The organism is Serratia sp. 2723, assembly GCF_050434425.1.
Taxonomy (GTDB): Bacteria; Pseudomonadota; Gammaproteobacteria; order Enterobacterales; family Enterobacteriaceae; genus Chania.
The window spans coordinates 1-57,671 of the sequence record NZ_JBNDIN010000019.1 but is presented as its reverse complement, the minus strand read 5'-3'; the positions used below and the strand labels follow the sequence as shown (position 1 = coordinate 57,671).

50 protein-coding genes and 3 tRNA genes (1 of these 53 running past the window's edge) are annotated in these 57,671 nt (G+C 53.1%); 30 read left to right on the top strand and 23 right to left on the bottom strand.

Features of this window, described 5'->3' with window-relative positions; translation table 11 throughout:
• A protein-coding gene (rcsC, locus tag ABIE29_RS21770) for a two-component system sensor histidine kinase RcsC (RefSeq protein ID WP_429621217.1) crosses the window boundary here: on the top strand, positions 1-2,005 show its 3' portion. The gene continues 869 nt to the left of window position 1, outside the view; only the last 2,005 of its 2,874 coding nucleotides appear in the window; the start codon falls outside the window, past its left edge; it ends in the stop codon at positions 2,003-2,005.
• A 79-nt stretch (positions 2,006-2,084) separates the two neighbouring features.
• Here the strand turns inward: rcsC and rcsB are convergent, their stop codons facing one another.
• From rcsB to ABIE29_RS21755, 3 genes are read right to left on the bottom strand one after another with little or no spacing between them, the layout of a single operon-like run.
• Entirely contained in the window at positions 2,085-2,735 is a 651-nt protein-coding gene (gene rcsB, locus ABIE29_RS21765) for a response regulator transcription factor RcsB (RefSeq protein WP_021178490.1), read from the bottom strand.
• The gene (rcsD, locus tag ABIE29_RS21760) at positions 2,728-5,430 is read right to left on the bottom strand and encodes a phosphotransferase RcsD (protein ID WP_429621246.1); all 2,703 of its coding nucleotides are present in this window, start codon (positions 5,428-5,430) and stop codon (positions 2,728-2,730) included. Before rcsD ends, rcsB begins: the two co-directional genes overlap by 8 nt.
• Before the next feature lie 21 nt (positions 5,431-5,451).
• Positions 5,452-6,603, bottom strand: coding sequence for an MFS transporter (locus tag ABIE29_RS21755; protein WP_429621215.1), 1,152 nt, complete (start codon positions 6,601-6,603; stop codon positions 5,452-5,454).
• An 840-nt stretch (positions 6,604-7,443) separates the two neighbouring features.
• On the opposite strand from ABIE29_RS21755, the gene ompC reads away from it, so the two are divergent.
• The 5 genes from ompC to gspS all read left to right on the top strand — a co-directional run bounded on the left by ompC (position 7,444) and on the right by gspS (position 10,570).
• Positions 7,444-8,559, top strand: coding sequence for a porin OmpC (gene ompC / locus ABIE29_RS21750; RefSeq protein ID WP_429621213.1), 1,116 nt, complete (start codon positions 7,444-7,446; stop codon positions 8,557-8,559).
• A 150-nt stretch (positions 8,560-8,709) separates the two neighbouring features.
• Positions 8,710-9,126 carry a VOC family protein gene (locus ABIE29_RS21745; protein ID WP_429621211.1) on the top strand — a complete coding sequence of 139 codons (417 nt, stop codon included), beginning with the start codon at positions 8,710-8,712 and terminating at the stop codon, positions 9,124-9,126.
• A 118-nt stretch (positions 9,127-9,244) separates the two neighbouring features.
• Positions 9,245-9,574, top strand: a complete 330-nt coding sequence (gene osmE / locus ABIE29_RS21740; protein WP_429621209.1) for an osmotically-inducible lipoprotein OsmE — start codon at positions 9,245-9,247, stop codon at positions 9,572-9,574.
• Positions 9,575-9,732: 158 nt separating this feature from the next.
• Positions 9,733-9,820, top strand: a tRNA-Ser gene (locus tag ABIE29_RS21735).
• Positions 9,821-10,177: 357 nt separating this feature from the next.
• Positions 10,178-10,570 (top strand): type II secretion system pilot lipoprotein GspS, encoded by a 393-nt coding sequence (gene gspS, locus ABIE29_RS21730; RefSeq protein ID WP_429621207.1) that lies wholly within the window; start codon positions 10,178-10,180, stop codon positions 10,568-10,570.
• 48 nt (positions 10,571-10,618) lie between these two features.
• Here the strand turns inward: gspS and gspB are convergent, their stop codons facing one another.
• Together gspB and pulA are read right to left on the bottom strand one after the other, a co-directional pair.
• On the bottom strand, positions 10,619-11,356 hold the full coding sequence (gene gspB / locus ABIE29_RS21725) for a type II secretion system assembly factor GspB (protein ID WP_429621205.1): 738 nt from the start codon (positions 11,354-11,356) through the stop codon (positions 10,619-10,621).
• A 26-nt stretch (positions 11,357-11,382) separates the two neighbouring features.
• Entirely contained in the window at positions 11,383-14,646 is a 3,264-nt protein-coding gene (gene pulA, locus ABIE29_RS21720) for a pullulanase-type alpha-1,6-glucosidase (protein WP_429621203.1), read from the bottom strand.
• 464 nt (positions 14,647-15,110) lie between these two features.
• On the opposite strand from pulA, the gene gspC reads away from it, so the two are divergent.
• Genes gspC through ABIE29_RS21655 form a run of 13 tightly spaced genes read left to right on the top strand, consistent with a single transcriptional unit; the run spans position 15,111 to position 26,939 of the window.
• Positions 15,111-15,965 (top strand): type II secretion system protein GspC, encoded by an 855-nt coding sequence (gene gspC, locus ABIE29_RS21715; protein ID WP_429621201.1) that lies wholly within the window; start codon positions 15,111-15,113, stop codon positions 15,963-15,965.
• A gap of 18 nt (positions 15,966-15,983) precedes the next feature.
• Entirely contained in the window at positions 15,984-17,948 is a 1,965-nt protein-coding gene (gene gspD, locus ABIE29_RS21710; protein ID WP_429621244.1) for a type II secretion system secretin GspD, read from the top strand.
• The gene (gene gspE, locus ABIE29_RS21705) at positions 17,945-19,450 is read left to right on the top strand and encodes a type II secretion system ATPase GspE (protein ID WP_429621199.1); all 1,506 of its coding nucleotides are present in this window, start codon (positions 17,945-17,947) and stop codon (positions 19,448-19,450) included. Before gspD ends, gspE begins: the two co-directional genes overlap by 4 nt.
• Before the next feature lies 1 nt (position 19,451).
• On the top strand, positions 19,452-20,675 hold the full coding sequence (gene gspF, locus ABIE29_RS21700; RefSeq protein WP_429621197.1) for a type II secretion system inner membrane protein GspF: 1,224 nt from the start codon (positions 19,452-19,454) through the stop codon (positions 20,673-20,675).
• Between the two features lie 28 nt (positions 20,676-20,703).
• Complete coding sequence (gene gspG / locus ABIE29_RS21695; RefSeq protein ID WP_024530061.1) at positions 20,704-21,132, top strand: type II secretion system major pseudopilin GspG; 429 nt, start codon at positions 20,704-20,706, stop codon at positions 21,130-21,132.
• Positions 21,132-21,683, top strand: coding sequence for a type II secretion system minor pseudopilin GspH (gene gspH, locus ABIE29_RS21690; protein ID WP_429621195.1), 552 nt, complete (start codon positions 21,132-21,134; stop codon positions 21,681-21,683). Before gspG ends, gspH begins: the two co-directional genes overlap by 1 nt.
• A complete protein-coding gene (gene gspI, locus ABIE29_RS21685; RefSeq protein WP_429621193.1) occupies positions 21,680-22,045 on the top strand; it encodes a type II secretion system minor pseudopilin GspI in 366 nt (121 codons plus the stop codon). The genes gspH and gspI overlap by 4 nt, the downstream gene beginning before the upstream one ends.
• A complete protein-coding gene (gene gspJ, locus ABIE29_RS21680; RefSeq protein WP_429621191.1) occupies positions 22,042-22,641 on the top strand; it encodes a type II secretion system minor pseudopilin GspJ in 600 nt (199 codons plus the stop codon). Before gspI ends, gspJ begins: the two co-directional genes overlap by 4 nt.
• Positions 22,638-23,624, top strand: a complete 987-nt coding sequence (gene gspK, locus ABIE29_RS21675; protein ID WP_429621189.1) for a type II secretion system minor pseudopilin GspK — start codon at positions 22,638-22,640, stop codon at positions 23,622-23,624. The genes gspJ and gspK overlap by 4 nt, the downstream gene beginning before the upstream one ends.
• The gene (gene gspL, locus ABIE29_RS21670; RefSeq protein ID WP_429621187.1) at positions 23,624-24,823 is read left to right on the top strand and encodes a type II secretion system protein GspL; all 1,200 of its coding nucleotides are present in this window, start codon (positions 23,624-23,626) and stop codon (positions 24,821-24,823) included. The genes gspK and gspL overlap by 1 nt, the downstream gene beginning before the upstream one ends.
• Positions 24,816-25,304, top strand: a complete 489-nt coding sequence (gene gspM / locus ABIE29_RS21665) for a type II secretion system protein GspM (RefSeq protein WP_429621185.1) — start codon at positions 24,816-24,818, stop codon at positions 25,302-25,304. The genes gspL and gspM overlap by 8 nt, the downstream gene beginning before the upstream one ends.
• Entirely contained in the window at positions 25,294-26,037 is a 744-nt protein-coding gene (locus ABIE29_RS21660; protein WP_429621183.1) for a type II secretion system protein N, read from the top strand. The genes gspM and ABIE29_RS21660 overlap by 11 nt, the downstream gene beginning before the upstream one ends.
• 59 nt (positions 26,038-26,096) lie before the next feature.
• Complete coding sequence (locus ABIE29_RS21655; RefSeq protein ID WP_429621181.1) at positions 26,097-26,939, top strand: prepilin peptidase; 843 nt, start codon at positions 26,097-26,099, stop codon at positions 26,937-26,939.
• A gap of 168 nt (positions 26,940-27,107) precedes the next feature.
• Here ABIE29_RS21655 and ABIE29_RS21650 read toward each other — a convergent pair whose 3' ends face one another.
• Together ABIE29_RS21650 and ABIE29_RS21645 are read right to left on the bottom strand one after the other, a co-directional pair.
• On the bottom strand, positions 27,108-28,385 hold the full coding sequence (locus tag ABIE29_RS21650; RefSeq protein WP_429621179.1) for an MFS transporter: 1,278 nt from the start codon (positions 28,383-28,385) through the stop codon (positions 27,108-27,110).
• A complete protein-coding gene (locus tag ABIE29_RS21645) occupies positions 28,382-29,797 on the bottom strand; it encodes a M20 family metallopeptidase (RefSeq protein ID WP_429621177.1) in 1,416 nt (471 codons plus the stop codon). Before ABIE29_RS21645 ends, ABIE29_RS21650 begins: the two co-directional genes overlap by 4 nt.
• A 165-nt stretch (positions 29,798-29,962) precedes the next feature.
• Here ABIE29_RS21645 and ABIE29_RS21640 point away from each other — a divergent pair, with 165 nt between their 5' ends.
• Together ABIE29_RS21640 and ABIE29_RS21635 are read left to right on the top strand one after the other, a co-directional pair.
• Positions 29,963-30,886: a LysR family transcriptional regulator gene (locus ABIE29_RS21640; protein ID WP_429621175.1), complete on the top strand. Its 924-nt coding sequence runs from the start codon at positions 29,963-29,965 to the stop codon at positions 30,884-30,886.
• Between the two features lie 109 nt (positions 30,887-30,995).
• Positions 30,996-31,071, top strand: a tRNA-Thr gene (locus ABIE29_RS21635).
• Between the two features lie 87 nt (positions 31,072-31,158).
• On the opposite strand, the gene ABIE29_RS21630 is transcribed toward ABIE29_RS21635, so the two are convergent.
• Positions 31,159-31,401: a DinI family protein gene (locus tag ABIE29_RS21630; RefSeq protein WP_021178442.1), complete on the bottom strand. Its 243-nt coding sequence runs from the start codon at positions 31,399-31,401 to the stop codon at positions 31,159-31,161.
• A gap of 215 nt (positions 31,402-31,616) precedes the next feature.
• Here ABIE29_RS21630 and ABIE29_RS21625 point away from each other — a divergent pair, with 215 nt between their 5' ends.
• Complete coding sequence (locus ABIE29_RS21625) at positions 31,617-32,219, top strand: hypothetical protein (protein WP_429621242.1); 603 nt, start codon at positions 31,617-31,619, stop codon at positions 32,217-32,219.
• 311 nt (positions 32,220-32,530) lie between these two features.
• Positions 32,531-33,001: a hypothetical protein gene (locus ABIE29_RS21620; protein WP_429621173.1), complete on the top strand. Its 471-nt coding sequence runs from the start codon at positions 32,531-32,533 to the stop codon at positions 32,999-33,001.
• 206 nt (positions 33,002-33,207) lie between these two features.
• Here ABIE29_RS21620 and ABIE29_RS21615 read toward each other — a convergent pair.
• From ABIE29_RS21615 to ABIE29_RS21605, 3 genes are all read right to left on the bottom strand, one after another.
• A tRNA-Pro gene (locus ABIE29_RS21615) sits at positions 33,208-33,284 on the bottom strand.
• Positions 33,285-33,359: 75 nt separating this feature from the next.
• A complete protein-coding gene (gene yejM / locus ABIE29_RS21610; protein WP_429621171.1) occupies positions 33,360-35,144 on the bottom strand; it encodes an LPS biosynthesis-modulating metalloenzyme YejM in 1,785 nt (594 codons plus the stop codon).
• A 9-nt stretch (positions 35,145-35,153) separates the two neighbouring features.
• Positions 35,154-35,381, bottom strand: coding sequence for a YejL family protein (locus ABIE29_RS21605; RefSeq protein WP_065683204.1), 228 nt, complete (start codon positions 35,379-35,381; stop codon positions 35,154-35,156).
• A 161-nt stretch (positions 35,382-35,542) separates the two neighbouring features.
• On the opposite strand from ABIE29_RS21605, the gene yejK reads away from it, so the two are divergent.
• Entirely contained in the window at positions 35,543-36,547 is a 1,005-nt protein-coding gene (gene yejK / locus ABIE29_RS21600; RefSeq protein WP_248944334.1) for a nucleoid-associated protein YejK, read from the top strand.
• A gap of 84 nt (positions 36,548-36,631) precedes the next feature.
• Here yejK and rplY read toward each other — a convergent pair whose 3' ends face one another.
• Positions 36,632-36,916: a 50S ribosomal protein L25 gene (gene rplY / locus ABIE29_RS21595; RefSeq protein ID WP_025120596.1), complete on the bottom strand. Its 285-nt coding sequence runs from the start codon at positions 36,914-36,916 to the stop codon at positions 36,632-36,634.
• A gap of 150 nt (positions 36,917-37,066) precedes the next feature.
• Complete coding sequence (locus tag ABIE29_RS21590) at positions 37,067-38,824, bottom strand: DEAD/DEAH box helicase (RefSeq protein ID WP_429621168.1); 1,758 nt, start codon at positions 38,822-38,824, stop codon at positions 37,067-37,069.
• A gap of 552 nt (positions 38,825-39,376) precedes the next feature.
• Here ABIE29_RS21590 and rsuA point away from each other — a divergent pair.
• The 3 genes from rsuA to ABIE29_RS21575 all read left to right on the top strand — a co-directional run bounded on the left by rsuA (position 39,377) and on the right by ABIE29_RS21575 (position 42,504).
• The gene (gene rsuA / locus ABIE29_RS21585) at positions 39,377-40,090 is read left to right on the top strand and encodes a 16S rRNA pseudouridine(516) synthase RsuA (protein ID WP_429621166.1); all 714 of its coding nucleotides are present in this window, start codon (positions 39,377-39,379) and stop codon (positions 40,088-40,090) included.
• Positions 40,091-40,120: 30 nt separating this feature from the next.
• Positions 40,121-41,317, top strand: coding sequence for a Bcr/CflA family multidrug efflux MFS transporter (locus tag ABIE29_RS21580; RefSeq protein WP_021805875.1), 1,197 nt, complete (start codon positions 40,121-40,123; stop codon positions 41,315-41,317).
• 842 nt (positions 41,318-42,159) lie between these two features.
• A complete protein-coding gene (locus ABIE29_RS21575) occupies positions 42,160-42,504 on the top strand; it encodes a YejG family protein (protein ID WP_021805874.1) in 345 nt (114 codons plus the stop codon).
• Positions 42,505-42,513: 9 nt separating this feature from the next.
• On the opposite strand, the gene yejF is transcribed toward ABIE29_RS21575, so the two are convergent.
• From yejF to ABIE29_RS21535, 8 genes are all read right to left on the bottom strand, one after another.
• Positions 42,514-44,109: a microcin C ABC transporter ATP-binding protein YejF gene (yejF, locus tag ABIE29_RS21570; RefSeq protein WP_429621164.1), complete on the bottom strand. Its 1,596-nt coding sequence runs from the start codon at positions 44,107-44,109 to the stop codon at positions 42,514-42,516.
• Between the two features lies 1 nt (position 44,110).
• On the bottom strand, positions 44,111-45,136 hold the full coding sequence (locus ABIE29_RS21565) for an ABC transporter permease (protein WP_024486916.1): 1,026 nt from the start codon (positions 45,134-45,136) through the stop codon (positions 44,111-44,113).
• Positions 45,133-46,227 carry a microcin C ABC transporter permease YejB gene (locus ABIE29_RS21560; protein WP_021805871.1) on the bottom strand — a complete coding sequence of 365 codons (1,095 nt, stop codon included), beginning with the start codon at positions 46,225-46,227 and terminating at the stop codon, positions 45,133-45,135. Before ABIE29_RS21560 ends, ABIE29_RS21565 begins: the two co-directional genes overlap by 4 nt.
• Before the next feature lie 10 nt (positions 46,228-46,237).
• Complete coding sequence (locus tag ABIE29_RS21555) at positions 46,238-48,046, bottom strand: extracellular solute-binding protein (protein WP_429621161.1); 1,809 nt, start codon at positions 48,044-48,046, stop codon at positions 46,238-46,240.
• Between the two features lie 134 nt (positions 48,047-48,180).
• Positions 48,181-49,770: a cyclic di-GMP phosphodiesterase gene (locus ABIE29_RS21550; RefSeq protein ID WP_429621159.1), complete on the bottom strand. Its 1,590-nt coding sequence runs from the start codon at positions 49,768-49,770 to the stop codon at positions 48,181-48,183.
• Between the two features lie 319 nt (positions 49,771-50,089).
• The gene (mepS, locus tag ABIE29_RS21545; protein ID WP_429621157.1) at positions 50,090-50,671 is read right to left on the bottom strand and encodes a bifunctional murein DD-endopeptidase/murein LD-carboxypeptidase; all 582 of its coding nucleotides are present in this window, start codon (positions 50,669-50,671) and stop codon (positions 50,090-50,092) included.
• A gap of 408 nt (positions 50,672-51,079) precedes the next feature.
• Entirely contained in the window at positions 51,080-51,790 is a 711-nt protein-coding gene (locus ABIE29_RS21540) for a phosphatase PAP2 family protein (RefSeq protein WP_429621154.1), read from the bottom strand.
• Positions 51,791-51,835: 45 nt separating this feature from the next.
• Positions 51,836-52,810 (bottom strand): CobW family GTP-binding protein, encoded by a 975-nt coding sequence (locus ABIE29_RS21535; RefSeq protein ID WP_429621152.1) that lies wholly within the window; start codon positions 52,808-52,810, stop codon positions 51,836-51,838.
• Positions 52,811-53,114: 304 nt separating this feature from the next.
• On the opposite strand from ABIE29_RS21535, the gene ABIE29_RS21530 reads away from it, so the two are divergent.
• Together ABIE29_RS21530 and ABIE29_RS21525 are read left to right on the top strand one after the other, a co-directional pair.
• Positions 53,115-53,423: a type 1 fimbrial protein gene (locus ABIE29_RS21530; protein WP_429621150.1), complete on the top strand. Its 309-nt coding sequence runs from the start codon at positions 53,115-53,117 to the stop codon at positions 53,421-53,423.
• A gap of 213 nt (positions 53,424-53,636) precedes the next feature.
• Entirely contained in the window at positions 53,637-53,762 is a 126-nt protein-coding gene (locus tag ABIE29_RS21525; protein ID WP_429621148.1) for a hypothetical protein, read from the top strand.
• A 79-nt stretch (positions 53,763-53,841) separates the two neighbouring features.
• On the opposite strand, the gene ABIE29_RS21520 is transcribed toward ABIE29_RS21525, so the two are convergent.
• Complete coding sequence (locus ABIE29_RS21520) at positions 53,842-55,323, bottom strand: mannitol dehydrogenase family protein (protein WP_429621145.1); 1,482 nt, start codon at positions 55,321-55,323, stop codon at positions 53,842-53,844.
• 341 nt (positions 55,324-55,664) lie between these two features.
• Between ABIE29_RS21520 and uxuA the strand changes: the two genes are divergently transcribed.
• Complete coding sequence (uxuA, locus tag ABIE29_RS21515; protein WP_429621143.1) at positions 55,665-56,855, top strand: mannonate dehydratase; 1,191 nt, start codon at positions 55,665-55,667, stop codon at positions 56,853-56,855.
• A gap of 38 nt (positions 56,856-56,893) precedes the next feature.
• Here the strand turns inward: uxuA and yeiP are convergent, their stop codons facing one another.
• Complete coding sequence (gene yeiP / locus ABIE29_RS21510; RefSeq protein WP_021805861.1) at positions 56,894-57,466, bottom strand: elongation factor P-like protein YeiP; 573 nt, start codon at positions 57,464-57,466, stop codon at positions 56,894-56,896.
• Positions 57,467-57,671: the final 205 nt, after the last annotated feature.

The following is a 57,671-nucleotide window of genomic DNA, read 5'->3' as shown; positions in this document are numbered from 1 at the left end:
CATGAAGAAGGCGCTGCCGCCTTCGTCGCTCAGCATCGTGTATTCATTGCCGGTGAAAAGCGTAGTGGAGCGCTTCAAGGTACTGATCCTCAACGCGGTACTGCTAAACCTACTGTCGGCCGTGGTGCTGTTCAGCCTGGCGTGGCTATTCGAAAGGAAAATGTTCCTGCCCGCGGAGGAGAATGCCTTCCGGTTGGAGGAGCATGAACAGTTCAACCGCAAAATCGTGGCTTCGGCGCCGGTGGGCATCTGCATTCTGCGCATCAGTGACGGCACCAACATCTTGAGTAATGAACTGGCGCACAACTATATCAACCTGTTGACCAACGAGGATCGCGATCGCATTACGCGCATTATCTGTGAACAGCAGGTCAACTTTGTTGATGTGATGACCAGTAACAACAACAACCTGCAAATCAGCTTTGTGCATTCCCGTTACCGCAATGAGGACGTGGCGATCTGCGTGCTGGTTGACGTTAGCGCCCGCGTCAAAATGGAAGAGTCGCTGCAGGAAATGGCCGCGGCGGCAGAGCAGGCCAGCCAGTCCAAATCGATGTTCCTGGCCACCGTCAGCCATGAGCTGCGCACGCCACTGTACGGGATTATCGGCAACCTGGATCTGTTGCAGACCAAGGCGTTGCCGCAAGGGGTCGATCGCCTGGTCAATGCGATGAACAACTCCTCGGGGCTGTTGCTGAAGATCATCAGCGACATCCTGGACTTCTCCAAGATTGAGTCGGAGCAGTTGAAGATAGAACCCCGTGAGTTTTCTTGTCTGGAGGTCATTACCCACATTGCGGGTAACTACTTGCCGCTGGTGGTGAAAAAGCGACTCGGTTTGTACTGTTTTATTGAACAAGGTGTGCCTGAGCGTATCAATGGCGATCCCGTGCGTTTGCAGCAGGTGTTATCTAACCTGTTGAATAATGCCATCAAATTTACCGATACCGGCTGTATCATCCTGCAGGTCTGCACCCGTGACAGCTACCTGGAATTCAGCGTTCGCGATACCGGCGTTGGCATCGCAGAAAAAGAGGTCCTGCGCCTGTTTGATCCCTTCTTCCAGGTTGGCAGCGGGGTGCAGCGTCATTTCCAGGGCACTGGGCTTGGGCTGGCGATTTGTGAGAAATTGATCAACCTGATGGATGGTGATATCGCGGTGGAGTCCGAGCCTGGCCTCGGTAGCCTGTTTACCATTCGTATCCCGCTGTTTGGGGCGTTGTTCCCGACGCCGCAGGCCAGTGATACCTGGCAGGGTAAAAACCTGTGGCTGCAAATTCGTAATCAGCGGTTGGAAAGCTATCTGCAGGCGATCCTTGGTGGCTACGGTGCCACGGTATTGCGTTATGAGGGGCAGCAAACCGGGGCAGGGGACGTTCTGTTCAGCGATCATCCTTTGCAGGTGGACAGCCCGCTGTTGGCACAGATCGAACTCTCTATTGCGCACATTGGGCCGTCATTGGAAACACACCCGGGTTACTGGCTGCATAGTACCTCCACGCCACGGGATGCCATCCAACTGTTGAACCAGCTATTTGGTGTGGTTACCGAAAGCGATAAGGCGTTGGTGCAACTGCCGTTACCGGTTAAGGCCAATAGTGCCGATAACGGGGATATTCGCCTGCTGGTGGTGGACGATCACCCGATTAACCGGCGTTTGCTGTCCGATCAGCTGGCATTGTTGGGCTATCAGGTGATTACCGCCAATGATGGTGTCGATGCGCTCAGCGTACTGGAACGCAATGTGGTGGATATCGTATTGACTGACGTCAATATGCCGAATATGGATGGCTATGAATTGACACGCTGCCTGCGTCGGTCCGACTTTACTGCCCCGGTGATTGGCGTGACGGCTAATGCATTGGCAGAAGAGAAACAGCGCTGTCTTGAGGCCGGGATGGATAACTGCCTGTCGAAACCGGTCACGCTGGAGACGTTGGAGCAGTCGTTGGGCTATTATAGTCAACGGGTACGGCGGCGTAGGGGGGAGTCGGAAACTGCATAAACACTAAAGGGCGCCTAAGAGCGCCCTTTAGATTGATAACAATATTGGCAGAGGCGGCGCATGCTGCGCCCGTTTAACTTTAGTCTTTATCCAACTGCGTCATACTAACGGAGGAGAGATAGTTGAGTAGAGCGATATCGTTATCAACACCCAGTTTCATCATGGCTGATTTCTTCTGGCTACTGATCGTCTTGATGCTGCGGTTCAGTTTTTTGGCGATTTCGGTCACCAGAAAACCTTCGGCAAACAGACGCAACACTTCACTTTCTTTCGGGGAAAGGCGTTTGTCACCGTAACCGCTGGCACTGATTTTCTCCAACAGCTTCGAGACGCTCTCTGGTGTGAATTTCTTGCCTTTCTGCAATGCGGCCAGCGCTTTTGGCAAATCGGTAGGCGCACCCTGTTTCAGTACGATGCCTTCGATGTCCAGATCCAACACGGCGCTGAGAATGGCCGGGTTGTTGTTCATGGTCAGAACGATGATCGACAATTGCGGATAGTGGCGTTTGATATATTTTATCAGCGTAATGCCGTCACCATATTTATCACCCGGCATCGAAAGATCGGTGATCAATACGTTAGCGTCCAGCTTGGACAGATTGTTGATCAGTGCTGTCGAGTCCTCGAACTCCCCAACGACATTCACCCACTCAATTTGCTCAAGTGACTTCCGGATGCCAAACAGTACGATAGGATGGTCATCGGCAATAATTACGTTCAGGTTATTCATGTTGTTGGCTACCTTGCTGCAACAGTCTACTGACGAAAAAATCAATCTGACTGATGTTATTCTCGATCTTGAGCGCATCACCGTCCGCGATGTGCTGTTCTAACGATTCACACAGAAGCTTTCCGGGAAGCAGATTTAACATAGCAAACACGCCTTTCAGGCGGTGTGCGGTTTGAGACAGCGCTGCAAAATCACTGCAGCCCGCCTCAGTATACAGTTTTTTGATATCGTCGGGTACTGTATCAATAAACAAACCATAGTAATCACTTGATTTCAATTGTTTTTCATACACTTGGACGTTATCCGCCAGTGATTCTACAGGATTGACTTCCTGCTCATGCGCCGCCATCTGCTGTTCTATCAAGATCAGAATCGCGTCGATCATGGCATTGTGCAGGTTATAATTGACGCGAATATAGCCTTTATCAAGCTGTTGCCAACCTGCTTCGTCGCTGGCTAGCAGTAACGTATAGTCGTCTGCCTGCTGCGGGTTATCGGTCAGCAACACATCATATTCCCGGCTGTTTTGGTGCTCCTCGGCCATGATGCAGTTGGCCCCGTAACCCGCCAGTAGCTGAGTTACGATACGGCGGATCTCGTCGGAGGTGATATCCAGCAGCGCCGTTACCCCATCGAGTAATTTCTCCGTCGTCGGTTCCTCTGTTTTCTCCTGCTCCATAGTGACACGAATGGTATAGCGGGTACCGATATCGATTTTGCTGCGGATATCCAACTGGCCATTGAGTTTTTTGCACAGTTGATTACACAGGAAAAACGTCAGCCCAGAACCGTGGTCGAAGCGATCGACCAGCGTCTGACTGAGGAACGGGTAGGTCAGGTTGCTGATTTCCTCATTGGAAATGCCGGTGCCGGTGTCATTGATATGAAATACCAGGTGTTCAGGACGATCGACTTCCTGTTCCACCATCAGGGTGATCTTGCCGTAGGCGGTAGTGATGATGGCATAGCGCAGCAGCAATGAAAGGATTTTGCGCAGTGCGCCAGCATCGCCAATGTACTGTTGGTTGACGTCCAGATTAACGTGATTGAACAGCGCCAGCCCTTTCTGGTTGAGGGCTGGCAGCTCGTCCAGCAGCAGTTCATCCAGCAGTGCAGAAGGGTTGAAAGGTTGACGTACCGGTTGCCAATCCTGTGTCTCCAGCCTGGTGAGCAGGGTGATATTGTCGATCAGATCCAATACCGATGCAGAAGCCAGGTTGAGTTGTTTGAGCAATGTCTGTTGCTGCTCGGCATCTGACGGCTGGCACAGGCTCCCGGCCAGTTCGTGCATTTGACGTACCGGCTGATTAAGCTCGATCCCCAGATTGTGCAGCATCAACTTACGGGCCTGAACGTTTTTATCGTATTCGCGGCGAGCCTGTTGCAGCCGTTTGTTTACCATCACCTCTTTATCCTGATCGTTGAGCAGGAACAGATAGGTTTCAGCCGTTCGTTGGCAGCGGAAGATGCGGATCTCATAGACTTCGTTGTTGACCGTGGCCTGGATCACGCCATGATGCTGCTCCGCCATATGGGCAATTTTGGACAGGCTGAGGTGTGGCATCAGGTGCTCGGCGATCTTGTTGCTGGTAATCACGCTGTTATCGGCAAAGTCATAGACCAACAGCCCGCAAGGCAGGCTGGCGACAATTTCCTGGTTGAGCGAACGTTGGAGTTCCAGCTCGGCGGCGATATTTTCGCTGGGGCGGATGTACTGCTGGCGGAGGAAATAAATACCTACCATCGATAGCGTCAGCAGCAGCAGATTGACCGCCAGTAGCCAGATGTTATTACGCAGCAGGTCAATCGCCAGGTTGAACGCTGAAACGCGGTAAATCAACTGCAACGGTGAGTTGGGCAATGAAACACTGAATTCAACCCAACTGCCTTTCAAGGCAGCCTGGGCGTTGATTGCCGTTTCGTTTGGCACCACGCTGTCGTCGAGCTGTTCGTCATCGGGCAGCAACAGGAAGTTGGCACGGGCCATGTTAAGCGGAATGATATCGTTAATCGGCAGGTCGAAGGCGATCACCGTGGCCAAATGCCCCGGCTGGTTAAAGGTCGTACGAATAGAAAACGAGTAGGCGTTCTGGAAGCGTTGCTTGCGCAGACCGGAAAAACTCTCGCGTTCGTCCAGCATATTGGCCTGCTGTAGCATTTCGGTGCGGCGGTCTGCCACCGACGTGGTCAGATAGTTTTCTTTCAACCGCGAAGTCAGTTCTTTCAGCGATTGGGTTGTCACCAGGCTCAGGCTGTTATCTTGCCCGTTGAGAAAATACATCGCATAGTTTTCTGTCTCGGTTCCCCAGCGGTTATCCAGGAAGTCAGAGATATTGGCAACCGTAGCCAGCGTGGCGTTGTCGTGGTTGCCAAAAATGACCGCATCGGTTTTGCTGCGCCGCTTCTCGACGTAATACACATCCGGACGCAGGCGGGTTTCCTGCAGATGGGTCTCGGCAGGAAGCGACGCGGTGTTACCAAATTTGTCGTAGATTTGGTCGGTCACAGAGCGGTAGCTGTCGATACGCTTTTGCAGCATATTGGCGATGGTGTTGACGGCATGCTTTTTCTCCGTCAGATAGGCGTTGGTGTAGTTGTAACTGTACAACCCAATGGCCATGGCCAACAGCACGATAAACAGCCAAAAGCTGCGGGTGATGTAGCGGGAGTTAATGGTCAGTTGTCTATCTTGCAACATGGCTACGCATTCCTGAAATTAGCGGGTGACCGCTTTGGCGCTGGCAGTGACGATCAGCAGTAATGCCGCGACACAGGCCAGGGCAAACGTCAGGCTGAAGATCTGGGCGATTAGCCCGATCACTGCCGGGCCAGCCAGAATACCGGCATAGCCCACCGTGGTGACCGAAGCGATGGCCAGGTTGGCAGGCATGATGCGTTGGTTGCCGGCAGCACTAAACAGAATAGGGACCACATTGGATGCCCCGACGCCGACCAGCATAAAACCAATCAAAGAGGCTATGGCGCTGTCTATGGCAATAGCCAACACCAGGCCGAAGGCCGCACATAGGCTACCCAGCAACAGTACCTGATATCTGCCCATGGCATTCACTACGCGATCGCCATTCAGCCTGCCGATCGTCATGGCAATGGAGAACAACGCGTAACCCAACCCTGCCTGGTTATGATCCATCCCGCGCATGATGGTCAGGTACAGCGCGCTCCAGTCGAGCATTGAGCCTTCCGCCAGAAACATGATAAAGCACAGCAGGCCAATAAACATCACCCAGCCACGTGGCAGAACGAACATCGGGCCTTCTTTATCTCCGCCGCTTTCACGCAGCAGGTTTTTACTGGCAATCAGCAGCAGAGCTAGAATGGCGACGACGGCGATCAGAGTGGCTTGTAGCGGACCTAGCCCCAACCATAATAGGGCGCTGACTCCCCCAGCACCAGCGATCCCGCCAACGCTGAAGAAACCGTGAAAGCCGGACATCATGGCACGATTGCTGGCGCGTTCGACCACCACGGCCTGAATATTCATGGCAACGTCGAGCATACCCATCGCCGCACCGAACAGCAGTAACGCTAATGCCATCCCCAAGGTGGAATCCATCAGCACCAGCAGCGGCAAATCGATACATAGGGCGATACCCGCCAGCAGGATCACGCGTCGACAGCCAAATTTGCCGGTCAATAGCCCGGTCAACGGCATTGCCATGAGCGAACCTACCCCGATGCACAGCAGCAACAGACCTAATGAGCCGTCATCTATGCCGATGCGCGTTTTGGCAAAAGGCACCAGTGGTGCCCAGGTGGCCATCGCCAGTCCGGCGATGAAAAAGGCCAAACGGGTGGCATTCTGCTCGGGCACACCGGGCTTACTTTGTTCGTTGCAAATGACTGTCATGTCGGTATCGCGATCGGCTCTGGGTAGTGGCTTGAATGAACCCCTGTTTTTATCACAATCCGTGATCGGGGTCGAAAGGATTCGCGTTAACCGTGTAGCCCATCTGAAGGGATGGGCCGTGTCAGGCCACTCTTTGATGAGGGTGAAATAGTTTCTCAAGGTAACAAATCTATTTTCGTGGGAATCGATGGGGAATTCATTGTTATTTTGTGTGTAACTGCGGGCTATTTAACCTATGGGCGGCGATAAATTATTCATTGGTTAATCGGTTGGTGGGGTTTTTATTGTCAATTTAGCTATTAGTGCGGTGATTGTTCATGTTTATGATATCTATCCGTGATTAAATTTGTGCATAAAATGCTTTTTTGCACGATTGTCGTGCTGATTTTAGGTATAAAAAAACCGGCCTGAAGGCCGGTTGTAATTACAAAAATTATCATACGGATAATGAAGGTAATAATGAAAATAATGATGATAGCGGGATGATTATAGCGCCAGGCGATGAAACGGTTTTTGGCACAACGTGCTTATTATTGAACACTTTTGTACTGTTATCTCTATTTTCCTAAAGATTTGTATATTTATTTGTTTTATAAGGATTAATTTATTTTTTTATCTTTCGGTGCTTTATTGCCTTTGTCGGTAATGTTTTGTTAAAGTTCGTCGGTATTTACATTTTGAAACTTTTAAATATGAGTATGAAACACTATTGGATACTTGGTATCATTTTCTTTCTGGATTAATATAGCCCTTGTTACCAGAATGGTAATGCACAGTCGTGCTAATAATGCTCATGAAGAGCAGTGGCCGTAGCTCGACATAATTAAGAGGATAATAACGATGAAACTTCGAGTACTCTCCCTGATCGTTCCAGCTCTGTTGATGGCAGGCACCGCAGGTGCAGCAGAAATCTACAACAAAGACGGCAATAAACTGGATTTGTTCGGTAAAATCGATGGTCTTCACTATTTTTCCGACAACGATAAAACCGACGGCGATCAGTCTTATATGCGTTTTGGCCTGCGTGGCGAAACTCAGATTAACGATCAACTGACCGGTTATGGTGAGTGGGAATATCAGGTTCAGTTGAACAAAACTGAAAACGAAAATGACTCCTTCACCCGTGTGGGCTTCGCTGGTCTGAAATTCGGCGATTACGGCTCATTGGATTACGGCCGTAACTACGGTGTGATGTATGACATCGGCGCATGGACCGACGTGTTGCCTGAGTTTGGTGGCGATACCTACGGTGCGGACAACTTCCTGTTCCAACGCACCAGCGGTGTTGTGACTTATCGTAACAACAACTTCTTCGGTCTGGTTGATGGCCTGAACTTTGCCTTGCAGTATCAGGGTAAAAACGGCAACGGTGAAGAAAGCAACAACGGTCGTGATGTCCTGAACCAGAACGGTGATGGTTACGGTATGTCCGCTTCCTACGATCTGGGCTATGGCATCAGCGCCGCCGCTGCCTATTTCAGCTCTGACCGTACCAACGATCAGAACGGTGGCCCTAACGGTACCTCTTCCATTCTGGGTCGTGGTGACAAAGCCGAAGCCTACAGTGGTGGCCTGAAATACGACGCCAACAACGTCTACCTGGCAGCGATGTATACCCAGTCTTACAACGCTACCCGTTTCGGCAGCAACAGTAGCTCTGTGTATGGTTACGCCAACAAGGCACAGAACATCGAAGTGGTTGCACAGTACCAGTTCGACTTCGGCCTGCGTCCTTCCGTGGCTTACCTGCAGTCTAAAGGTAAGGACATCGGCGGCGGCTACGGCGACCAGGATCTGATGAAATATGTTGATGTGGGCGCGACTTACTACTTCAACAAAAACATGTCCACCTACGTTGACTACAAAATCAACCTGCTGGACGACAACACATTTACCGACAAAGCCGGTATCAATACCGATGACGTGGTTGCTGTAGGCCTGGTTTACCAGTTCTAAGCAATACCGTGAATGTGACCACGCGGCCTTCGGGCCGCGTTTTTTTTGCCTGCCAACCGCACAGAGTGATCTTCACGTGGCACTGATTGCTATTCTGCTGAGTCTGTACACGCCTACCCTGTTTATAAATCGATAAATCAGGAGGTTGGTATGGAACTTAAGATTGAGCGTGTGATTGAGACGGTGCTGTATGTTAGTGATATCGAACGTGCCGCTACCTTCTATCAGCAGGTGTTGCAACTGCCAGCTATGGTCGCGAATGAACGTTTCCGGGCCTATAACATCTCTGAGCAAAGCGTGTTGCTGCTGTTTGTCGCCGGGGATTCGCTGAATGGTGCTCACTATCCGGGAGGCTATATTCCCCCTCATGATGGCAGCGGTCCACAACATCTTGGTTTGGCCGTGAACAAGGCCCAGTTGCCCCTATGGGAGCAGCAGTTGGCCGAACACGGCGTTGAGATAGAAGGGCGTATGCGTTGGGAACAAGGTGCGGAGAGCGTTTATTTTCGCGATCCGGATGGACACCTGTTGGAACTGGTGACGCCGGGCATCTGGGCTAATTATTAGTTGCCCATTGGTCGTCGTTGAGGGGCAGTTTAGCACTAGGAGACAAAGCATTATTGGTAGAAAAGCCTTTGAGCTTCTACACTTAGATAACAATAAATGTACGCTAAGAGGATAAACCATGACCAATAAATTGATTTTAGCCGTCTGTACTGCGGCTGCATTTTCCGTTCTTGCTGGGTGTACCACTTACGACAGGGCCGCGAGCTATGTGAACGAGCCTGTGGTAAGCGATGTAAAAGTCGGGATGACGAAACAGCAAGTGCGTGCAATTGCCGGGCCGCCATCAACCTCAGCAACCCTGATCCATGCACAGGGCACCTGTGATACCTATGCCGTTGCACCACGGGATGGTAAAGCACAGACCTATTTTGTCAGCTTCAATGACACGGGACACGTGATGAATAAGGGTTATCAGAGTTGTTCAGAGTACGATACTCAACCTAAATAACCGCCTATTTATTGACTAAAAGGAGCCTCGCTGATGCGGGGTTCTGGTTTTTTTAAGCGCAATTGGCCTGAAATTTAAGCGAACGAGCGTTTTGACGCATTTTTTTACGTGAAAACGATAGACATTTCATAACGGTACCGTTAATATCTGCGCCCATTGGAAGGATGGCCGAGTGGTTTAAGGCAACGGTCTTGAAAACCGTCGAGTGTAACAGCTCCCAGAGTTCGAATCTCTGTCCTTCCGCCAAATACCGACCCCAAGCTCGTAAGAGCTTGGGGTTTTTTGTTTTTAGTGTTTCTCGATATGCCACCCGGTATGCCATGGGATGTTGACTGCCGTTGCCCTTGTTTGCCTTGTGTTGGGCAGGTATTTGAGGAAGCCGTTATCCACGATGTGATTTTCCCCTGGTTTGCTATCTGGCGAGTGATGGCCGCTAGCCCCTCATCTTGCTCTACTTGTGCGGCTACCAAGTAAAATGCAAAGCACTGAAAATGAATCTGTAAGCGGGATCGCAATAAGGAAAACTTTTCTGTCTGACAAGTGACAGTGCTGGGGGATTTGTTAAAATAGAGGCCACTTAATCAAGATAAGATTATTATTATCATGCAGTTAACTCCAATTCTCCGTCTTGTCCCTGTGCTGCTTTTGCTGGTAACGGCGGGTTGTCAGCAACCACGTTCTTCTCTGCAAAAGGATCCGGTTGCGCTTAATGAACAGGTAGAACAGCTGGCTTCAGTGATTGCCGGTGCCAAGTATTTGAAATATAAATGTAATCGTAGTGATTTACCCAGCGATGCGGTCATTGACAAGGTTGCCTACAAAGTCGCCAGGCAACGGGGCTGGAATAGCTCTAGCTACGGGGCTTTGCCGCAGCGTAGTGAGGAAATTTATCAAAGCCTGATAAGAGACAACACGCCGGAACAAACCAAGTGCAGCAGCTTTAACAGCCTGTTGGCACCTTTTACCGACGAACTGCGTGCAGATAGCAGCAGTTAGTGACACCAACTTGGTGTCCTGTGCCAGTTTACGGGCTAGCGGTAAGATTTATTCTGATCCTTCGGCGGCGCTTTCTCTCTCTACCTTGCCGCCCGGCCAATCCTCCAGCGCGTCAAGTGTGAATACATCGCCATTGAAGTTAAAGATAGTCACGTCCTGTTGTATTTGCTCAATCGTAAGGTTGGGGGCAGGGCTGTCTCCTTCCTGATAACGCTGCCCGTTCAGCGTGATGCTGCGTTTGTCATCTTCCGATGCGTAAACGTGCGCGCTGTATCTTAACGGGGCTAACTCATCACTGGCTAAGAAGGGGAGGATTTTTTTATCTGATCCTGCTTGTTGCACCGGTTTATTTTCATCGTGCGCAGCCTCTATATCAGCGTTGGTGTTCCTATCCCTGGACATCACCGTTTTTACCGCCGTAGAGGGGACCGCTTGAGTCAACGCGGGGGCAGCGAAAGCTTCGTTGCTACGCCAGTGCTGTCCGGAAAACCAACCTATCGCTATTAACAGCAATGCATACACTGGCAGCAGATAGCGGGGAATAAACAGCCCCTTGGCTGGCTGAACGCTGACTTCTGGCTCTACTATCGATTTATTGTCCACATCCCTGAACCTTTCATTGACGCTGATTTCCACAGCCAGAGGTTTTTTATTGGTGTGTCGCCAACGCTGGGGCAACGCCAAAGTATGAAGGGTATATCCTGCCAGAAAACTCGGGTCAATAGCATTGAACTTATATTCGGGGTTGATGTGACTCAGTTGGTTTAACCTCTCGTTTCGGGCCACCTGATGGTGACCCGAAACGGACCGTTTTATTTACTGCTTACTGGCAAACCTGCGCCTTGGGCCGCGACTTGTTGTTTGACCAACAAGGCCACCGACCAGGCCGGTACTGTAACGCTGCCCTCTGCGGTAATATTGACGCCGGAGGCGAGCGAGCGGACTCCCAGGTTTTGTTGGATCGCGTTCAGGGTGAGGTTTTCACCGGCAAAGTCATTGAGCGTTCTGGCTTCCGGCGCTGCGTTGATGATAACGACTAACGCATCGGCTTGTGGATCAAGATCGTCGCCCGCCTGAATGCCGTCATCAATGGTCATCACCAGTAAGCCCAACTGCTGTTCTGCACCCGTGTTACGGAAATCGACACGCTTCATCACTTCATGGCCGCTACCCAAAGCAATCAAGGGCGAGGATTGGCGCAATTGGGTGAGTTCCTGATAGAACGAGGTCATCTGCGCGATCTCGGTTTGGCCAGGTGTGGCAACAGCATCTTTGACGCTGGCGATCAGCGAGTAGTTGCCACCGTCATCGCTGATGCGTGGCATACCAACGTTGAAGTTGTTGTCTTGATAGCTGTAATCCACACGGTTAAACCAGTCTCCGGCATCAAATGAGTCACGGGTAAATGACTTGGAACGTAACAGTTCTGAGCCTTGTTGATCGAATGCCAGCCCTTGACCCAGCAACGTCGTGGCCAGTGACACCGCCTGCATGCGTACGCGAGTGGTGAGATCGGCTTCACGTGCGGCTTTGTAACCGATCATATCCCATAAGGTTTGGTTGTCGTGTTTGGAAACATAGTTGACCACTTCAGTCGGATCGTTGGCATAACCCCCAATCGCCCCGTTATAGTCAATTTCGCTGCCTTTCCTGACGGAGCCGTCTTTATCGATCAGCAGGAATTCAGCCAGGTTGCCGGCCATGCCCAAACGGGTCAGATCGGCCAGATGGCGCACGGTATCCTCATTTTGCTGAGTTAATTCGTTAACCAATACCCCAGCGCCGTTACCCACCCCCTGGTTTTGACGCAAGGCATCACCAGAGTCAAACGGGCCGCCTCCGCGAACAGCATCACGTAGACGATCGGAGAAGGTGCCAATGCCGGTGCCTTTTAACGTGATCTGCGAAGCGATTTCAAAGCGATCTTCCTGACCAGAATTCCAACCTTCACCAAAGAAATAAACGCTTGGGGCCACCGATTTTACTTTCTCCCGGGCAGCCAGGATTTGTGCTTTCGGATGATAGCCCATCAGGTCAAAGCGGAATGCATCAATCTTGTAGTCTCGGCTCCAGACCACCAGAGAGTCTTCAATCAGTTTGGCAAACATCCGGTGTTCGGGGGCCGAGTCGGAACAGCAGGTGGCCGACTCTACACTGCCCGTCGTTTCATTCAAGCGTTGATAATACCAGGGCACGATTTTATCCAGCACCGAGGTGCGGTCCGTTGGGCCAGCAGCATTGGTGTGGTTATAAACCACGTCCATGATGATGTTCATGCCCAGTTGCTGCTTGATGGTCTGCACCATGGTACGAAACTCTTTGATGCGGGCAGTGCCTTCGGGATTGGTAGCGTAAGAGCCTTCAGGCACCGTGTAGTGGAACGGATCATAACCCCAGTTGTAGGAGTCAGTCTGAGCCACATAGCCATTCAATTCCTGCACCTGAGGATTGTCCTGGCTGTCATTCTGTTTCAGTTCTTCTAGTACATCACCGATGGAGGTTGAACTTCCACAGTAGCCGGCAAAACGGCTTTGCTTAACGGCGCTGTTCAGTTCACAAAGCCGACTGAATGGATGGGTGAGATCCGCCACTTTGTCGTTGAACTCATTGACGGTTGCCAGATCGAACACTGGTAGCAATTCAATGTGGGTTACGCCAGCTTGCCCAAGCTGTTTGAGATGCTGCACCATATTGCTGTCACTGGCAGTCAACGCCAGATATTTGCCCCGTACCTGTTCAGGAACGGTCTGATCCCAGGCGGAAAGATCGCGGATATGCGACTCATGGATGACCATCCTGGCAATATCAGCCTGGCTGGTCTGCGGGTGTGGCATTGTCAGGCCGTCCCAGCCTTCTGGTTTCAACGCGCTGTCATTGAGATCCACGACCTGGCTGTATTCGGAGTTGGTGGAGAGGCTATGGGAGTAAGGGTCGGTGACCTCATACTGCTCCACTTTGCGCGATTGCGGATGATAAACGGTCAGGGCGTAACGATAAAAAGCGTCTTTAAGGTCGTGACTTCCTTGATATGACCAGGCACCCGAATCGTTATCTCTGGTCATCGGATGGCTGCCAATGACTTTTTTATCTGCACTGTAGATCACCAGTTCTGCCTGCTGGGCCGTTGGTGCCCAGATCCGGAAAGTGACGCCGGAATCGGTCAGCAGAGCACCATATTCCAGACTTTCTGCTGCGGCTGAGAAGCGATCATCGAGCACGCCAGCGGTCTGTACCTGAGTGGCTGAAATAAGGATGCCGTCCTGATTGGCGGCCAGGGCGACGGTCTCGCCGCTAAGCAGTTCGTCGACTTTTGCATTATCCGGCAACTTGAAGGCGGCATAGCCCGAAAGGTGAGGGAAACGCGACTCCAGTTCCTGGCTGATGCTGGTCGGTGTCAGAGAAAGATAGCGATCGGTAAATTTCCCTTCGCTGTTGGCGGCCACTTTGCCACTGTGGTTATAGTACAGACGTACGATAGGTTTCCCTTCCGCGGCAGGCCACATCAGGGTGTGTTTATCTACCCAATGGGCTTCAGCCAGAGCAACCCCGAAGGCCGCACGGAAAGCTTCGGCACGGGTATCATAAAGCGTGCTGCTACCTGCAAGGGTAGAAACGGTCCTGTCCGGAAAGTCACTGAACGATAAACGCATATCCGCATCAATCAGCTTATTGGTGCCATCACGCAAAATGAAGTTGATACATCCAGTCGTTTTGGTCAGTGGGAGCACCCAATACGGGCCATAACTGTCGCTGCCTGTCGGTGTTGTACTGGTGTCATTCCAGTCCCCAGAGGGGTTATCCAGGGCGTCACAGGTGTCGTTATTCCATAAAAACAGGTTCTTGGTACTGTAATCAGCGGCGGAGCCGCTGGTGATACCAGCAATATCGACCAGATGAATTACCGCCTGGTTTTCACCTGCCATGACGGCTTCGCCAGGCATCGCTATGTCAGGTAGGCGTGCAATCGGCTCTTGGTTGTTGGTGTCAGGGCTAACGTCTGAAGAATTATTATTATCACAGCCGCTTAATATGACAAGCGAGCCGAAAAGTAGGGCATTACAGGTATTTTTCAGCATTCTAAATTCCCTATCAGGCTTACATTATAGAAAGTAAAAAATGGTATCAATGTGTAAAGCAGTGGTATTAGATATTGCATGCCGAGGAGGAGCATCCTCCTGTTTGAGGAGGAGAAGGGGCGTAGGTGGAAGGAGGAACCGAAGTTTAGAGGAGGGAGACAAAACAGGTTAAACTGTTTTTATGCTAGCGAGATTAAGAAATAAATAGCTATAAAAACAGAAAGATAAATTATTTCGATAAGCAAAAATAATGATTTATTATTTAGGGGAGTATGTATAAAGTAACCACTTCTGAGAGGATGTATTCAGAAACGTAAGGGCTGACAGCGGTACTGAGTTGTAAGGTTTCAGTCATAACCTAACACATTCTCATACAACAATGCCCCAACGATATGCCCACCGATTGGTTGATATCGGTGAACTTCTGGCTGACGTAAACAGAGAAGCAGGCAAAGGACGGCAAGATGCGATTTTCTGTAATATTATCGGTGTGCAGAGAGGCTACGTTCAGGCTGTTAACGCCGCGTTGGGCTTTATGCGTGCTGTCACTGTTGATTTGCAATCAGCTCGCCCTGCTAACCTGGCACGGACTCCTGTCCCCTGAAATATCCCCTGTACACTTATCCAAAGCAGACTTCGCACCAGTAACCACGGGCGGTGGAGGTGAGTCTGAACGTTACCGCTTCACCCTCTTTGGTACTCCGCTACCCTCATCTTCCGCCACTGAGCATTCAGTTTCTGACCAAACCCTGCGTAACGCACCGCCTTCTTCTCTCAAGCTAAACCTGACCGGCATTGTCGCCAGCCCCAATTCAGAGCGTTCCATCGCCATTATCGCCAAAGACAGCAAGCAGTTCAGCCTTGGCGTGGGGGAGTTGGTGCCTGGTTATGACGCCCGAATTGCGTCAATTTTTGCCGATCGTGTTGTTATCTCTTATCGGGGAAATTATGAATCGTTGTTGTTGTTCAGCGAGCAACCCGAGGCCGCTAAAAGTGAAAAAAAAACCTCAACATCGCAGCTAAAGGCTCAGTTGCAAAAGCAGCCGCAAAGCATTCTCAATTACCTGAATATTTCACCGGTGATGGTGGATGACAAACTCATCGGCTATCGACTCAATCCGGGCAAACAAGGGGAGTTATTCCGCCAGGTCGGGCTGCATGAAAACGATCTTGCCATAGCGCTTAATGGCCTGGATCTGCGCGATGCACAGCAGGCTCAACAGGCATTGAAACAGCTTTCAGAACTCAGTGAACTGAATCTTACCGTGGAGCGTGGCGGTCAGTTACAGGATATCTATTTGGCTCTTGGAGATGACTAATTGTTGAATGCAAAAATAATCAGGAGCTTACGCATCGTGCTACTGGCGGTGATGCTGCTTGGTACTCGGCAGGGCTGGAGTGCCGAGTTTTCTGCCAGCTTCAAGGGCACGGATATTCAGGAGTTTATTAACACGGTCAGCAAGAATCTGAATAAAACGGTGATTATCGATCCTGCCGTGCGCGGCACTATCACCGTACGCAGTTATGACATGCTCAATGAGGAGCAGTATTACCAGTTCTTCCTCAGCGTGCTGGACGTTTATGGCTTTGCCGTGGTGGATATGCGTAATGGCGTGTTGAAAGTGGTGCGTTCCAAGGATGCGAAAACCTCTGCGGTGCCGGTAGCCAGCGATGCCCAGCCGGGCGAGGGCGATGAAGTGGTGACACGCGTCGTGCCGGTCAATAACGTGGCGGCACGCGACCTTGCCCCGTTACTGCGTCAATTGAACGATAACGCCGGGGCTGGCAGTGTTGTGCATTATGAGCCTTCCAACGTGTTGCTGATGACCGGGCGTGCGGCGGTGATCAAACGTTTGATGGCGATTGTTGAACGGGTTGACAAAGTCGGTGACCGTAGTGTGGTCACGGTAGCGCTGGCCTATGCGTCTGCTGCGGAAGTCGTCAAACTGGTCACCGAATTGACCAAGGATGCCAGCAAATCAGCGATGCCAAGCCTGATGGTAGCCAATCTGGTTGCAGATGAGCGAACCAACTCGGTCCTGGTCAGCGGGGAACCCAACTCCCGCCAGCGGATTATCGCCATGATCAAGCAGCTGGATCGTGAGCAGGCCGTGCAAGGCAATACCAAAGTGATTTACCTGAAGTATGCCAAAGCCACCGATCTGGTTGAGGTGTTGACTGGCGTCAGTACCAGTATTCAAAGTGAACAACAGAATGCCAAGCCGGCGGAAGCGCTGCGTAAAGACATCACCATCAAAGCCCATGAACAAACCAATTCACTGATACTGATGGCGGCTCCGGATGTCATGCGAGATCTGGAGAAGGTGATAGCCCAGTTGGATATTCGCCGTGCACAGGTGCTGGTAGAGGCGATTATCGCCGAGGTACAAGATGCCGATGGCTTGAACCTGGGGATCCAGTGGGCTAACAAAAATGCCGGAGTGACGCAGTTCACCAATACCGGTTTGCCTATCACCACGGCGATTGCCGGAGCCAATCAATACAATCAGGACGGGACGGTTAATAGCACCCTGGCCAGCGCTCTCAGCAGTTTTAACGGTATTGCTGCCGGTTTTTATCAGGGCAATTGGGCCATGCTGCTGACCGCGCTTTCCAGCAGTAGCAAGAATGACATTCTGGCGACACCGAGCATTGTCACGCTTGACAACATGGAGGCGACGTTCAATGTCGGCCAGGAAGTTCCCGTCCTCTCCGGCTCGCAAACGACATCCGGCGATAATATCTTCAACACGGTGGAGCGCAAAACCGTCGGCATCAAGCTGAAGGTCAAACCGCAGATCAACGAAGGGGATTCCGTGCTGCTGGAGATCGAGCAGGAGGTTTCCAGTGTGGCTGATGCGGCTTCCAGCAGCAGTGCTAATCTGGGGGTGACCTTTAATACCCGCACGGTCAATAACGCGGTACTGGTTGGCAGCGGTGAAACCGTGGTGGTGGGGGGCTTGCTGGATAAAACCGTTCGCGACAGCAGCGACAAGGTTCCGGTGCTGGGGGATATCCCGGTGCTGGGCTATCTGTTCCGCTCCAACAGCAAACAGGTTTCCAAGCGCAACCTGATGCTGTTCATCCGTCCGTCGATCATCCGGGATCGTGACCAGTATCGCCATGCCTCCTCAGAAAAGTATCAGGCTTTTAATCAGGAACAAGACCAGCAGCGTGGCAAACAAGGGAGCGCCGCCACGCTGAACAATGAGGTACTGAAGTTGCCACCCGATCAAAACGGTGCCACTTTCCGCCAGGTTAATGCGGCGATCAGCGCATTCTATTCAACGGGGGGGCGATGAATACCCTCCCCGAGGACCTGAATGAATTACGCCCGCAGTTGCCATTTGCCTATGCGCGCGAGCAACGCATTTTGCTGTTGCGGGATCATGCTGGGTGCCGTGTGCTCCGTCTGGCGGAAACCTCCGCCACAGCATTGCTTGAGGCGCGAAGGGTTGCCGGGTGTGGGCTGACTATCAGTACGGTGTCGGGTGAAGAGTTTGAGAAACAACTGGTGATCAGCTACCAGCGCGATTCGAAAGAGGCGCGACGCATGATGACCGATATCGGCAATGAAATGGATTTTTATACCTTGGCAGAAGAGCTGCCCGACAGCGACGATTTGCTGGATGCCGATGATGATGCCCCTATTATCCGCCTGATCAATGCGATGCTGACCGAAGCCATCAAGGATAAAGCATCGGATATCCACATCGAAACCTATGAACGTCATTTGCAGATCCGTTTTCGGGTCGATGGCGTGTTGCGTGAAATTCTGCGCCCTCAGCGGCGGTTGGCCTCTTTATTGATATCGCGCATCAAGGTCATGGCACGGCTGGATATTGCCGAAAAGCGGATCCCGCAGGATGGGCGCATGGCACTGCGGATCGGTGGCCGAGCCATTGATGTGCGCGTTTCGACCCTACCGTCTAATTATGGTGAACGAATTGTTCTGCGTTTACTGGATAAAAACAGCGTCAGTCTGGATCTCGCCGCGCTTGGCATGTCTGCACATAATCGGCGGCAGATCGATGAACTGATCCAGCGGCCACATGGCATTATCCTTGTCACCGGTCCGACAGGTTCGGGGAAGAGTACCACCCTCTATGCCGCATTGAGCCGGCTCAATGCCAGCGAACGCAATATCATGACGGTCGAAGACCCCATCGAGTATGAACTTGAGGGTATCGGCCAGACGCAGGTAAACCCCAAGGTAGATATGACATTTGCTCGCGGTTTGCGGGCCATTCTGCGTCAGGATCCTGATGTGGTGCTGGTTGGGGAGATCCGCGACAGCGAAACCGCTCAGATTGCGGTTCAGGCATCACTGACAGGGCACCTGGTACTCTCCACGCTGCACACCAACAGCGCGCTGGGGGCCTTATCGCGGCTGCAGGATATGGGCATCGAGCCTTTTTTGCTTTCCACCTCATTACTGGCCGTATTGGCACAGCGCCTGGTTCGTACACTCTGCCCCGATTGTCGTCAAGCTTATGCAGCCGATGCGGTCCTGGCCGATCAGATGGGGATTTTACCCGGAACCCCATTATGGCAACCAAAGGGATGCTCGCAGTGTAATTTTACCGGTTACCGTGGGCGTACTGGTATTCATGAACTGCTGCTGATTGATGACCGAGTGCGTACGGCTATCCACCAGGGAGAGAGTGAATTCACGATTGCTCGTCAATTACGTAATGAATACAAAACATTGCGCCAGGGGGGATTGGAAAAAGTATTGGCGGGCGAGACCAGTTGGGAAGAGGTGATCCGCGTGACCGAAAGCCAGTCTCAGGAAGAGGGATGACATGGCCCTATTTCATTATCAGGCGTTAGACGAGCGCGGCAAAAAACGGCGGGGAGTGCAGGAAGCGGATTCAGCCCGCCACGCCCGTCAACTTTTACGCGAGCAGGGGTTGGTCCCTGTAAGCCTGGACGAAGGGCAGGATGAACGCCAGCAGGCCCAAAGCGGGCGGCCTCTTTCATGGGGGCGGAGGATTAGCAGTGCCGATCTGGCGCTGTTGACTCGTCAGCTTGCGACCTTGGTCGCCGCTTCCTTACCCTTGGAGGAGGCGCTTGATGCCGTGGCAAAACAGAGTGAAAAACCCCGGCAGCGCAGCCTGATGGCCGCAGTGCGCACCAAAGTACTGGAGGGGCATTCCTTGGCTGAGGCCATGAGCGGTTATCCCACCAGTTTTGAGCGGTTGTACTGTGCGATGGTGGCGGCGGGTGAAGCTTCTGGCCATCTGGATCTGGTTCTGAACCGGTTGGCGGATTACACCGAGCAGCGCCAGCAAATGCGAGCTCGTATCCTGCAGGCGATGATTTACCCCTGCGTGCTGACGGTGGTTGCCATCAGCGTGATCGCCATTTTACTTTCCGCCGTTGTGCCCAAGGTAGTGGAACAGTTTATTCACATGAAGCAGGCACTTCCGCTATCAACGCGTGTGCTGATGGGGCTGAGTGACGGAGTTCGAGCCTTTGGCCCTTGGGTGCTGCTGTTGCTGTTATTGGTGCCGATGCTGATGCGTCTGTTGCTGCGCCAGGAAGCGCGGCGCATTGCTTTTCATCGGCAGTTGCTGCGCCTCCCGGTGATCGGACGCATCGCACGAGGGCTCAATACTGCCCGTTACGCCAGAACGCTGAGCATCCTCAATGCCAGCGCGGTGCCATTGCTGCAAGCGATGCGCATCAGCGGAGAGGTATTAACCAATGAATATGCGCGCCGCCAGTTGTCACTGGCGACGGAATCAGTGCGCGAGGGGGTGAGCCTGCATCGGGCTCTGGAAATCACCGCGCTGTTTCCCCCGATGATGCGGCATATGATCGCCAGCGGTGAACGCAGTGGGGAACTGGACAGCATGTTGGAACGCGCGGCAGACAATCAGGATCGAGAGTTTACTGCCCAAATGCAGTTGGCATTGGGGCTGTTTGAGCCATTGCTGGTGGTGAGTATGGCGGGCGTGGTGCTGTTTATCGTTTTGGCGATCCTGCAGCCAATCCTGCAATTAAATACTTTGATGAGTATGTAAATTCAATCTGCAACTAACGGAGAGAAAAATGCGGCAACAGCGTCAGCGAGGTTTTACCCTGCTGGAAATTATGGTGGTGATTGTGATCCTGGGCATCCTGGCGAGTCTGGTAGTGCCTAACCTGATGGGGAATAAAGAAAAGGCCGACCATCAGAAGGTCGTCAGCGATATTGTCGCGCTGGAGAGCGCGTTGGATATGTACAAGCTGGATAACAGCCGATATCCCACCACCGAACAAGGGTTGCAGGCACTGGTGACCAAGCCCTCGGCACAACCGGAACCGCGCAGTTATCCCCAAGGTGGCTATATTCGCCGTTTGCCGCAGGATCCCTGGGGGGCAGACTATCAGTTGCTTAGCCCGGGCCAACACGGTCAGTTAGACGTTTTCTCTTATGGCCCAGATGGCATACCGGACACCGAGGATGATATCGGTAACTGGACTATTGGTAAGAAGTAGTGCGCCAACGCGGCTTTACGTTGTTGGAAATGATGCTGGTTGTGCTGCTGATCGGGAGTGCAGCCAGTTTGGTGATCATGTCATTTCCGGCCATGCAACAAAATAACCCGCAGCTACAGCTGAAACGCTTTCAGGCTCAGTTGGCGTTCGCCATGGATGCCTCGGTGCAAAATGACCAGTTGCTGGGGATCCAGGTTCGACCAGATGGCTGGCAATTCCAAATGCTACAGCGTCAGGCCGCTGAAAAACGCGGGGCAGTCTCTGGCTCGGATAGTTGGCAAGGTTACGTTTGGCAGAATTGGCAACCCCGTCAGGCGGCGTTAGGGAGCCAAATGCCTGATGATATCCGGCTCAAGCTGCATTTCCCCGATCGGCAGGAGTGGCCGCGTGCTGCGGAGTCGGCACCGGAACCCGATATTCTGCTGTTACCCGGCGGGGAGGTGACACCGTTTGAGCTGGTTTTCAGTGAGGCCGGTAGCCAACCATTGGTTTGGCTTCGTGTAGACGCAGCAGGCGCGATCGATTCGTCAGCAAACGGAGCAACACAATGAACACCCAAAGAGGGATGACGTTGCTCGAAGTGCTGGTGGCACTGATCGTTTTCGCTTTGGCGGGGTTAGCCGTGCTGCAAACCACGGCACAACAGGCTGGCAGCATTGGCCGTATGGAGGAAAAAATACTGGCAAGCTGGTTGGCGGATAATCAACAGGTCAGGTTACATCTTGAGAAAACCTGGCCGGAAAAGCGCTGGATCGGCACCACGGTGACCTATGCGGGCGAGGAGTGGTCTCTACGCTGGCAGGGGGTTGATACCGAACTGGGTCAATTACGGGCACTGGATGTTGAGGTGCGGCGTCATAAAGAAGACGCTGCGCCAGTGGTTTCTTTACGCAGCTACGTGGTGCGGGAATGAATTGTCGTCGCCAGCGGGGCTTCACACTGCTTGAGATGCTGTTGGCATTGGCGATTTTTGCTGCGTTGAGCATCAGTGCCTTCCAGGTGTTGCAGGGGGTAATGCGCAATGATGAGATTTCGCAGCGCAAAGCGCAGCGGTTGGCCGAGCTTCAACGTGCCTTTATACAGTTGGAAGGGGATTTCGGTCAGATCATCCCCCGCCATGCCAGAGGGAATGAACGCGTATTTTCAGCGGCGCGCTATCAATTACAAAGTGAGGACTGGGGTGTTTCTTTCATGCGCAACGGTTGGCAAAACCCGATGGGGATGTTGCCTCGCGCCGAGCTACAACCGGTGGGATATCGTCTGCGCCATCAGCAGTTAGAGCGGTTGAGCTATGCCCATGCGGATCCGCTCGTTGGGGAAGCACCGGTGGTCAAGGTTTTGCTCGATGAGGTCAGTGTCTTTCGTCTGCGCTTTTTTGCTGAGGGTACGTGGCGGGAGAGTTGGGACAGCGCGTCGAGTTTGCCGCAGGGGATTGAAGTGACATTGGTGGTTGCTGGCGTGGGTGAATTGACCCGTCTGTTTTTGATCACGGCGGTGGGGCAAGAATGAGGGCGCGGCAAAAGGGCGTTGCCCTGCTGGTGGTGTTGCTGATCCTGGCGCTGATGGTGACGATTGCTGCGACCATTGCCGAGCGAAACGGGCGTACCTATCTGCGTACCGCAGCTCATTTGGATCGCCAGCAGGCGAAATGGTACGCCCGCTCGGCAGAAGCACTGGCGGCGAAAATTTTGCAACGAGATGCGCTGGACTCACCGAATAAAACGCATTTGGCGCAAAACTGGGCGCAAGAACAGCGCCGTTTCCCCGTTGAAGGCGGGGAGGTGTTTGGGCAGATTGTTGATGGTCAGGCCTGCTTTAATCTCAATGCCATTAACCAAGGGGCCGTCAGTGAGGGGGGGCAGCCGACATTGCCTTACCCTACCCAGGTTTTCAGACAGTTGTTAATCAACCTGGGTGAAGACTCCCTGCGCGCTACGCAGATAGCCGCGGCATTGCGTGACTGGATAGACAGTGACAGCGAGACAGGCATTGAAGGGGCTGAAGATGAGGTCTATATGGCCCAGGCGGTGGCTTACTTGCCCGCCAATCAACCCATGCAGGATGTCAGCGAGTTGCGCACCGTCTCTGGGGTTGATGCCAGCCTTTATCGGCGTCTTTTACCTTACGTTTGCGCGCTGCCAACACAGACTCTGTTGGTCAACGTTAATACCCTGAGTGAGTCTCAAGGGCCATTACTGGCGGCGCTATTTCTCAAGGAGCTTGATTCAGCCATGGCGACTCGATTGTTACAACAGCGTCCACGTGAAGGGTGGAGCAGCACGACGGCATTTTTGGCACAGGTTGCCCTTAAGGACATCGACACCTCAACGGTCAGATCGCTGTTGACGATAAAGAGTGAGCTGTTTTTAGCCAGTTTTACCGTACTGATGGGGGAGACTCACTATAGCCAGCGCAGCCTGTTGCGCAAAGCCGGTAACAGTTTCCAGGTGGTACAGCGGCAATATGGATTAAGCATGAGGGTGGAGCCTTGATGCCTAACAGAAAGCCCCGTGAGCAAGCCAGGTTGATATTGCGCTTACCCAGCGATGAAACGCAGCCAGTGCAGTGGTATTTCGCCTCAGCAGATGGCCATCAGCAAGGCAGCTTGGCTATGGGGGAGAACGATGACCAATTGATGAGCCTGCTTGCCAGATACCCTGCCTGGGTATTGGTGCCTGCGAGCGAGTTGGTTTTCCATCGTGTGACGCTGCCTCGTCGTGCCAGGCGTCAGCGTTTGCAAGTCCTGCCGTTTATGCTGGAGGAGCAACTGGCAACGGAGGTTGAACGGCTGCATTTTGCCATTTTGCAGCAAAGTGGCGATGTATGTGACGTTGCGGTAGTTGATAAAAGCCTGATGCATCAGTGGATAGCCCGTTGTGAACGTCTGGGGGGGCAGGTGCAGGCAATGTTGCCAGATGTGCTGGCGTTACCCTTGGCCGCCAACGGTTGGAGTGCGGTCAGTCTCAATGACCAATGGTTGTTCCGCCGGGAAAAGCATGCCGGCATGATTGTTGAATCCTCCTGGTTATCGGAGTTTTTGGCCGTGTGGGCACCGCCGGTAATTGAAAGCTACTCCGCGCCACCAGCATCAACCGCTAGCCCTCCGGAATGGCGTGTTCAACCACCACGGGATTTACTGCAACTGGCGGCAGAAGGCGTGCATGATTGCGGAGCCGATCTGCGTCAGGGCGAATTTACCCGCTCTAGCCCCTGGCTTGCACGATTACGCCCCTGGCGAACCGTGATGATGGCATTAACGGGGTATTTACTGCTGTTGTGTGTGAGCGCCGGGCTATCTCATTACCGGCTTTGGCAACAGACTGAACATTGGCGGCAGGAAAGTGTGCGGGTCTACCAACAGCTGTTTCCGGCTGATAAAAAGGTGGTTAATCCACGCGTGCAGATGCAGCAGCACTTGCAGCAATTACAGCCTATCGAGCAAGCCGGTGTGGTCGCACAGATGCACCAATTGCAACAGCTGATGGCGGAGAACTCGGCAATCCGGTTCCAGGCGCTGTCTTATGACGCTGGCCGTAAAGAGCTGAAGGTCGATGTACAGGCGGCCTCTTTTCAGGCGTTGGAACAGTTTCAGGTTGCTGCCGGGCAGCGTTACCAAGTGCAACCTGGCGAAATCAAGCAGGATCCAACTGGGGTAGAGGGCCGACTGACTCTGGGGATAAAGGATGAATGAACTCAAGCACCGCTGGCTACAGCTCAGCCTTCGGGAACAAGGTTTGGTACTGGGCTGTGGTGTATTGGTTATCGTGAGCTTGTGCTACTACGCACTATGGCTGCCCTGGCAACAACAGGCTAGCCAATGGCAGCGTACTATCGCCCGTGAAAAAAACACGGTGGAATGGATGTTGCAACAGGCTCCGCGCTTGCGCCAACAGGGGGCACAACCCATACAGGAGACCACCCTAAGCTTGTCGGCCAGGGTGGCACAGAGCGCTGCAGCTCAAAACATGAACATTACCCGCATGCAGCCTCAGGGAGAGCGGCTGGCGGTCACGCTGGAACCTGGCGATTTTAATGCCTTGATGCTTTGGCTCACACAGTTGGAAAAGCGCTATAGCGTTCGCATTGTGGCGCTTGAGGTGGCGATGCGTCCCGATAAACCAGGATGGGTGACGGTAAACAAACTGATGCTGGAGCGCAGCGATGGGCGCTAAAGCCAAAAAGGCCGTGCTTTTGTTGGCTTGTTATCTCCTATTGCTGGGAGGCCACGCGCCGGCACGGGTATTACAAGCTTTTATACCCGCAGATATGAAGGTCGGTGGCTTTTCTGGTTCCCTGTGGCAGGGCAGTTTGCACCAGTTAAGCTGGCGTAACATTATGCTGGCAAAACTGCACTGGCAGTTCACTTTCTCCTCTTGGATGCCGGCCTTAGAGATTGAGCTAAGGGATCCGCAAGGCTTGCAGGGAGCCGGTATTCTGCGTGGTTGGCTGGATCTTCAACTGCATGAGTGGCAACTCTCTGTTCCTGCAGATGTTGTGCGCCAACAGTTGTCGTTGCCTTTGCCGATCACCGCCCAGGGAGAGCTGCAACTGCGGTTGCAACAAGGAGAGTTCAGTTCCGCTGGTTGCCGGAGTCTTGGCGGTGGTGTCGTCAACTGGCAGCACGCACAGTTGGCGACCCCGTTGGGGACGTTGGAACTGGCCAACGTGCAAGGCCAGTTGAGCTGTGATGGAAAAGGGGCTCTGGTGTTGGTGTTGAAACAGGACTCCGCTCATCTGAGCCTGACGGGGCGTGGCACCGTCGGATTTGACGGGCGCTATCAGTTCAATGGTCAGGTGCGCCGAGGGCCGGTATTACCGGAGACGATGAGGCCACTGATAAATCAGTTAGGCAGGGCCAACGATCAGGGGCAGATAACCTGGCAGGTTCAGGGGCGGTTGAATTAAACGGTACCAGGCTGTCTTAAAAGGTTGGGTAGGTACTTGACTGACTGCGGGGAGGTTTTTTGAGTTTATTACTGGATTTTACGGTTGCATTTCCCCTCCTCTGGCTGGGTGTCGTGGGGATGTTTGGGGCCATAGTGGGTAGCTTTCTGAACGTGGTGATTTACCGATTACCGGTGATGCTGGAGAAGCAATGGCAGCGTGAGTCGCTCGTGCAACTGGCGCTGCCCTTACCTGAATCCATACCGCGCTTTGATCTGCTATTACCGCACTCCTGTTGCCCGCATTGCCAGCATCGTATTGCGGCCAGGGACAATATACCCCTGCTGAGTTTTCTGTTGTTAAAGGGGAAGGCTCGTTGCTGTGGTGAGCGGATCCCAAGGCGCTACCCGCTGGTTGAGGTGGCAACGGCTATGATGTTTGTGCTGACGGCGCTTATATTCCCGCTAGGTTTCCCCTTGCTGGGCGCCTGGATATTGCTCTCTTTTTTGCTGACGCTGGCAGTTATTGACCACCAGACACAACTATTGCCAGATGTGCTGACGTTGCCACTGCTGTGGATCGGACTGTTATTCAATATTCAGGGGCATTTTGCCTCGTTGGAACAGGCGACGATTGGCGCAGCGGCAGGTTATGTCTGCCTATGGAGCGTGTTCTGGCTATTCAAGCTGGCAACCGGTAAAGAGGCTCTCGGCTATGGTGATTTTAAATTACTTGCGGCGTTAGGGGCCTGGTTAGGTTGGCAAGCGTTGCCACAGGTGATTTTGGTGGCGGCGGCCAGTGGGCTGCTGGTTACGCTGATACAGCGCGGGTTGGCGAAACAAGATTTTAATCAACCGTTAGCCTTTGGTCCATGGCTCGCCGTGTCGGGCGTGGTCAATATGTTTATACCCTGGAGCCTTTAAGCTGAAAATAGCGCATTAGAGGCGCCAGTAAGAGCTTGAGGTGTTTTGAAGTCCCCTTACCAGCCATTCTGAGTTGACGGTAAGGGGAGCATAACGGTAAAAACTCCCCTCATGCTCCGTGTAGAACTCCGAATTAACCCCAAGTTATTCCAATAGCCTGGGGGGGGATCAGGCCGTACGCAAATGCTTTCTGCTACCCAACAGTGCCCAGCCGCTCAGTAGTGCCATCATCATCAGATAATAGCTTGGTGCCAGGCTGGTCCCGGTTGCGGTGATCAGCAGGGTGCAGATCAGCGGCGCAAAGCCACCAAATACCGTCACCGCCACGTTGTAGCCGATCGCCATACCGCTGGCCCGTGTTGCCATCGGGAACAGATCGGCCATCACCGAAGGCACCGTCGAGAAGTAGATGGACTTCAGCAAGGCCAGCCAGCCAACCATCAACATCAGCATCATTGGCGAAGTGTGGTTCACCACCAGCAGGAATGCCGGGTAAATAGTCAGCAGCAGCAGGAGCAGCGAACCCCACATCAACGGCAGGCGGCCGATTTTTTCCGCCCATAATCCCATTATCGGGGTGACTACCGTTAAAATCACACCGGCTAACAGGGTCGCACTAAAGGCGGCGGAACCGGACAGATTCAGGTTTTTGGTGGCATAGGTGGGTACATAATTCAGCATGTAGTTGATGGCGGTGGAAATCACCATCAGTCCGATGGCCAACAACAGCAGATTTTTTTGATTACCGACCAGCATCTTTAACGGTGCTTCGGGTTTCTGCTGCTGTACGAAGCTGGCCGGCTCATGTACATGACGGCGGATATACAGCCCCACCGGGCCGATCAGCAGCCCAAAAGCAAAGGGAATACGCCAGCCCCAGTCCTGGATTTGGCTTTCTGTCAGCCAGTGGGTCATACCTAACCCGAAGGCGGAAGCCATCAGCGTGCTGGCGCCTTGCGTGGCAAACTGCCAACTGGCGATAAACGCCTTGCGCTCCGGGAAGTGTTCGACCAGAAAGGCGGTTGAACTGCCAAACTCTCCACCGGCGGAAAAACCCTGAATCAGTCGGGCAAACAGGATCATCAGCGGAGCCGCCAGCCCAATGGTGGCGTAAGACGGCATAAAGGTGATGATCGCACCGCCAAGCAGCATCAGGCTGATGGACATCAAAAGTGCCTTCTTGCGGCCAACCCGATCGGCGTAGGCTCCGAGCACCACCGCACCCAGTGGGCGGATCAGGAATGAGACACCAAAGCTGCCGAAAGTCAGCAACAATGAAACGGCGGGATCCTCCGTAGGGAAAAAGGCATGGGCGATATAGCTGGCGAAAAAGCCATAAACCGCGATATCGAACCATTCCAACGCGTTGCCGATGCAGGTGGCAAACAGCGTTTTATACAAATTGGGCTTGGCCGCTACGCTATCCTGTTGGGCTATGGTGCTCATGAGGACTCTCCTGTCCGGCGTTGTGCCAGGATAGTGCTGCCATTTTCGCCCAACTCCCAGAACAGGCGAGTCATGATCTGCAATCCTTCACGAGCGATGGATTTCAGCATATGCTCATTGACCCCGTGTTGACCACAGGCCGGATAGGAGTGGGGGATCCACAACGTCGGCAGCCCCAGCGTATCGGCAAACACGTCATTAGGCAGCGAACCGCCCAGGTTGGGTAGCAATGCGGGTTTTTTGCCGCTGGTTTGTTGCAGGATCTCAAGTGTCCAAGGAACGAGTGGGTCTTGTGGATTGAGCCGGGTGGCCGGTGAACCATGCAGCCATTCCACCTCTACATTGTCAAAGCCGTGTAATTGCAGATGCTGTTGGATATGGTTAACCAGATTTTGCCAGTCGGTACCGACCACGAAGCGCAGTTGGCATACCGCCATGGCGCTGCCAGGAATGGCGTTCATTGGCCTAGCCGGGTTGCCCGTTTGATAGGCCAGCACTTCAAGCGTATTCCAACCATACAGGCGCTCGCTTGGGGTCAGGCCAGCCTCACCCCAGTTCTCTTCGATTGCTGGATCGCCAGCTTGGCCGCCAACGCTGAGATCGCGCAAAATGGCACGCAGGTTGTCATCCAGAGGGGCGGGTTTCAGCGCTGCAACCTGTAACTGGCCGTGTTGATTAACCAGAGAGGCGATGGCATTAGCCAGTTGGGTTCCGGGATTGCTGAGTAATCCACCCCAGTTGCCAGAGTGATAGGCGTTATCCCTGGCGTGAATACTGAGGCGGAAATTGATGCAGCCGCGTGAGCCAAGGAACAACGTGGGCTGTGTGGCGTTCAGCCGTGGGCCATCGGAAGCGATAAACAGGTCGGCTTGCAGCAATTCGCGTTGCTGCTGGCAAATGGCCGCTAGCCCAGGGGAACCGATCTCTTCGCCCATTTCGAAAATCAGCTTGCAGTTGAATCCTAGTTTGCCCCCGCGTGCGTGGAAAACCTGCTCCAGCGCCGCCAGGTTAATACTGTGCTGCCCTTTGTTATCCGCGCTGCCGCGGCCATACCAACGGTCACCTTCTTCACTCAGTTCCCAAGGTGAAAGGTCTGCGCGCCAGTTTTCATCGTCGCCGAAGACCACATCGCCGTGGCCATAGCTCAGCAAGGTGGGCAATGAGGGATCTTCAATGCGTACGGCGATCAGAAACGGGCGGTTGACCGCTTCCGGGTTATCGAACAGTTGCAACTCAAAACCCAATGCCCGTAATGGCGGCATGAGTTCCTGTTCGAGGTAGAGCAAAATGCCGGCATCGTCGTCATGCCGCTGGCTTTCGGTGGCCAGCGCGATGCGCCGCGCCAATAGGCGGCGGAATTCTCCACTGTCAAAATACGCTGTCGCCAAAGCGACGGCCTGTTCACCCGTCATGATGATTTTCCCCGTTGTGTCTGCGTTGTGTTGTTTTACTTGTTGTGTTTGTTATCTAAGCTAAAATCGGGGTTTGCCACAATTATCCATTTAACAAACAAGCTTTGCTTTAAAGGCAACGGTCGTTTGCTGTTTGGCAAGCTTTGCACCATGGAGAGGGACAGCATGTTGAGTAGCGAGGTTCGCTTTTTTCTGGTGGTCGCCAACTGTGGTTCACTCAGTGCGGCCAGTGAACAGCTGTTTGTGGCGGTATCGGCGATCAGCAGGCAGATCCAGCGCCTGGAAGTGCAGGTTGGCACGCCATTGTTCGAACGCCACGCGCGGGGGATGGTGCTGACCGAGGCCGGGCAGATTTTTGAAAACCATATTCGTAAAAGCCTGTTGAATATTGAGCAGGCGGTGGCAGAAATCAAAGGGTTGAAAGCCGAACGGCGTACCGCACTACGCGTGGCCTGTAGCAACGGAGTGGCCTTTATGCTGATGCCACAGCTGATGGCGCATTTTCGTGCAGAACACCCGGCTGTCAGCTTCGTGTTGACGGTGGCAGACACTAAAACCTTGGCGCGGTTGGTACGCAATGGCGAGTGTGACATGGTGCTGCAGTTTAGTTTGCACCCGGAGCGGGGCGTTGAGGTAGCGGCTTCGTGGCCAGCACCGGTCTTGTTGTTGATGAGAAAGGAGCATCCATTAGCCGACAGGCAGGTGGTTCTGGCGGATCTCTGCCAGTATCCGGTATGTCTGCCAGAGCCTGGATCCACGGTACGCCAGCTGTTTGATATCTCTTGTCAGATGAATGGCACCTTCATTGAACCCGTACTAACCTGTGATAACTTCTCCACGCTGTACTATTTTTTACAGGGCTCCCCGCTGGCGATTACCATCTGTAGCCAATTTACAGCAATGCCGTTGTTGCAGCCTCAAGGATTGATCCTGAAACCTTTTGCGGCCGAGCAGCAAAGTCCGCGTACCTTGCAGCTGCAATTGCCACTGGGGCGGCAGCGGAGCACGGCTTTGGCGTTGTTTGTGGACCATATTAATCAGACATTAAGTCGTGAAGAACGGGCCATCGGTGAGAAATTCGGCATATAAGCCGTTTTTTAATCGACAAGATAAATAATCTGTTGATTACGCTTGATTGTTCCAGTCTGGCTGTATTATATTGCGCTCCACGGAAACGGTACCCCTTCCGACAGATTTCGCCGGCTTAGCTCAGTAGGTAGAGCAACTGACTTGTAATCAGTAGGTCACCAGTTCGATTCCGGTAGCCGGCACCATATAAGAAACCCCAGCAGAAATGCTGGGGTTTTTTGTCTTTGGGCATCCATAATGCGGCGCAGCCAATGACCGCGCCCTTCGGCCCTTTAAATATCGGTGGCCAGCCATTGGTCAGACTCTTCGAACATCTCTTCCAGCATACGGTTTAACTTCTCGCGGTCACTTTTGCTGGCGTCCGAGTTAAGGCCGTTGGCCTGCATGGGTTTCACCTTCACCTCTGCATCCGGGAAGATGCGATGTACCCGTTTTGTCAGCTCGGCCTTGATGATTTCATCGGCACCGGGGATCCCTGCGACATTACGCTTATCAAACACCAATTCAACGAACATAGCCCAACCCTAAAGTCACTGTTTATGTATACAGTTATTCTGACCGAAGGGACGGGGTGAGTGCAAGAGGGGAGGGGAAAATTTTATCCTGGCCAACTTTGGGGGAAGTGTGCTCTATAGAGTTGCCAACATCGCCATTACGCACTATTTGCCACGGTATCCTTGGCGGAGATTAATAGTATAGAGCCACCTTGAAATTGATAATCATTCTTAATATGCAACAAGATTTATCCATAATTATTAGAAAGCTGTGTCTCTTCCTTCTATCAGGTATCTGTCTAGCATTGTTGATAGGCCTTATCTTCATTGACGTTCATTGGCTGCATAACTTTGTCTCCGAGACGTCGCTCACCGAGGTAACCCAAGAGATCATACTGGTGGCGATAGCCCTCAGCTTCTTTATCTCCGCTTATCGTCAGGCGGAGCATCGGTATGCCAGGGTATTAATCGGTGGCTTCTTCCTATGTATGCTGATCCGCGAGATGGACTTTGTGTTCGATATGCTGAGGCATGGTGCCTGGGTGTGGTTTGCCTTAGCCGTAACGCTGATCTGTGTGCTTTATGCACTCAAAGAGCTGCCCGCTACGCTACGTGGACTAGCACATTTCTTCAGTCACCCAAGTTACGGCATGATGTTTTCCGGGTTGTTATGCATATTAGTATTTTCACGTCTGTTTGGTATGCAACTGCTATGGCATGAGCTGATGCTCGATGGGTATAACCGCGTGGTGAAGAATATGGTGGAAGAGGGCTGTGAGCTATTTGGCTATTCACTTTGCCTGTTTGCGACGGTGGGTTATCTCCGAAGGGGGGCGTGAAGTGCACCGCCCCATCAAAATCGAGTTCATAGGTGTTTGATTTTTAGAAACTTGTTCGCCAGGCACGGCATGGCGCGTTGTACGTCAGCACAACCGAGTGGGCTGTGGCAGCTTACTATTGCCATTACACACTAATTGTCAAGGTATGAACCGTTGGTTTTTATTATACATATTGATCTTTGCGCGTCCGTTTGAATGCACCCATCATAAATGAGTGCAAAGATGATCGGTTGTGCAATACTTCTTTTTACATGTCATAAGGTTATTATTTGGGCTGTCATATTTAAACTTTTCAAAAGGGAATTAATACCATGAAAAAAACATTACTCTTTTTAGGTATGCTGTCGGCTGGTACCATCGGCGTGGTGACTTCGGCAGTTGCCCAAGATGCTGATAACAAAAATGCACTAAAGCCAGCGATTAATTTGGCAGAGCTGTTTGCTGAAAAGTCTGCTATATGGTCGACTTATCCAGAAAATGATGCCTATGTTTTTGACCGTTCTGAGGAAAACTATGCTGTCGTCGCTAAACGAGCGGATGGTGTTGTTGCACTGGTCAATAAACAGGAGAGCTATACGACCCCTGGGAAAATGGTATTAATGGGGACCTACTTTAACTGCAATAAAATGACTGATGCGACTTTTTATGTCGAGGATGTCAGTGTAGACGACGTAGCCAAGCAGCTTGCTGACCCGGCTATTGATGATCCAGAGAGAGTACGTGGTTTTGATGCGAGTATGCCCGTCCACGATCTCTATCTGGTCGCCTGTCCTCAGAGCTGAAACTCGTGGGCTTATTAATCGCTGATGGTCTCTGATTAGTGTTGTGCTTGTGAACAGTCACAATGGCACCGTTCTCCATTGAGAGACACAATCTGGCGAACGGCCTGAAATGACACATTGGTATGGCCTGTTGAAAGGGCGGTACCATGGCCAAATTCCAGACATAAAAAAACCAACCGTAACTGGTTGGTTTTTTTATAAATAGTTGGTCGGCATGAGAGGATTCGAACCTCCGACCCCCGACACCCCATGACGGTGCGCTACCAGGCTGCGCTACATGCCGACGCAGAACCCTATACTACCGTTTTCAGATGTAAATTCAAGCAGCTACCTCACTGATTGCTCTAGATTTAAGCAGTTAGTTGGCGATAAAGCGTTTTACATCGGTCAGCACCTGTAACAGCAGGGCTAGCTGGGGCTTCTCGTCCTTGAGCTCGTTATCGTCCTGATCGTAGGCACGGTAGTTGCCATTACCGTCCAATATCAGCGTCTGTGTTGGCGTGGTGATCACCAACTGGCTGCCGTTACCGGTGGCGAGCCAATTGTTTTTACGCTGTGCGGCAAACAGGTCTTCGCCCTGTGAGTAGTCGTTAGCCGGTGTCTTCACATGCAGCAGGCGTTGCATCAACGTACGCATCACATCGTTATGATTGGTCAGCTTGTTGATGGTTTGTGCCGGCGTGCCTGGCCAGTGGATGACCAACGGAACCTGCAATTGACTGCGGCTAAAGCTGCTGCCCGCTCCCCAATGGCCTTTGCCGTTATCGTTGAACTCTATGCCGTGCTCGGCGGTGATCACCACCACGGTTTTATCCAACAGGCCCTTTTCTTTCAGCGTTGCCAGCACCTGTTCAATCTGCGCATCGATGTCTTTAGCGCCGGTACGATAGCGTTGGGCAAAGGCTTCTGGCGAGAGCTTATTGTCGCCCTCTGGCAACCTGGCGCCGCTGAAATTGATATAGGAGAACCAAGGGCTACTGCCGCTCTGAGTGGCCAACCAGCTTTGCCACTGATGTGTGGTGGTGGCATCGCTTTGCACGAACGGCTCAGGCGGTAGCGAGAAATCGGTCAATAGCGCCTGGCGGTACAGCGTGGCGTTGAAACCGTCTGAAGAGAACAGGCCGAACTGATAGCCTTGATCGCTCAGTGCGCTAATCAACGCCGCCGGTTTGCGTCCGGCCAGAATGCCATCCAGATAGGTGGGCGAAATACCGTAGAACAGGCCAAACAGGCCGGTGTCCGCATGGTTACCGGAGCTGTAATGGTCGCTGAAGCGGATATTTTCCTGGGCAAAGCGGCTCAGGCCCGGCATGTCTTGCGCCAGATCCTGGGTGCGAACCCCGTTTACCACGATCATCAGCAGGTTATAACCGCTGCCTTTATCGCTGTAGCTCAGGCTATTGAGCGGGTATTCAACGGCCGCGGCTTCTGGATTGCCCTGTTGCACCAGGCGGCGCTCATACTCTTGCTGATCGAGCAGGCCGTGTTTTTCCAGGAACTTACGCGCGGTCATCGGGTAAGAGAGCGGCAGGTTGGCGCGCTGCATGGTGATCGGCCGATAGAAATTGGCATCCGCCCAGATATAAATCAGGTGCGAAGCAAAGAACGAACAGATGAACAGCACCGCCAGCGGCTTACCGAAGTTGCGCCGGTTCAGGCTGCGCAGTTTCTGCCAGCTCCAGGTGGCAAACAGCATTTCGACCAGGAATATCACCGGCACGGCGATAAACACCAACTGCCAGTCGCGCGCCAGTTCACTCTGATCCGGGTTGACGACCAGCTCCCACACCACCGGATTAAGGTGCAGGTGGAAGTGGGTAAAGACTTCGCTGTCGACCAGCAGCAACGTCAGCCCGGCGGTGGCCAACGTCGCGGAAATAAATCGCAGCAGGCGCTGCGACATCACCACAAAGGTGAGCGGGAAGATGATCAGCAGGTAGGCGGCAAAGACAATAAAGCTGAACTGCCCAATCAGGCTGACCAACGCATAGACACGCCCCAGCAGTGAGGACGGCCAGTCGGTAACAAACAGGTAGCGGCTGCCCAACCCGATACTGAGCAGAATATTAAATAAGGCGAACCAGTGCCCCCAGCTAATCATCTGGGAGACTTTTTCACGATAACGCTGACGGTTTGTCACCATAAGTAATTATTAATGCGCTTTATCTTCACGGATAGAAGCCTGCAGGGCTTCAGCAAACGATCTGCCCAGTGTCTTCCGCTGTGCGGGAGCAATACTGGTGTTGATCAAATTGGTTACCATGTTGCCCAATACCATCAAAGAGAGATCGGTGGGAGTATGGTGTTTTTCCAGAACGTTGACCAGCTCAGAGAGCAGTTGTTCAACGTGTTCGTCACTATAACGAGATGATTGTGGCATAAATATTGTGCTCAAAGCTCGACAAAGTCCCATATCTTACCGTATGGGGCCGTGATTTTCCGCTCTTTTATAGCGTGAAGTTCGTTAAGGCATTGCCATGCCCGTTGTCTTTCGGCTTCGTCAGTGCTTGAATACGCGCTCAAAGAACAGGAGGATTGATCATGAGTCTGGATATCGAGCAGATTGCACTGCACCAGTTGGTAAAACGCGATGAGCAGACGCTGGAAGTGGTGTTGCGCGATTCCCTTCTTACCACCAATGCGGCGGTGGAAGAGATGATGGCAGAGCTGCATCGCGTTTACAGCGCCAAGAGTAAGGCTTACGGCCTGTTCAACGAGCAGAGCGAACTGGCGGACGCGTTGCGTAACTGCCGTAAGGGTGATGACGACTTCCTCGCATTTAGCCGTGCTGCCACCGGCCGTCTGCGCGACGAACTGGCCAAATATCCGTTTGCCGACGGTGGCGTGGTGCTGTTCGCCCATTATCGCTATCTGGCGGTGGAATACTTGCTGATCACGGTGCTGAACAGCTGCAACAGTACGCGTGTCAATGAAGAGTTGGATATCCGCACCACCCACTATCTGGATATCAACCACGCGGACATTGTGGCGCGTATCGATCTGACCGAATGGGAAACCAACCCGCAATCAACGCGCTATCTGACATTCCTCAAAGGACGGGTAGGGCGCAAGGTCTCCGATTTCTTTATGGATTTCCTGGCGGCGGCGGAAGGGCTGGATACCAAAGCGCAAAACCGTGGCCTGCTACAGGCGGTGGATGATTACTGTGCCGATGCTCAACTAGGCAAACACGAACGCCAGACGGTACGTCAGCAGGTTTACAGCTACTGTAATGAGCAGTTGCAGGCTGGTGAAGAGATCGAGTTGCAGGAACTGTCGAAAGAGATAGCCCCGGTGGGCGAGAAGGATTTCCTGCAGTTTTCCAGCGAACAGGGCTACGAGCTGGAAGATAGCTTCCCGGCGGATCGCGGCACGTTACGCCAACTGACCAAATTTGCCGGCAGCGGCGGCGGTATCAGCCTGAACTTTGATGCGATGCTGCTGGGGGAACGCATTTTCTGGGATGCGGCTACCGATACCCTGACGATCAGAGGTACGCCACCGAATCTGCGCGATCAGTTGCAACGTCGCACGGGCGGCAAGTAAATCGCCACCGAATCGTAACCAATAAAAAACGCCGCAATTGCGGCGTTTTTCACTTCGGCGTCCCGAAAATCGATAACGTGGCGATTAAACGCGCACGAAGTCGATGTGAGCCAGTTTTGGCTTGAACGGGTGACGCTGTACAGCCTGAACCTTAACTTTGGTTTCTTTACCGTCGACAACCAGAGTTACTGCTTCGCTGTAGAATTCTGGTTTAACTTCCATGTTCTTGACAGAATCATGGTCTAGTTCGATAGCAATCGCAGCTTCTTCGCCACCATAGATGATAGCTGGGAATTTGTTTGCTGCACGCAGGCGGCGGCTCGCACCCTTACCCTGGTCTTTACGTACTTGTACGTTGATAGTGAACATTGTTTTTTCTCTTAAAAGAAAATTTACCCTGCTACAGGCGACCCAGTAACAGGCTCGATAACCTGCTTTCACACTGGGCGAACCCAGGTAAAGCGGGCGGCATTTTAACGGAAAGCCGCTCTCCGGGCAATGAAAACCTGCCGCACGGGGCTAATACAGCTCATTGGCACGGCGAAAGCGGCCCTGATAATCAAAAACTTTTTCACGTATCTGCCAGAATTGGCCGCGTTTGCGTGCGACGACGAAGTCTGGATGGCGCAACAGCGCCTGCTGGGCCAGAATGTCCGCCGCGTTTTGCCAACTGAAGGGGACGCCAGGTGCCCGTTGGTGTGGGCGCAGGAACAGCATCTCGAAGGCCTTGCGTTGCGCGGGCGTTTGCAGGCGGAAACGTTCGCTGGTGCTGGTGCCATCTTCGTCATAATAGGTGGCTTTCAGCCATTCTCCCTTGTCGTCCTTGCCGCTGTGCAGTTCCATTCCGCCACAGCGCAGGACTAGCGCATCCTTCAGCTTCAGCGCGGCCTTCAGCATATCGTCCGGATCGACCAGCACTTCCTGGCATTGAGGGCAGCGGCGGGCCGCAATATCGTTCTCTGCTCCGCAGTGCGGGCAGCATTTGAAACGGAAGCGGTAGTCACATTGTTCGCGGTGCCCTTCATCATCTTCCAGCCAGCCCTGACAGCGGCGGCCATAATGCTCGATAATATCGCCGTTCTCGGTGCATTTGCCCCAAAACAGGTTGGCGAAACCGCAGCCAGGGCAAAATACCTGCACCGGTTGGCTGTCTGAGTGGGGTTTGCTGACGCCCACTTCCGGCGTGAACAAATCGTGGGGATTGCCGGCATAGTCCAGGATCAGGCAGTCGGTCTTGCCTGGGGCCAGGCGTAAACCGCGCCCGACGATTTGCTGATACAGGCTGACGGACTCGGTGGGGCGCAAAATAGCGATCAGATCGACATGAGGCGCATCGAACCCCGTCGTCAGTACCGCCACGTTAACCAGGTAGCGTAATTGCTGTTGCTTAAAGGCTTCGATCAGCGCGTCACGTTCGCCTGGCGGCGTTTCGGCACTGACCAGCGCCGCTTCCCCATTTGGCAACAGGCCATGCACTTCACGGGCATGTTCCACCGTAGAGGCAAAAATCATCACGCCTTTGCGGGTTTCGGCGTATTCGACGATCTGGCTGATGATGTGCGGCGTAATGCGGTTTTGCTGTTTCAGTTCGCGGTTAAGATCCGCTTCGCTGAACAGGCCGTTGCTTCTGGCTTCCAGGCGGCTGAAATCGTACTGCACGATCGGCATATCCAGCCGTTCTGGCGGCACCAGAAAGCCGTGTTTAATCATATAGCGCAACGGCAGTTCATAAATGCAGTCGCGAAACAGGCTGTTGCCGTCACCACGGGTGATGCCGTGGTAATGATATTGATAGATCCAGCCTTTGCCCAGCCGGTAAGGGGTGGCCGTCAGGCCAAGCAGGCGCAACTGCGGGTTGGTTTTTTGCAGGTGTTGAATAATCTGTTGGTATTGGCTGTCGTCATCGTCGCTGATGCGGTGGCATTCGTCGACGATCAGCAGGGAAAATGCGCCGTCGAACAGCGATAGATTACGTGCTACCGATTGCACGCTGCCGAACACCACCTTGCCGCTGCTCTCTTTTTGCTGTAGCCCGGCGGCGAAGATGTCGGCCTCCAGGCCGTAAGCGCAGTATTTGCTGTGGTTTTGCGCCACCAGCTCTTTAACGTGGGCTAGCACTAACACCCGGCCACGGGCGCGTTTTGCCAACTCGGCGATCACCAGACTTTTGCCAGCGCCGGTTGGCAGCACGATCAGGGCCGGTTCAGGATGTTGGCGGAAATGCTTGATGGTGGCGTCGACCGCTTCCAACTGATAGGGGCGTAGGGTAAAAGCCATGCGTTAGTCGCGCTCGCTGAAGTGGGCTGTAACATTCCACTGAAACTGTGACATTTTGCTCCTCAGACGGCGGAAAAATTTCTATTATTATGCCCTCTGCGGCTACGCAGTGCGAGAAGCATGGAAATTACCCCTGTTATGGCATCGTTTCCGTCGCTATGCTAGGCTGTATCCCTTAATTGACCGTGGTGCCGTCGCAGTCCCAAAAGCCCGTAATCAAGGCGGAGGGGGCAGGGCATAGTGGGCCTACGTTCAAGCCCGACAACGCTGAGTACGGGCTTTTGGGGCGCGACCCTTCGGGCTGGGGCCATTTGAACGCGTATCTGCGTTTCTCCCCGCTTATTTGGACCCACCAAACCTCACGGCTCGTGCCTTGCAACGCGTTCAAATGACCTCCAGCGGCGCTCACGTGCAATTAAGGGATACAGCCTTAGGGCTTCCCTACGCGAACATCCTCTTCGAACTCTGTTTTTGCACCTGGTGCGACAACGGGGCGTCATATTTAGCAACCAGATCAATGCGATCATAACAACGACAGGCAAAGCAGATTCAATGCGACTGGACAAGTTTTTATCTCAGCAGTTGGGTATCAGCCGTGCGCTGGTAGCGCGTGAACTCCGTGCAAAACGTGTCACCGTAGACGGTGAAGTGGTCAAGAGCGGGGCGCTCAAGCTGGCTCCGGAACAGGAAGTGCGGTTTGATGGCAACGTGCTGTCACAGCTGAACGGGCCACGTTACTTCATGCTCAATAAGCCACAGGGTTACGTGTGCTCTACCGACGATCCGGATCATCCAACCGTGCTCTATTTCCTGGATGAACCCGTCGCGTACAAGCTGCATGCGGCAGGGCGGCTGGATATTGATACTACCGGCCTGGTCCTGATGACCGATGATGGTCAGTGGTCGCACCGTATCACCTCACCGCGCCACGAGTGTGAGAAAACCTATCTGGTGACGTTGGAATATCCGTTGGCCGCCGATACTGCCCAGCAGTTTGAGCAGGGGGTGCAGCTGCATAACGAAAAAAATCTGACCAAGCCTGCGAAGTTGGAAAAAATCGAAGATACCCTGGTGCGTCTTACCATCAGCGAAGGGCGTTACCATCAGGTGAAGCGCATGTTTGCGGCCGTGGGTAACCGGGTCATCGAATTGCACCGTGAGCGCATTGGCGCCATTGTGTTGGATGACGATTTGGCGCCGGGGGAATACCGCCCGCTGACCGAAGAAGAGATTGCCAGCGTAGGCGCACCACACCTGCTGGATTAATTTTTGCGACCGACCAAGGAGTCGTTGAACGTGCAACAGAACCGGACCTCTCACCTCGGTTTGATCTTTATTCTGGGCCTGCTGTCCATGCTGATGCCGTTGGCGATCGACATGTACTTGCCCAGCATGCCGATAATCGCCCAGGAGTTCGGCGTGGAGTCTGGCCGGGTACAGATGACGCTCAGCGCCTACATGCTGGGCTTTGCCGTTGGCCAACTGTTCTACGGGCCGATGTCCGACAGCATTGGTCGCAAACCGGTGATCCTGTGGGGGACGCTGATTTTTGCTATCGCCGGTGGGGCTTGTGCGATGGCCCAATCGGTGGAACAACTAATTAACCTGCGCTTCCTGCATGGGCTGGCAGCCGCGGCGGCCAGCGTGGTGATCAATGCCCTGATGCGTGACATGTTCACCAAGGACGAGTTCTCACGCATGATGTCGTTCGTGATCCTGGTGATGACCATTGCGCCATTGCTGGCTCCGATGATCGGTGGCGTGCTGCTGTTATGGTTCAGCTGGCATGCCATCTTCTGGACCATGGGGGCCGCGGCGCTGTTGGGTTCGGTACTGGTGGCGTTCTTTATCAAGGAGACGTTGCCCAAGGAGCGGCGGCAAAAATTCCATCTGCGTACCACGCTGAGGAATTTCGGTTCGTTGTTCCGCCACAAGCGCGTGTTGAGCTATATGCTGGCCAGTGCCTTCTCGTTTGCCGGGATGTTTTCTTTCCTCAGCGCCGGGCCGTTTGTCTATATCGAGCTGAATAACGTTTCACCGCAGCATTTTGGTTATTACTTTGCGCTGAACATCGTGTTTCTGTTCCTGACGACCCTGATCAATAGCCGCAACGTGCGCCGTCTGGGGGCGGTTAAAATGTTCCGCCTTGGTCTGTTTGTGCAATTGACGATGGGCGTGTGGTTGCTGGCCGTCACCGCCAGCGGGCTGGGTTTCTGGGCTTTGGTGCTCGGGGTGGCGGTTTATCTCGGTTGTATCGCCATGATCTCGTCTAACGCGATGGCGGTGATCCTGGACGATTTTCCTCATATGGCGGGAACTGCCTCTTCGCTGGCTGGGACGTTGCGCTTCAGCATTGGCGCACTGGTTGGGGCAATTCTGTCCTTGGCCCCAGGCAAGAGCGCGTGGCCGATGGTTTCATCTATGGCCCTGTGCAGCATCGTTGCGGTGTTGTTCTATTTTTATGCCAGCCGTCCGCGCAATAATCCTGCCTGATTTGCCCCTCACCCTAACCCTCTCCCACAGGGAGAGGGGACCGATCGAGCTGTTTTAGCGTTACTGAGTTCACCCTGGCCCTTCCAACGAATGTGCCACAGCTTTACTCCTCACCCCCAACTACACACCGGTCTGGCCCCCTCGGGACCGGATGAGCCATATATTAAGTCCTGTACCTGACTCCGCCCTTGATGTTACTGGACGAACCACAGACTGACCTCTGCACCTGATTACAGCTCCGGACAGGCTCCCTCTCCTTGGGGAGAGGGTTGGGGTGAGGGAGATTAGAACAAATGCGACTAGACCCCAATCTACCCGCTTGCAAGTTTAAGTTTGTTGCTAAATATATGCAGGCTAACTAAACGGCAGCCAAACGAACTGTAGTTTTTTTGTTAAATATGGCAGTGTTATTTTCTCCGGTGGCCAGAGGTGCAACCCGCTGACTGATGGGGATTTTTTTCACGACTGATTGATTAAATATTGTTTTAAATCAAATTGTTATTGACTTAACCTGGTTTGAGTATTTGAGCGATATGTTTGTACAATGTAAAATTATACCGATTGTAAAGTAACCGCATTGCAAGAAAAAAATGTTGAGATCGCGGTGGGAAAGGGTTACATATAACGCAAAAATGCGAGCTGAGTCGCAAAACGCCGTGAGAGAACCTTTTACGGTGGAAAAAAACTGAGTGATATCAGCAAGCGCAGGATGAAGTTAATTGTTTGTTGCAAATTTTACTTAAAAATAACATTTGTGGGCGGCAAAGTCGGATGATCCCGGCTATAACTAAGTCATCCTGTGATGTAAAAAGTGTTTCATCTTTTCATACTAGGGATTTCATGTGGATAGTTTCCAGCTTTCGGTAGTGCATCGCTTGCCGCAAAGTTATCGTTGGCTATCAGGTTTTACCGGCAGCAAGGTTGAACCGATACCGCTTAGCGGCATAGACGAAGATAACGATCTGATCGGCCTCAAGCTGCTCAGCCATGACGGGCGCGAAGCCTGGCGGGTCATGCAGCAGCTCAACTTGTCTCTGCAAGAGATCCAGGTCAACTGCTCCATCGTTGAATGGGAAGGCGAGCCTTGCCTGTTCGTTCATCAATGTGATGAAAGTGCCGCCATGTGCCGCTTAAAAAACGTCGGTGCGGCGATTGCCGAGCAGCTCAGCGCGCAGTACCCCTTCTGAATGATGCCGCTAATCAACCAACTGTAATAACTGCTGTGTATAGGCAGCAGCAGGTGCGTTGAAAATCGTCTGGCAGTCACCCTGCTCCACGACTTCTCCCTGACGCAGTACGATCACCTGATGGCACAACGATCGTACCACCTGCAAATCGTGGCTGATAAACAGATAGGCCAGCCGGTGACGGAGCTGAAGTGACTTCAGCAGCGCCAGGATCTGCGCCTGCACCGATTTATCCAACGAGGACGTCGGTTCATCCAGGATCAACAGTTGCGGTTGCAGGATCAGCGCGCGGGCAATGGCGATACGCTGGCGCTGGCCACCGGAAAACTCCGTGGGATAACGATAGCGCAGGGCCGGATCCAAACCGACTTCCTCTAATGCCTCAATCACCCGCTGTTCGCGTTGTTCTGCGGTCAATTGCTGGTGGATCTCCAGCCCTTCGGCGATGATTTGCAGCACGTTCAGGCGTGGGTTCAGTGCGGAATAGGGATCCTGAAACACTATCTGCATCCGGCTGCGGTAAGGCAACATTTGCTGGTTATTGAACTGGTGCAGCGGTTGGCCATCAAACCAGATCGCACCTTTGGAGCTTAACAAGCGCAGCAGCGCCAGGCCAGTCGTGCTCTTGCCTGAACCCGATTCGCCCACCAGGCCAACACTTTCCCCAGGCTGTATCTCGAAGCTCAGATCTTTCAGCGCGTAGTTCTGATCGACAATGCGCCGTAACAGGCCACGTTTGATCGGGAAGCTGACCTGCAGGTTTTCTACTTTCAACAGCGGCACGGGCTTATCGCTGGCCGGTAGCGGCAGAGGCTCGCCCACGTCTTCAGCAGCCAATAGCTGACGGGTATAGGCGTGCTGTGGGGCGCTAAACAGGCCGTCGCGGCTATTTTGCTCTACGCACAACCCCTGGCGCATTACCGCCACGTTATCCGCCAATCGGCGCACGATGTTCAGGTTGTGGGTGATGAACAGTAATCCCATCCCCAGTTCCTGCTTTAACTCTTTCAGCAACATCAGGATCTGTGCTTGAATGGTCACGTCTAGCGCGGTGGTCGGCTCATCGGCAATCAACAGCTTGGGCTTGGTCAACACCGCCATGGCGATCATCACGCGTTGACGTTCTCCGCCGGACAGTTGATGGGGATAGTCCTTCAGGCGCCCTTTGGCGTTACGTATGCCCACCCGATCCAGGCATTGAATGATTTCGGCACGGGCGCTGTCACGGCGCATGCCCCGGTGGAGCATCAGCACTTCGGCCAGCTGTTTTTCAATGGTGTGCAGCGGGTTGAGCGACACCATCGGTTCCTGGAAAATCATCGAGATCTGGTTGCCACGCACTTTGCGCAGTTCGGCTTCCGGTGCGTGTAACAGCGAGTTGCCGTTAAACAGAATATCCCCACCGGGATACACCACCGGCGGGGAAGGCAGCAGCCGCAGCACGGAGAGGGCGGTGACGCTTTTGCCTGAGCCTGATTCACCCACCAACGCCAGCGTTTCCCCTTGTTCCACCTGTAACGAGACGCCGTTGACCACCTGATTCAAGTTGCCTCCCTGGCGGAAGGCGATGCTGAGATCCTGAATAGCGAGCAGAGGAGTGGTCATATTAATGCGCCTTGCTTGGGTCGAAGGCGTCGCGCACCGCTTCGCCGATAAAGATTAACAGTGAGAGCAGCACCGCCAGCACCAGGAAGGCGGTAATGCCCAACCACGGAGCTTGCAGGTTGTTTTTGCCCTGTAAAAGGAGCTCACCCAACGAAGGCGAACCGAGCGGCAAGCCGAAGCCGAGGAAATCGAGAGAGGTGAGGGTGGTGATGGAACCACACAGAATAAACGGCAGGAAGGTCAGCGTGGCCACCATGGCGTTAGGCAGCATATGGCGATACATAATCACGCGATCCGGTACGCCCATCGCTCTGGCGGCACGAATGTAGTCGTAATTACGGGTACGCAGGAATTCGGCACGCACTACGCCCACCAGGCTCATCCAGCCAAACAGAATGGTAATGCCCAACAGCCACCAGAAATTGGGTTGGATGATGCTGGACAGCAGGATGATCAGGAACAGCGTCGGCATCCCCGACCAAACCTCTATCAGCCGTTGCCCCCAAAGATCGAATCGGCCGCCGTAATAGCCCTGCGTCGCTCCCGCACAGATACCAATCACGCTGGAACACAGCGTTAGCGCCAGCCCGAACAGCATTGAGATACGGAAACCGTACAGCACCCGGGCTAGCACATCGCTGCCATTACTGTCGGTGCCAAGTAGGTTTTGGCGTGACGGAGGCGATGGGAAGGGCACTTCGGTGGCAAAGTTGATGGTGTTGTAGCTAAAGCGGATTGGGGCCCAGATGGCCCAGCCGTGTTGCTCAATCTGCTTGATAACAAAGGGATCCTGAAAATCGGTAGTGGTATTCAGTTCCCCGCCGAAGGTCGTTTCGCTGTAGTTGACCATAAAGGGCACATACAGCCGGCCTTCATAACGCACCAGCAACGGCCGGTCGTTGGCGATCAGGTTGGCGGCCAGGCTGAGTGCAAAGGCAGCCAGAAAAATCCACAGCGACCAGTAACCACGGCGGTTGCTGCGAAAACGTGCCCAGCGGGCCTGATTGATGGGGCTTAAGCGGCTCATTGACGGCCCTCGAAATCAATGCGCGGATCGACCAGGGTATAGGTGATATCGCTGACGATATTCAACAGCAGGCCGATCAGGGTAAATATGTAGAGCGTTCCGAACATCACCGGATAGTCGCGTTGCAGGGTGGCATCGTAGCCCAGCAGCCCGAGGCCGTTGAGCGAGAACATCACTTCGATCAACAACGAACCGGTGAAAAACATGCTGATAAAGGTAGCCGGGAAACCGGCGATCACCAGTAGCATGGCATTACGGAACACGTGGCGGTAGAGGATTTTCTTCTCGTCCAGCCCTTTGGCGCGGGCGGTGACCACGTACTGTTTGCGGATCTCATCAAGAAACGAGTTTTTGGTCAGCATGGTCAGGGCGGCAAAGCCGCCGATCACCGTTGCCAGCACTGGCAGGGTAATGTGCCACAGATAATCGGTGATTTTCCCGTACCACGGCAGCGTGTCGAAGTTGCTGGAAACCAGCCCGCGCAGCGGGAACCAGTCCAGATAGCTGCCACCGGCGAATAGCACGATCATCAGGATGGCGAACAGGAATGCCGGAATGGCGTAGCCGATGATAATCAGCGTGCTGCTCCAGGTGTCAAAGGCGCTGCCGTTGTGGATGGCCTTACGGATACCCAGAGGGATCGACACCAGATAGATGATCAGTGTACTCCATAGCCCCAGGGTCGCGGAAACCGGCAGACTCTGGCCAATCAGTTGCATCACCGAGGCGCCGCGGAACAGGCTTTCGCCGAAATCGAGGCGCATATAGTTCCACAGCATGGTGAAATAGCGTTCGTGCAGTGGCTTGTCGAAGCCGTAACGCTTGGTGATCTCGGCGATCACTTCGGGATCCAGGCCGCGTGAGCCACGGTATTGGCCTTCGGCCACGTTGCCCGCGCCAGCCTTCATGTGCCCAAGGCCTTCACCCGCGCCTCCGCCGCCAAATCCGCTGGTTTGCCCCATCTCAATAGAGGCAATGGCCTGATCGACCGGCCCACCGGGGGCGATTTGCACAATGAAAAAGTTAATGGTGATGATCGCCCACAGCGTGGGGATCACCAACAGTAATCTGCGTATCAGATAAGCGGCCACCTGAGGCTCCTTATTGCCGTTGCGCCGGCAAGCGTGCCGCCTTGTTGACGTCGAACCACCAGTTGTCGAACCCGATCGAATAGGCTGGGCGTACCGCTGGCGAAGAGAATTTGTCCCAATAGGCGTAACGGTCGTGATTGGAGTACCACATCGGCAGCATATACATGTTCCAGGTCAACACCCGATCCAGCGCACGGCCAAGGGACAGCAACGCTTTTTCATCCCCTTGATGCTTCATGATCTGTTCTATCAGGGCATCGACGGCTGGATCGCTGACGCCAGGGCTGTTGTAGCTGGAATTCAGATATTCTGTGGCCCAGTAGATTTGCAGGTTGGAGTTGGGGAACGGCATAGCGGGGTAGACCCTCGGCATCATATCAAAATCACGCTCGCGCATGCGGCGGGTGAATTGGCTGATGTCGATCTCACGGATCTGCATAGCGATACCCAACCGCTTCAGATTGTGCTGGAAAGGCAGTACATATTGGAAATTGCTGCCACTCGGCAACATCAGTTCAAAGGTAAAGGGTTTACCGGTTTGACTGTTAACCAACAGCTGGTTTTTCACTTCCCAGCCAGCTTGCTTAAGCAATTCTGTGGCTTTCAGCAGGTTCGCCCGGTCATTGCCGCTACCGTCGGATGTTGGAGGCTGATAGATCGAGGTAAACACTTCTGCTGGCACTTTGCCTTTCAGCGGGGCCAGCCAGGCCAGTTCCGCAGCGTCTGGGTAGCCAGTGGCCGCGTATTCGGTATTCTGGAAATAGCTGCTGGCGCGTTGATAGGCATCGTAATACAGCGCCTTGTTCATCCAGTTGAAGTCGAAGGCCAGGGTAATGGCTTCACGTACCCGGCGATCGGCGAAAATCGGGCGCTGGATATTGAATGCCAACCAGCGGGCATTCTGTGCTGCCTGATTGGTTTCATCCTGTTTGATGATGAAGTTGCGTGCAAAGTTGCCGCCCTGATATTGGGTGGTCCAGCTTTTTGGCGAGCCTTCGACGCGGAAATCGTAAGCCCCGGCCTTAAAGGCTTCCAGCGCCACCTTATCGTCCAGGTAATAGTCGTAACGCAGCGTATCGAAGTTATAGCGCCCACGATTCACTGGCAGATTGGCGGCCCAATAGTCACGCACACGCTCATAGGTAATATATTGGCCCAATCGATAGCTGCTGATTTTATAGGGGCCACTGCTTAATGGGGGAACCGTCAGTGGCTCATTCAGTTTATGGTCTTTCCAGAAGTTTTCCGACATCACCGGCAGGCTTAATAGGCCGAGTAGTTGATCCCTATCCGGTTTGGGTAGTTCTATGCGCACCGTCAGACGGGAGAGGGCCTTAACCGTGACGCCTTTATACGAGGAACGGAATTGCGGTACCCCTTCGGTCATAAATTTGTTGAAGGTAAAGGCCACGTCGGCGGCGGTGATCGGGCTGCCATCATGGAAACGCGCGCGTGGATTGATATCCAGCTCCATCCAGCGCATATCAGCCGGATAACGAGCAGATTCCGCAATCAACGGATAATAGCTGGAAGGCTCATCGTCCGAGCTGGTGAACAGCGTATCGTAGAGTTCCCCGGTTCTTTCACCGGGCACGCCGCGCGAAGCGAAGCGGTTGAAGTTATCATAGGTGCCGATGGCTGCCAGCCGAACATCGCCGCCCTTGGGGGCTGCCGGGTTCACGTAGTCAAAATGGCTAAAGTCGGTGGAATATTTCGGTTCACCGAGCGTGGCGAAAGCATAGCTTTCATTAAGGGTTTCGGCCTGCATGCTAAAGCTGAGTGCCGAAAGCACCAGGGCAGCAAAAATGCGTACGGACATCTCTACGGTAAGCTCCTGCTATGTATACCCGTCGCCTCTCAGGCCATGGCTCGAAATACGTCGGATATCAGTCAATTAATCCAGCCGGTAGCATAGCATTTCAGGCTGGCTTTCTGAGTAAAGAAGTTTAAATATCAGGGATTCACTGCGGCCTGATGATCAAAAACGGCATTATTCTGGCAAAAGGCCACAAACTCCTCAATACCCAGTGGCTTACTGAAATAATAGCCCTGCATAAAATTAACGTCGCGTTCTTGCAGGAAACTCACCTGTTCGGCGGTTTCTACTCCTTCTGCCACGGTCAGCATTTTCAGTTTCTTAGACAGTGAGATCACGGCGTCCAGGACGGGAGCGGTCGCCGTATCCTGGCCGATGGTGTTGACAAAACCTCGGTCGATTTTCAGGTAATCCAGGGTAAAGCGCTGTAGATAGATCAAGGCGCTGTGGCCAGTACCAAAGTCATCCACCGCGATCTCAACGCCCTGGCGGTGCAACCAGTCAAATTCTTCCAAGGCGTTTTGCTCTTCCACCATGCCGCGCTCGGTGATTTCAAACACCACGGTGAAATGGTTGATCGGCATGTTAGCCAGCAGTTCGGTGATGTCGTCATGGAACGAAGGCGCATTGAGATGGGAAGGGGCGAGGTTGATGCCCAGTTTGGCCCCCTGTGGCAGCGCTTGTACCAATAGCGGAATATCTGCCACGATCATACGGAACAGGTGGCGGGTCAGCGGAACGATCAACCCTTCGTTTTCGGCATAGGGGATAAACAGATCAGGTGGAATACGCCCCTCGCTGGGATGACGCCAGCGGATCAATGCCTCCAGGCCTGAGATGGTGTTGCTCGCGGTGTGAAACACCGGCTGATATTCAATATAGAACTCATTGCGCTTGATGCCCCTCATCAGGGCGCGTTCGGGGCTTTGGCGCAGTATCTGCATGTAGTAATACAACACGCCTACCATCAGGGAAAGCACCAGGCTGCCCAGCACGGTCAAACGCACATCATTAGCCGTCAAGGATTGGTGATAGAAGATCACGCTCAGTGGATAACCTGGGATTGCTAGCCGGCTGGCGTTGTTTGTGGGTAATTGCGCCAGTGGCAACATATTCAAGCTGAAGGTGGTTACCGCATGTTCCCCGATCACGATGGCAAATCCGGGGGTATCTCTATCGCGTGAACTGAGCAGCAGGTAGGGGGCCAGGGTGAGATCCAGCGTGGCCAATATGCCGGTGTTGCTTGGCCCCGGTTGGCGCAGCCACACGGCAACCGCCGGTTTTTCCGGCACCATCGGCGTGCCTTCTTGCAATGCCATATCCAGTGGCTTCTGCCAGTCGATTTCGGAATAAATATGGCTCATCCCCAGCATCATGTCACCGGTTGCCGAGGAGCAATAGGCAAAACCGTCTTTTACCAGAACAAAAGTGCGTACGCCGGCGGTAAAAGCAGCACGGTAGGTCAGATCGGACTGGACCTTTTCGCAGGGCTTACCGGTAAGCGGCATGATTTGTTGCATCATCTCTTGCAGATGCTGGAGGTAATTAACGGCAAATTTTTGCGTACGGGTTTCGATCTTATGTTGAAATTGCGAGCGCTGATGATCGATCAGAAATAAGGTGACAGAGGTAGAAACAATAAAGAAAACGACTGCGACAATACAGCTTTTAGTCAGGCTACGTCGTGTGTTGGACGCATGGCGTGCAAATGCTCCCTTCAATCCCATTACTTGCCCCCTGAGTACAGCATAAGAATATTCTTGTTATATTGTTGGTGATTAATATATCCCACCGATCCTGCCTGCGTCATTATTCGTCTGGCTGGCTGTTTAGAAACAGCGTAAATAGCACGTTACGAATTGGCATGTCACTTGACGATAATAGGCTATTTTTTCAACCGTTGCGTGGTTTCTGGCGCAGTGATAATCGAAAATAGCGATGCGGGTTTGTTCGGCAGCGACTTTACAGTGAAAAAAAACGCTGCCCTGGGGCAGCGTTCTCGTCTCGTTTGTTTGGTTTTCAGGACCAGATTCAGATACTACGCCGTTAGCTGGAACTTTTGCCCAGTAACCGGCGACCTTCACGATAACGTTTATCCCAATAGTTATCCGAAAGGTTAGAGATTGTCACGCCACTGCTGGTAGAGGCATGAACGAATTTGTCGTTACCCAGATAGATGCCGACATGGCGACCAGTGGAACCGGCGCGGAACAGCACTAAATCACCCGGGCGCAGTTTGGCGCGTTGGATTTGCTTGCCCATATCTTCTTGCTCATAGGTTGAGCGGGGCAAAGTCATACCAAACTGTTCGCGGAAAGTCCGTTGCACAAATGCGGAGCAATCAATGCCACGCTTGCTTTCACCACCTAAACGGTAGCGGACGCCTTTCCAATCAGCATACTGGTCCATAATCTTTGACTTGACGTCAACGTTACGTACCATCGCTTCGAATTCATCCTGAGAGGCTTGCAGTAAAAGACCGTTTTTGTCATTAACTGCATGCATCTCAGTTTGTGATCTATCTAACTTCGAAGTGTCTGTTGAGCTACAGGCGGAGAGCACCAAGGCTGCCGCAATTGCAGGTAACACCCGCAAAAAATATCTCAGAAAAGGTTGAGATTTGACCATTGTAATTGTTTTCCCTTGAAGTCCTTAACGACGCAAGCCGTTATCTGAAAAATACCAAACGGAACGAGACTAGTTGGCACCGGCAGGAAGGACAATCAGTTAGCATCGGAAATGTGCAGGAACGCACAGTTTTCGGATTTTTACTCACGAGCCAAGCCAAACCAGGCACAAACGCATCCGAGATTACCGGAATGAAGTGAGGATTGCGAGCCTTTTTCCGATATTCTTTATATGAAATTGTGATGTAACATAATGTAAATCTTCATATAAAAAAACGCGGTTCGGCAGTTATGTTGGATTGACGTTAATTAATGGGGTAGGCATGTTAACGGTGTGGTTGTTGAGTAAACAAGATGCGACATGTAAATAGCCGGGAGGCGTTGGCCTCCCGACTATCATAATCTAAAGTTATGGCTGCGTTGGACGATACTTACCGGGTAATCGGCAGTTCAACCAGTGGATAACAACATCGCTGGCCGGTGTCATCAGCCACCAACTGGTTCCGACCATCACCACCGACAGCGAGCCAACGGCAATATCGGTAAACCAATGCGCACCGATCATGATGCGTGGCAGGCAGAAGACCAGGGTGATCAGCAGCGCGATGGCAAATGCCGTGCGGTTAAAATAGCGCAGCATAAAGCAGGAGAAAATCATCAGCATCATGCCATGATCGCCAGGGAAGCTGTCACTGGAGGCATCTTTGGTCGGGATGCCGGTGAGTTCGCTGACCCGGTTGATATTGTCAAAGGTCAAGGTGGGGCTGGCGTGTTTTACCGGCAGCAGGTGACCAAACTGGTTGAGTACTACTCCCGTTAACAACATCACGACGCCGGTAACGATTAGACGGCGGCGCCCAAAGGCATCCTGCTTGAGGTAGAAGTAAAGGTACAGCAGCCCCATGGCGATAAGCGAAATGACGTCGAATATCCGATTGTTGCTGATCGCCACCATTCTCAGAAACCAGGCATCGCTGGCCAGATGTTGGTTGAAGAAGAAAAAGATTGCTGAGTCAATCTTGAACCAGAACCCGTGATCCGTGGGTAAATACCAGGAAAGAAATAGCACGATGCCCAAGACGTTGAGCATGAGGATGAAGGGTAAATTGCGGCGTGTCATGGCTAACCTGTAAAAAATTAAAAAATAATGCCAACGTTAAAAGCATTAACTTAAACGGATGTTAAACAAAGCTGATTGCAAAGCATTCCAGTCAGCCTCGCCGCTGTGGATCAATTCGATACGGCTGTCGAGCGGAGCGGTGGGGCGTGTCTCGATACTGAGATCCTGCCCTTGGCGGTTGATCAGCAAACTGCCTTCGGCAATGCGTACTACCGCCTTGGCCCGGTCAACCGGAGCTAACCTGATCCATTCCATCATACCGACGGTATCAAATACGGTTTCCCCATCGAAAATCCAGCCGCAGCTGGTGAATCCTTGGCCTTGATTAAGGGCGCGGCGCCAGCGGGAGTTTTCAGGCAAACGCAACGCTGCCAATCCCTGGGTCTTGGCGTGGCTATGATGATGCTGTGCGTCCGGCAATTCTGTGCAATTGGTGCGTGGCCGATCCAACAGCTTGATATCCATACGTCCTTGCTCGATCGAATAGACCGGCCGCTGCTGGCTATGCAGCATTTGCCAGGCTTCCAGTGCCTGAGCATCCTGTGGCTGCCAGGTATCCATTTTATTGGCGATGATGACGTCGGCTGCGGCCAACTGATCGCGGAAATTTTCATTTTCGCTATAGCGAGGTTCACCGAGTTGGCGGGGATCAAGCACACAGATCGTTGCCAGCAAATCGATCCATCCGCCATAGGTTTCCTGGGTCAACAGCGCCAGGATCTGCTTGGGGTGGCCTAATCCAGTAGGTTCAATCAGCAATCGATCGGGTTTGACCTGTTGCAGCAACATATTCAACCCTACCTGCATAGGTAGCCCGTTAACGCAGCACATGCAGCCACCGGGGATCTCTTTCAATACCGCACCGCTGTCGGCCAGCAGGGCGCCATCGATACCAATCTCGCCAAACTCGTTGACCAGCACGGCCCAACGCTCATTTTCTGGCTTATTGGCCAGCAGATGCCGAATGGTGGTGGTTTTGCCGCTGCCCAGAAAACCGGTGATCAGGTTGGTTTTTGTCATGTGAATACCCCTTTTTAAAATGCGCTTAATCTATTGATAATTATATGTTATTTATCTTTTTTTCTGCTTGTGTCACAGCGTGAAATTTACTCATGAAGATGGCCCCTTGTTAGCGTTTTTACCTTGAACTTTTGTTCGGACTTTTCTCATTAAGAATCAGGGGTTAGCAATATCAATTGTACCGTACCGTATTGTTTCCACGACCTTAATGTATCGATTAGCCATAAAAATAATCACCTATCCTTGCGATTATTCCTAAGAAAATAACCTATCTTTAAGGTGGCTCAACAAGAGTGAGGTTGCCATGAATAGCTTACGGTTAATTCTGATCGCAGGAGCGTTGTTTTCATGGATGGCAGCAAGTCACGCGGGTTCCACAGGTGGTGTTATTCATTTTGTGGGTACCATTGTCGAAGGGCCTTGTACGGTAGATGTTAGCAACACAGCGGCGAATACCCAATGTTATCGTAACGGGCAAAACTACACAGGCACGCAAAGGCTGGCAAGTTTTGATGCCAGTAGTAAAGAACTTCCGATGCATATCGGCACCACCGAAATGCGGTGGGTAGATCAGCAGAAGAAACTCGCAATATTGACGGTAACTTACCGTTAAGTCCCTGGTCATGCCGAGTGGGGCTCGGCATGACATCCCCAGCAACCGCACTTTGGTCCGTTTTCTCTACACCTTTCATTGCCCTACCGACTGACCAGCATTGCGCATGGCCAGCCTTCTGCCAGCAGGCCGTTGCCGGGTTTTAAATTGAGATTTTTTCCGAATTGAAATCTGCGTTTTGTGGCAATAAATTAGGCGTCACCAGAGAGGAAAGTGTCTGTCTGGCATCAGTTAGCGAGCCTGGAGAGCGGTAGCAAAGAGTTGCCCATGGATCCCGGCAAGAACGAGTTCAAGTGGTTGGATCAGCAGAAAAAACTCGGGATCATGACGCTGGAATAGCGTTAATAGCCATTCCCTCCGTGTTTCGAGCGTCAAGTGGCCGCCATGCCTGATAGGTTGGCATGGCGGCCGATACGGATCAATTCAACTGGCTGGTTACCCAATCTTTTACCGTCTGGCGTGCCCCTCGATCACGCAATGACAGATAGGCCCGTGTTACCTCCGCCACAAACGCGCTATCCGCTGGCAACTGCTCGCCAAACACGCTTTTCAACGCCAGCAACGCAGCCACGCGGGGTTCACCGTCCTGTGAGCTGCTAACGGCCTGTTGCAACGTGGCCAGCATCGGGTCGCGGATATCAATTGGTTGCCCGGCATCATCAACTCCCCCGACATAACGCATCCAGCCCGCGACGCCAAGCGCAAGCCCTGCATGGCTGCCACCATATTGCCGATGCCAACGGATCGACTCCAGCAGGCGCTGAGGCAACTTTTGCGTGCCATCCATAGCGATCTGCCAGGTGCGGTGTTGCAGGGCCGGGTTGCTGTAACGTTCGATCAACTGCTCGGCGTAGGCGGCCAGATCGATGCCAGCGACCTGCAGCGTCGGAGCCTGCTCGTTCAACATCAAATGGTGTGCGGCACGGCGATAATTCTCATCCGCCATGCAGTCAACAATGTATTGATAACCCGCCAGATAGCCGAGGTAGGCCAGGAAGGAGTGGCTACCGTTGAGCATCCGCAATTTCATCTGCTCGAACGGCAGTACATCGTCCACCAGTTGCACACCGGCATCCTCCCAGCGTGGGCGGCCCGCGACAAAATTATCTTCCACCACCCATTGAATAAAGGGTTCACAGGCGATAGCGCATTCATCACGCACGCCCCCCAGAGCGGCGGCAATTTCATCCAGCGTTTCTGGCGTTGCGGCCGGAACGATGCGATCAACCATGGTACTGGGGAAGGTGACATGTTGCGCGATCCACTCGGCCAACTGAGGATCACGCGCTTTGGCCAGACCGGTCACCGCATTGCGAACCACGTGGCCGTTCTCTGGAATGTTGTCGCAGGACAGCACGCTAAAGGCGGGGAGATGGCGCTCTCGACGCCGGTGCAGTGCTTCCACCAGGATCCCTGGCACCGTGGTGGGTTGGGTCGGATTAGCCAAATCGGCTTTGATCGCCTCGTGTCGCAGGTCCAATTGGCCGCTACCCGGTTCGATGCAGTAGCCTTTCTCCGTAATGGTCATGGAGACGATCGCCACCTGTGGTTCGGCCAGCTTTTCCAGCACGGCGTCAATGCCTTCCAATTTGCGATGTACGCTTTCGTGAACGGCCCCCACCACGATGGCCTGATCGCCCGCCGCGCCCTTTTCTAACACGGTGTAAAGATGATCCTGATCGCGCAGGGTCTGGAATAGCTTATCGCCGCCGAACAGGCTGATCTCGCAGATCCCCCAATCACCGCCGTTGCGGTTGAGTACTCGGTTGGTCAGCAATGCCTGGTGAGCGCGGTGAAAAGCCCCGAAGCCCAGGTGAACAATTCGGCTGCGCAGGTTCTGGCGATCGTACTGGGGTTGTTGTGTCTTGGCGGGCAACGGTGAGTTGGCGATAGTTTTCATTAATGGCTCCATGACGAGAGCAGGGGCCGGTTGGCCGCTGGTATAAAGCTATCAGACCAGTTAGCCGCAGATGTCTGCCCGGCTCTCGCGTATCTGTTAACAACCGCCAGTGTAGGGCGGTAGAGAGGTGAATAAAATTGGTCAGTCCAAAATATCCCAGGATCGTGAGTTGGATCAATCAATCGATGTTTCTGTTTTGACAGCACGCCGCTAATCAGTAAGGTTAAAGGTGAATGATATCTACTGCAATGTGGTATAACAGGATTGATTTGATTTTGCGATCTACCTCACCACCGATACAGCTTCAACGATGACAGAGTGACTTTTACAAGGATAAATCAATGGAACAAACATGGCGTTGGTATGGGCCGAACGATCCGGTTTCGCTGGATGATGTGCGTCAGGCTGGTGCGACTGGCGTAGTGACCGCGTTACACCATATCCCTAATGGTGAAGTGTGGCCGGTTGAACAGATCATGGCGCGGCAGGCTCTGTTGGCAGAAAAAGGGCTGGTATGGTCGGTGGTGGAAAGTATCCCGGTGCACGAGGAAATTAAAACCCACAGCGGCAACTATCAACGTCATATCGCTAACTATCAACAGTCGCTGCGCAATCTGGCGGCCTGCGGCATTGATACCGTGTGCTACAACTTTATGCCGATCCTCGACTGGACGCGTACCGATCTGGAATACCTGCTGCCGGACGGCTCCAAGGCCTTACGCTTTGATCAGATCGCCTTTGCGGCCTTCGATCTGCATATCCTGTGTCGTAGCGGGGCAGAAAAAGATTATACCGACGAAGAGCAGGCTCAGGCACAAAGCTATTTCCAGGCGATGAGCACGGCGGATATCGCCAAGCTGACCGGTAACATCATAGCCGGGTTACCTGGGGCGGAAGAGGGATATACGCTCGATCAGTTCCGTGCCCGGCTGGCGGAGTACGATCATATCAATAAGGCGCAGCTGCGCGAAAATATGGCCGTCTTCCTGCGCGCTATCGTGCCAGTGGCGGAAGAGGTGGGTGTCAGGTTGGCGGTGCATCCAGATGATCCTCCGCGCCCCATCCTCGGCTTGCCGCGTATTGTTTCCACCATCGAAGATATGCAGTGGCTGAAAGAGACGGTAGATAGTATCTATAATGGCTTCACCATGTGTACCGGTTCTTACGGCGTGCGTGCGGACAACGATCTGGTGCGGATGATTGAAACCTTTGGCGATCGCATTCACTTTACCCACCTGCGCGCAACCTGCCGCGAGCAAAACCCTAAAACCTTCCACGAAGGAGCGCATTTGCAAGGGGATGTGGATATGGTGGCAGTGGTTGAAGCCATTCTGAGCGAAGAACAGCGCCGTCATAAGGCGGGCGATCTGCGGCCTATCCCAATGCGACCAGACCATGGTCACCAGATGCTGGACGATCTGAAGAAGAAAACCAATCCAGGCTATTCGGCCATTGGTCGGTTGAAAGGTTTGGCGGAGGTTCGTGGGGTCGAGCTGGCGTTAAAGCGGCGGTTTTTCCCGGAATTACTCTAGCAAAGCAGGGCGCACTCAGGTTGCGCCCCTACCGTTGACTAGTCTGCGCGGCTCATATAGCGGCGTTCTGCAATATGAATGCGGATTTTATCACCGCTGCTCAGGTACTCCGGTACCAGAATGGTCAGACCGGTCGCCATGGTGGCCGGTTTGTTACGCGCACTGGCAGAAGCCCCTTTGATGCCCGGAGCGGTTTCAACAATCTCCATATCCACGGTCTGCGGCAGCTCCAACGCCAGCACCTGGCCATCCAGCGTCAGTACCTGCATACCCGGCAAGCCCGCTTCAGGGATGAACAGCAGCTCATCTTCGATCTGATCTTTCTTGAAGATATAAGGGGTGTAGTCTTCATCGTCCATGAACACATACTCTTCGCCGTCAATATAGGAGAAGTTTACCTTGCGGCGGGACAGGCTGATGGTGTCCAGAATATCGTCACCTTTAAAACGTTCTTCTACCTTCAGCCCGGTACGGACGTCGGAGAAGCGCATTTTATACAGCGTGCTGGCACCACGGGCGCTTGGGCTCTGGACGTCGATGTCCTTTACCAGCAGCAGTTTGCCGTTGTAATTGATCGCCATACCGCGCTTGATTTCGTTCGCTCTTGCCATTGGAATACCTTGTCGAAATAGAGTTTGGGAAGTTGCGACAAGTTACTCGCGCCGTGCTTTTCAGGCAAGAGCCGCGCGCAAAAAGAGTGGGGAAAAAGGGCGGTCGTGGCCTAATGCCGGTCACTTAAGGTGACCGGCATTGTTTTTAAAGGGATATTTTGCCCTTTTCTCCCTGATTTCTCTTTCATACTCCCGTTCTCGTCTC

Coding starts and splice junctions, on each gene's coding strand:
- rcsB (WP_021178490.1), bottom strand. CDS start 2,735: ATGAATAACCTGAACGTAATTATTGCCGATGACCATCCTATCGTACTG.
- ABIE29_RS21755 (WP_429621215.1), bottom strand. CDS start 6,603: ATGACAGTCATTTGCAACGAACAAAGTAAGCCCGGTGTGCCCGAGCAG.
- ompC (WP_429621213.1), top strand. CDS start 7,444: ATGAAACTTCGAGTACTCTCCCTGATCGTTCCAGCTCTGTTGATGGCA.
- ABIE29_RS21745 (WP_429621211.1), top strand. CDS start 8,710: ATGGAACTTAAGATTGAGCGTGTGATTGAGACGGTGCTGTATGTTAGT.
- osmE (WP_429621209.1), top strand. CDS start 9,245: ATGACCAATAAATTGATTTTAGCCGTCTGTACTGCGGCTGCATTTTCC.
- gspS (WP_429621207.1), top strand. CDS start 10,178: ATGCAGTTAACTCCAATTCTCCGTCTTGTCCCTGTGCTGCTTTTGCTG.
- pulA (WP_429621203.1), bottom strand. CDS start 14,646: ATGCTGAAAAATACCTGTAATGCCCTACTTTTCGGCTCGCTTGTCATA.
- gspC (WP_429621201.1), top strand. CDS start 15,111: ATGCGATTTTCTGTAATATTATCGGTGTGCAGAGAGGCTACGTTCAGG.
- gspE (WP_429621199.1), top strand. CDS start 17,945: ATGAATACCCTCCCCGAGGACCTGAATGAATTACGCCCGCAGTTGCCA.
- gspF (WP_429621197.1), top strand. CDS start 19,452: ATGGCCCTATTTCATTATCAGGCGTTAGACGAGCGCGGCAAAAAACGG.
- gspG (WP_024530061.1), top strand. CDS start 20,704: ATGCGGCAACAGCGTCAGCGAGGTTTTACCCTGCTGGAAATTATGGTG.
- gspI (WP_429621193.1), top strand. CDS start 21,680: ATGAACACCCAAAGAGGGATGACGTTGCTCGAAGTGCTGGTGGCACTG.
- gspJ (WP_429621191.1), top strand. CDS start 22,042: ATGAATTGTCGTCGCCAGCGGGGCTTCACACTGCTTGAGATGCTGTTG.
- gspK (WP_429621189.1), top strand. CDS start 22,638: ATGAGGGCGCGGCAAAAGGGCGTTGCCCTGCTGGTGGTGTTGCTGATC.
- gspL (WP_429621187.1), top strand. CDS start 23,624: ATGCCTAACAGAAAGCCCCGTGAGCAAGCCAGGTTGATATTGCGCTTA.
- gspM (WP_429621185.1), top strand. CDS start 24,816: ATGAATGAACTCAAGCACCGCTGGCTACAGCTCAGCCTTCGGGAACAA.
- ABIE29_RS21660 (WP_429621183.1), top strand. CDS start 25,294: ATGGGCGCTAAAGCCAAAAAGGCCGTGCTTTTGTTGGCTTGTTATCTC.
- ABIE29_RS21650 (WP_429621179.1), bottom strand. CDS start 28,385: ATGAGCACCATAGCCCAACAGGATAGCGTAGCGGCCAAGCCCAATTTG.
- ABIE29_RS21645 (WP_429621177.1), bottom strand. CDS start 29,797: ATGACGGGTGAACAGGCCGTCGCTTTGGCGACAGCGTATTTTGACAGT.
- ABIE29_RS21640 (WP_429621175.1), top strand. CDS start 29,963: ATGTTGAGTAGCGAGGTTCGCTTTTTTCTGGTGGTCGCCAACTGTGGT.
- ABIE29_RS21630 (WP_021178442.1), bottom strand. CDS start 31,401: ATGTTCGTTGAATTGGTGTTTGATAAGCGTAATGTCGCAGGGATCCCC.
- ABIE29_RS21625 (WP_429621242.1), top strand. CDS start 31,617: ATGCAACAAGATTTATCCATAATTATTAGAAAGCTGTGTCTCTTCCTT.
- ABIE29_RS21620 (WP_429621173.1), top strand. CDS start 32,531: ATGAAAAAAACATTACTCTTTTTAGGTATGCTGTCGGCTGGTACCATC.
- yejM (WP_429621171.1), bottom strand. CDS start 35,144: ATGGTGACAAACCGTCAGCGTTATCGTGAAAAAGTCTCCCAGATGATT.
- ABIE29_RS21605 (WP_065683204.1), bottom strand. CDS start 35,381: ATGCCACAATCATCTCGTTATAGTGACGAACACGTTGAACAACTGCTC.
- yejK (WP_248944334.1), top strand. CDS start 35,543: ATGAGTCTGGATATCGAGCAGATTGCACTGCACCAGTTGGTAAAACGC.
- rplY (WP_025120596.1), bottom strand. CDS start 36,916: ATGTTCACTATCAACGTACAAGTACGTAAAGACCAGGGTAAGGGTGCG.
- ABIE29_RS21590 (WP_429621168.1), bottom strand. CDS start 38,824: ATGGCTTTTACCCTACGCCCCTATCAGTTGGAAGCGGTCGACGCCACC.
- rsuA (WP_429621166.1), top strand. CDS start 39,377: ATGCGACTGGACAAGTTTTTATCTCAGCAGTTGGGTATCAGCCGTGCG.
- yejF (WP_429621164.1), bottom strand. CDS start 44,109: ATGACCACTCCTCTGCTCGCTATTCAGGATCTCAGCATCGCCTTCCGC.
- ABIE29_RS21565 (WP_024486916.1), bottom strand. CDS start 45,136: ATGAGCCGCTTAAGCCCCATCAATCAGGCCCGCTGGGCACGTTTTCGC.
- ABIE29_RS21555 (WP_429621161.1), bottom strand. CDS start 48,046: ATGTCCGTACGCATTTTTGCTGCCCTGGTGCTTTCGGCACTCAGCTTT.
- ABIE29_RS21550 (WP_429621159.1), bottom strand. CDS start 49,770: ATGGGATTGAAGGGAGCATTTGCACGCCATGCGTCCAACACACGACGT.
- mepS (WP_429621157.1), bottom strand. CDS start 50,671: ATGGTCAAATCTCAACCTTTTCTGAGATATTTTTTGCGGGTGTTACCT.
- ABIE29_RS21540 (WP_429621154.1), bottom strand. CDS start 51,790: ATGACACGCCGCAATTTACCCTTCATCCTCATGCTCAACGTCTTGGGC.
- ABIE29_RS21535 (WP_429621152.1), bottom strand. CDS start 52,810: ATGACAAAAACCAACCTGATCACCGGTTTTCTGGGCAGCGGCAAAACC.
- ABIE29_RS21530 (WP_429621150.1), top strand. CDS start 53,115: ATGAATAGCTTACGGTTAATTCTGATCGCAGGAGCGTTGTTTTCATGG.
- ABIE29_RS21520 (WP_429621145.1), bottom strand. CDS start 55,323: ATGAAAACTATCGCCAACTCACCGTTGCCCGCCAAGACACAACAACCC.
- uxuA (WP_429621143.1), top strand. CDS start 55,665: ATGGAACAAACATGGCGTTGGTATGGGCCGAACGATCCGGTTTCGCTG.
- yeiP (WP_021805861.1), bottom strand. CDS start 57,466: ATGGCAAGAGCGAACGAAATCAAGCGCGGTATGGCGATCAATTACAAC.